The 57671-nt window shown below is 60.1% G+C and carries 40 protein-coding genes (1 of these 40 running past the window's edge); 22 read left to right on the top strand and 18 right to left on the bottom strand.

Features of this window, described 5'->3' with window-relative positions; genetic code table 11:
- Both PMI22_RS26000 and PMI22_RS26005 read left to right on the top strand, forming a co-directional pair.
- Window positions 1-923, top strand: the end of a protein-coding gene (locus PMI22_RS26000; protein ID WP_007943013.1) for a DUF1302 domain-containing protein. It extends 949 nt beyond the left edge of the window; the window shows 923 of its 1872 coding nt (coding positions 950-1872); its start codon lies off the left edge, out of view; its stop codon occupies window positions 921-923.
- 26 nt (window positions 924-949) lie between these two features.
- A complete protein-coding gene (locus PMI22_RS26005) occupies window positions 950-2317 on the top strand; it encodes a DUF1329 domain-containing protein (RefSeq protein WP_007943012.1) in 1368 nt (455 codons plus the stop codon).
- A 128-nt stretch (window positions 2318-2445) separates the two neighbouring features.
- On the opposite strand, the gene PMI22_RS32225 is transcribed toward PMI22_RS26005, so the two are convergent.
- Together PMI22_RS32225 and PMI22_RS26015 are read right to left on the bottom strand one after the other, a co-directional pair.
- The gene (locus tag PMI22_RS32225; protein WP_007943011.1) at window positions 2446-2928 is read right to left on the bottom strand and encodes a response regulator transcription factor; all 483 of its coding nucleotides are present in this window, start codon (window positions 2926-2928) and stop codon (window positions 2446-2448) included.
- A complete protein-coding gene (locus PMI22_RS26015) occupies window positions 2891-5143 on the bottom strand; it encodes an AAA family ATPase (protein ID WP_007943010.1) in 2253 nt (750 codons plus the stop codon). Before PMI22_RS26015 ends, PMI22_RS32225 begins: the two co-directional genes overlap by 38 nt.
- Window positions 5144-5390: 247 nt before the next feature.
- On the opposite strand from PMI22_RS26015, the gene PMI22_RS26020 reads away from it, so the two are divergent.
- The 10 genes from PMI22_RS26020 to PMI22_RS26065 all read left to right on the top strand — a co-directional run bounded on the left by PMI22_RS26020 (window position 5391) and on the right by PMI22_RS26065 (window position 15595).
- Window positions 5391-6521: a CaiB/BaiF CoA transferase family protein gene (locus PMI22_RS26020; protein ID WP_007943009.1), complete on the top strand. Its 1131-nt coding sequence runs from the start codon at window positions 5391-5393 to the stop codon at window positions 6519-6521.
- A 155-nt stretch (window positions 6522-6676) separates the two neighbouring features.
- Window positions 6677-7864, top strand: a complete 1188-nt coding sequence (locus tag PMI22_RS26025; RefSeq protein WP_007943008.1) for a lipid-transfer protein — start codon at window positions 6677-6679, stop codon at window positions 7862-7864.
- A gap of 176 nt (window positions 7865-8040) precedes the next feature.
- Window positions 8041-8478, top strand: coding sequence for a MaoC family dehydratase N-terminal domain-containing protein (locus tag PMI22_RS26030; protein ID WP_007943007.1), 438 nt, complete (start codon window positions 8041-8043; stop codon window positions 8476-8478).
- A 10-nt stretch (window positions 8479-8488) separates the two neighbouring features.
- A complete protein-coding gene (locus tag PMI22_RS26035) occupies window positions 8489-8923 on the top strand; it encodes a MaoC family dehydratase (RefSeq protein WP_007943006.1) in 435 nt (144 codons plus the stop codon).
- A 46-nt stretch (window positions 8924-8969) separates the two neighbouring features.
- Window positions 8970-9800: an SDR family NAD(P)-dependent oxidoreductase gene (locus PMI22_RS26040; RefSeq protein WP_007943005.1), complete on the top strand. Its 831-nt coding sequence runs from the start codon at window positions 8970-8972 to the stop codon at window positions 9798-9800.
- A gap of 69 nt (window positions 9801-9869) precedes the next feature.
- Window positions 9870-11015, top strand: a complete 1146-nt coding sequence (locus PMI22_RS26045) for an acyl-CoA dehydrogenase family protein (protein ID WP_007943004.1) — start codon at window positions 9870-9872, stop codon at window positions 11013-11015.
- 62 nt (window positions 11016-11077) lie between these two features.
- A complete protein-coding gene (locus PMI22_RS26050) occupies window positions 11078-12646 on the top strand; it encodes a long-chain-fatty-acid--CoA ligase (RefSeq protein ID WP_007943002.1) in 1569 nt (522 codons plus the stop codon).
- A 90-nt stretch (window positions 12647-12736) separates the two neighbouring features.
- On the top strand, window positions 12737-13072 hold the full coding sequence (locus tag PMI22_RS26055; protein WP_007943001.1) for a helix-turn-helix transcriptional regulator: 336 nt from the start codon (window positions 12737-12739) through the stop codon (window positions 13070-13072).
- Window positions 13073-13083: 11 nt separating this feature from the next.
- Complete coding sequence (locus PMI22_RS26060; RefSeq protein ID WP_007943000.1) at window positions 13084-13986, top strand: enoyl-CoA hydratase; 903 nt, start codon at window positions 13084-13086, stop codon at window positions 13984-13986.
- Window positions 13987-14038: 52 nt separating this feature from the next.
- The gene (locus tag PMI22_RS26065) at window positions 14039-15595 is read left to right on the top strand and encodes an acyl-CoA synthetase (RefSeq protein ID WP_007942999.1); all 1557 of its coding nucleotides are present in this window, start codon (window positions 14039-14041) and stop codon (window positions 15593-15595) included.
- Between the two features lie 180 nt (window positions 15596-15775).
- Here the strand turns inward: PMI22_RS26065 and PMI22_RS26070 are convergent, their stop codons facing one another.
- Together PMI22_RS26070 and PMI22_RS26075 are read right to left on the bottom strand one after the other, a co-directional pair.
- Complete coding sequence (locus PMI22_RS26070; RefSeq protein WP_007942998.1) at window positions 15776-17275, bottom strand: DUF1254 domain-containing protein; 1500 nt, start codon at window positions 17273-17275, stop codon at window positions 15776-15778.
- Window positions 17276-17333: 58 nt separating this feature from the next.
- Window positions 17334-18830 (bottom strand): DUF1254 domain-containing protein, encoded by a 1497-nt coding sequence (locus PMI22_RS26075; RefSeq protein WP_007942997.1) that lies wholly within the window; start codon window positions 18828-18830, stop codon window positions 17334-17336.
- A 326-nt stretch (window positions 18831-19156) separates the two neighbouring features.
- Here PMI22_RS26075 and PMI22_RS26080 point away from each other — a divergent pair, with 326 nt between their 5' ends.
- The 7 genes from PMI22_RS26080 (at window position 19157) to PMI22_RS26110 (ending at window position 26494) form a co-directional block, all read left to right on the top strand.
- Window positions 19157-20350 (top strand): acyl-CoA dehydrogenase family protein, encoded by a 1194-nt coding sequence (locus tag PMI22_RS26080; RefSeq protein ID WP_007942995.1) that lies wholly within the window; start codon window positions 19157-19159, stop codon window positions 20348-20350.
- 14 nt (window positions 20351-20364) lie between these two features.
- A complete protein-coding gene (locus PMI22_RS26085) occupies window positions 20365-21507 on the top strand; it encodes an acyl-CoA dehydrogenase family protein (RefSeq protein WP_007942994.1) in 1143 nt (380 codons plus the stop codon).
- 66 nt (window positions 21508-21573) lie between these two features.
- Window positions 21574-22401, top strand: a complete 828-nt coding sequence (locus PMI22_RS26090; protein ID WP_202949198.1) for an enoyl-CoA hydratase-related protein — start codon at window positions 21574-21576, stop codon at window positions 22399-22401.
- Between the two features lie 55 nt (window positions 22402-22456).
- The gene (locus tag PMI22_RS26095) at window positions 22457-23218 is read left to right on the top strand and encodes an SDR family oxidoreductase (RefSeq protein ID WP_033048707.1); all 762 of its coding nucleotides are present in this window, start codon (window positions 22457-22459) and stop codon (window positions 23216-23218) included.
- Between the two features lie 47 nt (window positions 23219-23265).
- A complete protein-coding gene (locus PMI22_RS26100) occupies window positions 23266-24042 on the top strand; it encodes an SDR family NAD(P)-dependent oxidoreductase (RefSeq protein WP_007942991.1) in 777 nt (258 codons plus the stop codon).
- 60 nt (window positions 24043-24102) lie between these two features.
- Window positions 24103-25395 carry an acyl-CoA dehydrogenase family protein gene (locus tag PMI22_RS26105; protein WP_007942990.1) on the top strand — a complete coding sequence of 431 codons (1293 nt, stop codon included), beginning with the start codon at window positions 24103-24105 and terminating at the stop codon, window positions 25393-25395.
- Window positions 25396-25429: 34 nt separating this feature from the next.
- On the top strand, window positions 25430-26494 hold the full coding sequence (locus PMI22_RS26110) for a phosphotransferase family protein (RefSeq protein ID WP_007942989.1): 1065 nt from the start codon (window positions 25430-25432) through the stop codon (window positions 26492-26494).
- A 46-nt stretch (window positions 26495-26540) separates the two neighbouring features.
- Here the strand turns inward: PMI22_RS26110 and PMI22_RS26115 are convergent, their stop codons facing one another.
- Window positions 26541-27983, bottom strand: coding sequence for a DUF1254 domain-containing protein (locus PMI22_RS26115; protein WP_007942988.1), 1443 nt, complete (start codon window positions 27981-27983; stop codon window positions 26541-26543).
- Window positions 27984-28186: 203 nt separating this feature from the next.
- On the opposite strand from PMI22_RS26115, the gene PMI22_RS26120 reads away from it, so the two are divergent.
- Window positions 28187-29050: an MBL fold metallo-hydrolase gene (locus PMI22_RS26120; RefSeq protein WP_007942986.1), complete on the top strand. Its 864-nt coding sequence runs from the start codon at window positions 28187-28189 to the stop codon at window positions 29048-29050.
- Window positions 29051-29267: 217 nt separating this feature from the next.
- Here PMI22_RS26120 and PMI22_RS26125 read toward each other — a convergent pair whose 3' ends face one another.
- From PMI22_RS26125 to PMI22_RS26135, 3 genes are all read right to left on the bottom strand, one after another.
- A complete protein-coding gene (locus PMI22_RS26125; RefSeq protein WP_007942984.1) occupies window positions 29268-29534 on the bottom strand; it encodes a DUF1652 domain-containing protein in 267 nt (88 codons plus the stop codon).
- 324 nt (window positions 29535-29858) lie between these two features.
- Window positions 29859-30716, bottom strand: coding sequence for a TauD/TfdA dioxygenase family protein (locus PMI22_RS26130; RefSeq protein ID WP_007942983.1), 858 nt, complete (start codon window positions 30714-30716; stop codon window positions 29859-29861).
- 209 nt (window positions 30717-30925) lie between these two features.
- Complete coding sequence (locus PMI22_RS26135; RefSeq protein ID WP_007942982.1) at window positions 30926-31951, bottom strand: AraC family transcriptional regulator; 1026 nt, start codon at window positions 31949-31951, stop codon at window positions 30926-30928.
- A gap of 111 nt (window positions 31952-32062) precedes the next feature.
- Between PMI22_RS26135 and PMI22_RS26140 the strand changes: the two genes are divergently transcribed.
- Complete coding sequence (locus PMI22_RS26140) at window positions 32063-33100, top strand: alpha/beta fold hydrolase (protein ID WP_007942981.1); 1038 nt, start codon at window positions 32063-32065, stop codon at window positions 33098-33100.
- Window positions 33101-33165: 65 nt separating this feature from the next.
- On the opposite strand, the gene PMI22_RS26145 is transcribed toward PMI22_RS26140, so the two are convergent.
- From PMI22_RS26145 to PMI22_RS26160, 4 genes are all read right to left on the bottom strand, one after another.
- Window positions 33166-33645, bottom strand: a complete 480-nt coding sequence (locus PMI22_RS26145) for a 2,4'-dihydroxyacetophenone dioxygenase family protein (RefSeq protein ID WP_007942980.1) — start codon at window positions 33643-33645, stop codon at window positions 33166-33168.
- Window positions 33646-33752: 107 nt separating this feature from the next.
- Window positions 33753-34625 (bottom strand): TauD/TfdA dioxygenase family protein, encoded by an 873-nt coding sequence (locus PMI22_RS26150; RefSeq protein ID WP_202949200.1) that lies wholly within the window; start codon window positions 34623-34625, stop codon window positions 33753-33755.
- A 646-nt stretch (window positions 34626-35271) separates the two neighbouring features.
- Window positions 35272-36762, bottom strand: coding sequence for a DUF1254 domain-containing protein (locus PMI22_RS26155; RefSeq protein ID WP_007942978.1), 1491 nt, complete (start codon window positions 36760-36762; stop codon window positions 35272-35274).
- Window positions 36763-36776: 14 nt separating this feature from the next.
- On the bottom strand, window positions 36777-38243 hold the full coding sequence (locus PMI22_RS26160) for a DUF1254 domain-containing protein (RefSeq protein ID WP_007942977.1): 1467 nt from the start codon (window positions 38241-38243) through the stop codon (window positions 36777-36779).
- Window positions 38244-38320: 77 nt separating this feature from the next.
- Between PMI22_RS26160 and PMI22_RS26165 the strand changes: the two genes are divergently transcribed.
- Window positions 38321-39367 carry a DUF1214 domain-containing protein gene (locus tag PMI22_RS26165; protein ID WP_081502728.1) on the top strand — a complete coding sequence of 349 codons (1047 nt, stop codon included), beginning with the start codon at window positions 38321-38323 and terminating at the stop codon, window positions 39365-39367.
- A 565-nt stretch (window positions 39368-39932) separates the two neighbouring features.
- On the opposite strand, the gene PMI22_RS26170 is transcribed toward PMI22_RS26165, so the two are convergent.
- The 6 genes from PMI22_RS26170 to PMI22_RS26195 all read right to left on the bottom strand — a co-directional run.
- Window positions 39933-40436, bottom strand: coding sequence for a cupin domain-containing protein (locus PMI22_RS26170; RefSeq protein WP_007942973.1), 504 nt, complete (start codon window positions 40434-40436; stop codon window positions 39933-39935).
- Window positions 40437-40603: 167 nt separating this feature from the next.
- The gene (locus tag PMI22_RS31220) at window positions 40604-50956 is read right to left on the bottom strand and encodes a VCBS domain-containing protein (RefSeq protein WP_007942972.1); all 10353 of its coding nucleotides are present in this window, start codon (window positions 50954-50956) and stop codon (window positions 40604-40606) included.
- A gap of 24 nt (window positions 50957-50980) precedes the next feature.
- On the bottom strand, window positions 50981-52327 hold the full coding sequence (locus PMI22_RS26180) for an HlyD family type I secretion periplasmic adaptor subunit (RefSeq protein ID WP_007942971.1): 1347 nt from the start codon (window positions 52325-52327) through the stop codon (window positions 50981-50983).
- Window positions 52320-54542 (bottom strand): ATP-binding cassette domain-containing protein, encoded by a 2223-nt coding sequence (locus PMI22_RS26185; RefSeq protein ID WP_007942970.1) that lies wholly within the window; start codon window positions 54540-54542, stop codon window positions 52320-52322. The genes PMI22_RS26180 and PMI22_RS26185 overlap by 8 nt, the downstream gene beginning before the upstream one ends.
- Window positions 54532-56181, bottom strand: a complete 1650-nt coding sequence (locus tag PMI22_RS26190; protein WP_007942969.1) for an ABC transporter transmembrane domain-containing protein — start codon at window positions 56179-56181, stop codon at window positions 54532-54534. The genes PMI22_RS26185 and PMI22_RS26190 overlap by 11 nt, the downstream gene beginning before the upstream one ends.
- A gap of 234 nt (window positions 56182-56415) precedes the next feature.
- Window positions 56416-57671: ATP-binding response regulator (locus tag PMI22_RS26195; protein WP_007942968.1), on the bottom strand; the 1256-nt coding region annotated here is incomplete at its 5' end.

Genomic DNA, 57671 nt, shown 5'->3' with positions numbered 1-57671 from the left:
CGGAGATGAATGACACTGAACTCGCTGCCTATTTCATGAACTACCACAGTCGCAACCCATTGCTCAGCGCGGTTCGCACAACGGGGCCGGGTACGCCGGCCAGCTCACTGAACCTGATACGTAATTCACGCTACTTCGTTGATTACCCCGAAGACATTCGCCTCTACGGTTTGAGCTTCCAAACCAATATGGGCGGTACTTCCCTGGGCGGTGAGGTCAGTTATCGTCCGAACATGCCGCTGCAACTCAACAGCCAGGACTTGATCAACGGCAGCCTTGGTACTGCCACGTCACCACTGGTTTCCACAGGTTTCGCCACGAGCACGCCCGGCGGCGTGATCAATGGCTACAAGCGCATGCCAGTGTTGCAGACGCAGATGACCGCTACCCAATTCTTCGATCAGGTCTTTGGTGCAAGCCGTCTGACCCTGGTGGGTGAGGTCGGGTACAACCGAATCAACGGTCTGGGCGAGACCGACGGTACCGATCTGCGCTTTGGCCGCAGCGGCATCTTCGGCAGCGGCATCCTGCCTGGTGCTGCCGGGTTGGCGGCTTGTCGGGGTTCGGTGTCGCAGGTTCCAGGGCAACCGGCAGGCGTAACCACGCCGACCAACCCGCAACAGGAGTGTAATGACAAGGGCTTCTACGACACCGATTCGTGGGGCTACCGTGCCCGTGCGCGTTTGGATTATCCGAACGTATTCGCCGGTATCAACCTGGCGCCGAACCTGGCCTGGTCCCATGACGTAAATGGCAATGGACCCAACTTCGAGGAAGGCCTCAAGGCCGTCAGCGTCGGCCTGGATGCCGACTATGCCAGCACTTACACCGCAAGCCTCAGTTACACCGATTTCTTCGGTGGTCATTTTAATACCAACGGTGATCGTGACTTCGTCGCGCTCAGCTTTGGCGCGAACTTCTAAACGAAGACAGGCGAGAGAACCTCAGCATGAAAACAAAAACAATGATGCAAACATGGGCGTTGTCATTGGCCCTGATCGTCGGTCAGGCAATGGCCGCCGTTACTCCGGAGGAAGCAGCCAAGCTAGGCACCAGCCTGACCCCGCTCGGCGCCCAGAAAGAAGGTAATGCCGAAGGCAGCATTCCAGCCTGGACTGGTGGGCTCAAGCAGGATGCGGCGCCGGTGACGAACCTGTTCGTCGGCGACCCGTTTGCCGGCGAGAAACCCCTGTTCACCATTACCGCTGCCAACGTCGGGCAGTACAAGGCCCGACTGAGCGAGGGGCAGGTGGCCATGTTCAAACGCTATCCCGATACCTACAAGATACCGGTATTCGCAAGCCATCGCACTGCGGCTAACCCGCAGAATGTCTATGATGCCGCGAAGAAAAGTGCGCTCAATACGCAGCCAGCCGATGGCGGCAATGGCTTGCTGAACTTCGCCGACTCGCGTTATTACGCGTTTCCAATCCCCAAGAGTGGCGTCGAAGTATTATGGAACCATTTGACGCGCTACCGTGGTTTGAACCAGAAACGCGAAACTGTGCAGGCGGTGCCGCAGGTCAATGGTTCGTTCACCATTGTTCAATTGAACGATGAAATCGCGTATCCGCAGTTCATGCCTGCCGATGCCCAAGCTGACGCAACTAACATCCTGTTCTACTACAAGCAGGAAGTGACGGCACCACCGCGACTGGCCGGTAGCGTGACGTTGATTCACGAGACCATCGACCAGGTGAAAGAACCGCGCCTGGCGTGGGTCTACAGCGCCGGTCAACGACGGGTTCGTCGGGCCCCGCAGGTCGCTTATGACGGACCGGGCACCGCGTCGGACGGGATGCGCACCACGGATAACGGCGACCTGTTCAATGGTTCGCCCGACCGCTACGACTGGAAACTGATCGGCAAGAAGGAAATGTACATTCCCTACAACAACTACCGGTTGGCTTCACCATCGCTCAAATACGCCGATATCCTCAAGCCTGGCCATATCAATCAGGACCTGACGCGCTATGAATTGCACCGCGTCTGGGAAGTCGAGGCAACCCTGAAACCTGGCATGCGCAACATTTATGCAAAACGCCATATGTACATCGATGAAGACACCTGGCAGGCGGCACTGATCGACCATTACGATGGCCGCGGGCAGTTGTGGCGGGTGGCCGAAGGCATGGCCTATAACGATTATGCCAACGGCGTCAGTACCTATGCGGCCCAGGCGTTGTACGACCTGATTGCCGGGCGCTACCTGGTCAATGCCTTGATGAACGAATCCCGGCACGGCAGCATTTACGGTAACGCGGCGAATCTCGCCGATTACACCCCGGCAGCACTGCGTAGCGCCGGTATTCGATAACAATCGAAACACCGATTGAGCACCGCACCCCTGTAGGAGCGAGCCTGCTCGCGATAGCAACCTGACCGTCAACTTATCTGTTGAATGTTAAGCCGCCATCGCGAACAGGCTCGCTCCCTGCAGGGGCACTACTCGTTTGGGGAGATGCGTTGCCGGGCAGCGATCAGCGCTTCGTACCGCCCGGACACTCCAAGCTTGGCATAGATGTTCTTGAGGTTCCACTTGATGGTTTCCTGACTCAGGTTCAGGGTCTGGGCCATGCGTTTGTTGGACATGGCTTGCTCAAGCAGACTGATGATTTCCATCTCGCGCTTGGTGAATAGCGCAGACTCGCTGACGCCGCTTTCCGTCGCGGCCCGCGCCGACATCGAAGGCGCAACGCTGAAGTTCAGCGGCGCTGCGATCAGGCGACTGCGATAGCTCTCCAAGACCGGATCATCCTCGCACTCCAGCTCAGCCAGCAGCGAGATCAGTGGCGCGCCTTCGTCCAGCAAGGTACGCACCAGGCCAAGACGCAGGCTTTCGGCCACGACCTGACGCAACAATATCCGGGCCTCTCCCGTTTGCCCCAGATCATTGAGCGCTACGGCGCGCAGCAATTGCGACTGCACTTTCCATATTCCGCGAGCGTAACGCGTCGCCAGTTGCTCCAGGCTGTCGAGGGCCACCAAGTGCCCGTTCCGACTCTTGCCGGGCCAGCGAGGTGCGGGCTCGCGACAAGGCGGCGAGGGCGGCGATCTGGTGGGCGGCCGGACTGTCGCCATCATGACGATGGGCCAGCGCTTCCAGTGCCGCGCGCTGGCTTTCGCATTGGCGCCAGTCGCCACTGCCCAACAGGATACGGATCTGCTCGGCCAGGTTGTACGCCACGGCGCGGTCGAAACCTTGTGCGCGTAGCCCGATCGCCTTGCTGGCCAGGTAGGCCAATGCGGCCGCCGAAGACTCCTGCAGGCAATTGAGACGCGCATTGCTGATCATCGCGCTGATAGTGATATCCGGTGGCGACAGGTGCAGCAGATTGAGGCGATTGCCCAACACCTGTCGCGCATCGTCGATACGGTCCATTTCGTAATGCGTCTCGGCGGCTCCTACGCCACAGCAAGTGGCGCTGATGGAGCGATGGCCATGGGCGCGCTCGGCCACGAGCAGTACGTCGACGATATTGCGCGATGCTTCACGCACATTCCCGCTGAGCATGGCGCCATGGGCGGCGGTGACGACGGCCAGCAGCGCCACTTCGTCATGACTGATGCGTATGGCCCGGGCCTGGGGTGCGTTGATGTAATCCCAGGCCGCTTGCTGCTGACCGGTTTGATTGAGGCAGTGGACGTGCAGGCACGCACGCATCTGCTCATTGAATGGATGATTGAAGCGATGCCCGCGTATGCCTTCCAGCAGTTGTTGGCACAGGGGCAGGTTGTCCTGTTGCGTGGCGATCGACGCCCTGACCAACGCGATGTGCGGGCTCAACTGGGCTTCGTCGTGGGGGCTCTGTTCCAGCGCATCGATCCAGGCCTTCGCCTTGCCGGTCATCATCGTCAGCACACAACCCCAGGCGCCTTGCAGCAACACACCGGGATGTTGCACCAAGCGCTCGAGCGGCACGCAGTCGAGCCAGCGCACAAACTGACCGAGATAACTGATGTTGTGCTGGTCGGGTTGGCTGCGTTCAAGCAGCGCCACCAAGGCTTCGAAATTCTCGCTCTGCACCGCGTGATGCACGGCTTCGTTGACAACGCCGGCCTGCTCGAACCACGCCGAAGCGCGCAGATGCAGCGCTTGCAGATCAGCGCCCGAGGCGCTCAGGCGCTGCTGCAGAAACTCGGCGAACAACGGATGCAGGCGATACCACGGGTTCCGGCACTCCATGTCCATGGGCACGATGAACAGGTTGCGCGCCTCGATATTGGCAATCAGCGCTGGTGCGTCGCAACTCTGGCTGACTTCGGCGGCCACCTTCTCGTTGAAGCGGCGCAGGATCGAAACCTGTTCCAGGAAGGTGAGCGTCGCTGCCGGCAGATCGCTGATCACGTCTTCGACCAGGTAATCCACCAGGCCGGCCTTGCTCGACAGCAGTCGTTCGCTATTGAGGCCTTTACGCGGGTTGGCCTTGAGCGAGATCGACATCATTTGCAGGCCGATGGGCCAACCGTCGGTCGAGGCATGAATGCTGTGGGCCAGATCGATGTCGACGTCGTCGTCCAGATAGGCCTTCAGGAATGCCAGCGATTCGTCGAAGCTGAAGCCCAGGTCGGTGCTGCTGATTTCGCACAGCTCGGCCATGGCCCGCAGCCTGCCCAGTTTCAACTCGGGAAACACCCGCGACGCAAGCACCACATGCAGTTGCGTCGGCGCACTGTCGACCATGGTCTGCATGAGCATTGAAATGGCGGGGTCCGTGGCGAACTGAAAATCATCGATCATCAGGTACAGCGCCGTATCGACCCGCGCCAGCGTGTTGATCATCACCGACGCCAGGGCCAGCGAGCCGTTCTGTGCATCCCCCTTGACCAGCAACAGCAGGTCGTCATCCAGCGGCAGGCCGGCCTGTTGCAGCGCGCCGATCAGGTTGGCGGAGAACGATTCCAGCGTCGCGTCCTCCTGGGACAGAGACAACCACACCACGCCACTGCCTTCCTTGAGCAGGCTCTGACGCCACTGCGCCAGCAACGTGGTCTTGCCGAATCCGGCGCTGCCGTTGATCAGCGTGAGGCGGCAATTGCGCGCCGCCAGCAAGCGCGACAGCAGCGGCATGCGCAACACCGCATGGCTGCTGATGCGCGGCGGTGAAAAACGGGTGGTGATCAAGGGGCGGGTGGCAGGCATGGGAATCCAGACTACAGCTGTTCTTGTTATGGACGGGTGGGGTGGGACGGTTCCCCCAAGTGGAGTGGGTACGCCATCACACCGTACGTCTAGTGTGCTGAATCAGTGCCGGCTGACGAGCAGACGCGCAGCAGATCGACGTCGTGATGCTACCCGCGTGCTGCCCGTATTTCCAGTCGACCTCACCGACCCTAATGGACTGGCCACACTCGCCTGTCCCCTCATGACAAGAGCAGAGAACCCGACAATGCCCGGACCTTTGGCAGGTGTGAAAGTAGTTGAAATGAATGCGATCGGCCCTGCGCCGTTCGCCGCCATGATGCTGGCGGACATGGGCGCGCAGGTTATTCGTGTCGACCGTCAGGTGGCCGGTTTTCTCAATGCCGATGGCAGCCTGCTTGGACGCGGACGGCGCAGTATTGCTATCGACCCGCGTAAACCCGGCGCCGATGAAGTGCTGCTCAAACTGATCGACGGCGCCGATGTGCTGATCGAGGGCTTCCGTCCCGGCGTCATGGAACGCCTGGGCCTTGGACCGGAAGTCTGCCTTGAGCGCAATCCCAAATTGATCTATGGACGCATGACCGGTTGGGGCCAGAGCGGGCCGCTGGCTCCTGCGGCGGGGCATGACCTGAATTACATCGCACTGTCCGGCGTACTCAACGCCATGGGTCATGCCGACCGTCCGCCGACCCCGCCATTGCATCTGGTGGGTGACATGGGCGGCGGAGCGATGTTTCTGCTGACCGGCATACTCGCTGCGCTGTTCGAGGCGCAAAAGTCCGGCCTCGGACAAGTGGTTGACGCCGCCATCTGCGACGGCACCACGCTGCTGGGCAGCATGTACTACGACCTGCGTCATCAGGGCCAATGGGGCGACCAGCGCCAGAGCAACATGCTCGACGGCGGCGCGCCTTTCTACGGTTGCTACAGCTGCGCCGACGGCAAATTCGTGTCGATTGGCGCCATCGAGCCGCAGTTCTATCAGCTCCTGCTCGAGCTGTGCGAAATCGACGATCCGGGCTTCAAGCAACAGTGGCAGCAGCAAGCGTGGCCGCTTCTGCGAGAGAAGCTTGAGGCCCTGTTCCTGACCCGTACCCGCGATACCTGGACCCAGCTGCTCGAAGGCACCGATGCCTGCTTCGCCCCGGTGCTGGACTTCAGTGAAGCACCCACCCACCCGCACAACCAGGGGCGCGGCCTGTTCATGGAGACCGCCGGCGTGCTGCATCCGGCCCCGGCGCCACGCCTGAGTCGTACACCGGCGCAGGCGGGTGGTCTGGTGAGAAACGGCGAAAACACCCTGGAAATCCTTGAGCAACTGGGGCTTAGCGTTGCGCAGATCGATGAGCTGCGCAGCGTTGGCGCGATTGTTTGAGTGCGCACTGAACCACCAGCGCTGACGCATCCCACCCCACCCGAGCTCCCCCCGTCCGAGCGGGTACAGCCCGGAGCGGCTGCGCAAGGATAAGAGGGTGGTTTGCTCGGGACCGCCGATCAACAAAAACAACAAAGAAATTCCAAGGAGTATGTATGTCGCACAAACCTTACGTCGCCGGTGTCGGCATGATCCCATTCCTCAAGCCGGGAGCCAGCGGTTCCTACATTGAAATGGGCGCCGAAGCCACGCGCCGGGCGCTCAAGGATGCGGGCCTGGACTATCGCCTGGTGCAGCAGGCCTATGTCGGCTACGTCTACGGAGACTCCACTGCGGGCCAGTCGGCACTGTATGAGGTCGGCCTGAGCGGTGTTCCGGTGGTCAACGTCAACAACAACTGCTCCACCGGCTCCAGCGCCTTGTTCCTGGCGCGTCAGGCCGTGGAAAGCGGGGCGGTCGAATGCGCGTTGGCCCTGGGCTTTGAACAGATGCAGCCCGGTGCCCTGAAAAACCAGTGGGAAGACCGCCCGATGGCGATGGGCAAATGCTCCGAAGTGGCGAACCTGCTGACTGCGGATGCCGAAGGTGTGCCCATGGCGCTGCGTATGTTTGGCGGCGCCGGCCGTGAGCACATGCAAAAGTACGGAACGCAGATGAGCACCTTTGCCGCGATCCGCGCCAAGGCCAGCCGCCACGCTGCCAACAACCCATTGGCGCTGTTCCGCAAGATCGTCACCACTGAAGACGTGATGAACGACCAAGTGGTTTGGCCGGGCGTGATGACCCGCCTGATGGCCTGCCCACCGACTTGCGGCGCTGCGGCGGCGATCATTTGCAGCGAAGCCTTCGCCAAAAAGCACGGCCTGCGCACCGACGTGGTGATCCTCGCCCAGTCGATGACCACCGACGCGCCGATTGCCTACGAGCCGCCATCGATGATCCAGATGGTCGGTTTCGACATGGCCCAGCGCGCGGCCGGTGAAGTGTATGAGAAGGCCGGCGTCGGCCCGCAGGACATCCGTGTCGCCGAAATGCACGACTGCTTCGCGCACAACGAATTGCTGACCTACGAATCCCTCGGCCTGTGTCCGGTGGGCGGCGCCGAGCGCTTCGTGCTCGATGGCGACAACACCTACGGCGGCCAGGTGGTCACGAACCCGTCGGGTGGTTTGCTCTCCAAGGGCCACCCACTGGGCGCCACCGGCCTGGCCCAGTGCTACGAGCTGACCCATCAGCTGCGCGGCAGCGCCGAGGCGCGTCAGGTTGAAGGCGTGAACCTGGCCTTGCAACACAACCTCGGCCTGGGCGGTGCTTGTGTCGTGACCCTTTACGGTCGCGCCTGAGTCCTGGCCCTAATGCTGATCCCTGTAGGAGCGAGCTCGCTCGCGAAAAATGTCTGGACACCGCAATCATTCAGACAGGGCGCGTCATCGTTGATGACCATCGCAAGCAAGCCCGCTCCTACGGGGTTTGAGCAGCATTGCTGGCTCTTGATAAACCCGTAGAGGAGTGAAATGAAATGGCAGACAAAAGTCTGATCGGGCGCTCCATGGGCGTCACCCAGGTAGAAGTGGAAAAGGGTCGCTTGCGGTTTTTCGCCAAGGCCATCGGTGAAATCGACCCGATCTACACCGACGAAGTTGCCGCCAAGGCCGCAGGCTACCCGTCGCTACCGGTGCCTGCGACGTTCCTTTTTTGCCTGCAGGGCGAGGGCCGGGACCTGGTTGAGCAGTTGAACGTCTACGGCTTCGATCTGGGTCGCATCCTGCACGCCGAGCAATCGTTTGTTTACCACAAGCCTGCGGTGGCCGGCGATGTCCTGACTTTCGACAGCCGCGTTGCCGACGTTTACGAGAAGAAGGGCGGCGCGTTGCAGTTCGTGGTCAACGAAACCCGTGTGACCAATCAGCACGGCGAACATGTTGCCGATATCCGCGGCACGCTGGTTCAGCGTTGAGGAGCAGTCGATGAGCAAATTTCTGAAGTGCGGCACTCAATACAGCGATATCCGGGTCGGTGACCAGATTCCGTTGCTGCAACTGCCTGCGATCAACCGCACAACCCTGGCCCTTTACTGTGGTGCTTCGGGTGACCACAACCCGATCCATGTCGACATCGACTTTGCCCGTAAGGCGCGCATGCCCGATGTGTTTGCCCACGGCATGTTGTCGGCGGCCTATCTGGGCCGCTTGCTGACCAACTGGGTGCCACAGCGGCAGATCCGTTCGTTGTCCATGCGTTTCACCGGCATCACCCAACTGGCTCACGTCCCGACCTGCAGCGGCACCATCGCCGAGAAGTTCGAAGTCGATGGCGAGCAATGTGTGCGCATCGACATCACCTGCAGCAACCAGTACGGCGAAGAAAAACTCGCAGGCAGCGCGGTGGTGGCTTTGGCCTGAAGCTGCCGTGAACACCCACATTCGAACAAGAAATGAGAACAGAACAATGAAAAAGCTTGAAGGCAAAGTAGCCCTGGTGACCGGTTCCGGTCGTGGCATTGGTCGCAGCGTTGCCCTGCAACTGGCAAGTTATGGCGCCAAGATCGTGGTCAACGACCTAGATGCCGCTCCGGCCGAAGAAGTGGTCGCCGAGATTCGCAACGCCGGTGGCGATGCCGTGGCCTGCGTGGGCAGCGTGACCACCCCCGACTTCGCCGAGCGCTTCGTCAAGACTGCCGTTGAAAGCTTCGGTGGCATCGACATCATCATCAACAACGCCGGCTACACCTGGGACAACGTCATCCAGAAAATGACCGATGAGCAGTGGTACGCGATCATCGACTGCCACCTGACCGCGCCGTTTCGCATCTTGCGCGCCGCTCAACCGGTGATCAGCGCCCAGGCCAAGAAAGAGGCTGCCGAAGGCCGCGAAGTGTTCCGCAAGGTCATCAACATTTCCTCCATCGCCGCCGGCGGCAATGCCGGGCAGTCCAACTACTCTGCCGCCAAGGCCGGCATCCTCGGCATGACCAAGACCCTGGCCAAGGAATGGGGGCGCATGAAGGTGTGCGTCAACGCCGTGGCCTTCGGCTTTATCGAAACCCGCCTGACCCAGGCGCTGGCCGGCGATGAAAGCAAGACCGTCACCATTGAAGGCCGCGAGATCAAGGTCGGCGTGCAGAAGGCCATGATCGACGGCGCCAGCCAGGTAATCCCGCTGGGCCGTCCGGGCACCCCGGACGAAGCCGCAGGTTCGGTGGTGATGCTGTGCCTGCCGGAAGCCAACTACGTTTCCGGCCAGACCCTGGTCTGCGGCGGCGGCCACGGCACTCTCTAAAGCGACGTCGTATCCCGGATGCCCTAGTGGTATCCGGGAGTCCCTTCCAAAGCACTCGAGGCCTTCACCATGCTGGATAACTACCGTTCGCCCTGGCTGGACGATGACGTTGTACCTTTTGCCGACAGCGTTCGCCGCTTTGTCACCCAATCGCTGGTACCACTGGAAGAGCAATGGCGCGAGCAACATCAGGTTGACCGTGCTTCCTGGCTGAGCGCTGGTGAGATGGGCATGATCCTGCCCGATGTGCCGGTGCAATACGGTGGCTCTGGCGGAACGCCGGCGCATCTGGCCGCCGTGATCAATGAAATGACTTATGCCGGCGTAACCGGTCTGGGGCTGGGTATCAGCCACATCGTCGGTCACTACATTCTGGCCGACGGCACCGAAGCGCAGAAACAGCAGTGGTTGCCGAAAATCGCCTCGGGCGAAGTGATCTGCGCGGTGGCCATGACCGAGCCGGGCACCGGTTCCGACCTGCAAGCCATCCGCACGCGGGCGGTAAAGCAGGGCGACCAATACGTCATCAACGGTGCCAAGACCTTCATCACCAACGGCCAGATCTGCGACATGGTGGCGGTCGTGGCCAAGACCGACCAGGACGGCGGTGCCAAGGGCCTGTCGATCTTCCTGGTGGACACGCGCTTGCCGGGTTTCCGCCGTGGCAAGACCCTCGACAAGCTCGGTTGGGAGGCCCAGGACACTGCGGAACTGTTCTTCGACGACTGCACGGTGTCGGCCGACTGCCTGCTCGGCGGTGTCGAAGGCAAAGGGTTCTTCACCCTGATGAACCAACTGCCTTATGAGCGCATGCAGATCGCCATCAACGCCACCGCCACCATGGAGCGCGCCCTGGCGCTGACGCTCGATTACACCAAGGAACGCAAGGTGTTCGGCCAGCGCGTACTGGATTTCCAGAACACTCGCTTCACCCTGGCAGACATCAAGGCCACCACCCTCGCGTCGCGGGCCTTCTGTGACTGCCTGATCCAGCAATGGGTGGACGGCAAGCTCGACTCCAGCCAGGCCTCGATGGGCAAATTCTGGCTGACCGAAAGGGCAGGTGAAGTGGTCGATAAATGCCTGCAGTTCTTCGGCGGCTACGGCTACATGAACGAGTACCCGATCGGCCGCATGTGGACAGAAATACGCGTCACACGCATCTACGGTGGTGCCAACGAAATTCAGCGCGAGCTGGTGGGCCGCTCGCTCTGACAAGTCTTGGCTGCAAAACACATCAGTTGAACTCCGTATAAAAACAAGAGTGGGAGGTTTCGATGTACATGACTCAAGGGCTGCATCGCCACATGCAGCAGCACCCCGATGCCACGGCCATCCGCTACCAGGGCGACGGTGTGACGTTTGCCCAATTGGGTGATCGCGTGGCCCGTCTGGCCGGTGCACTCCAGGCATTGGGTGTGGCCAGTGACGAGCGCGTGGCGATGCTTTCGCTGAACTCACAACGCTTTATCGAGTATTACCTGGCGGTGCCTTGGGCCGATGCCGTGCTCAATCCGGTGAACATTCGCTGGAGCGCGGCGGAGATTGTCTACTCGCTGGACGATTCGCAAACGTCGGTACTGATCGTCGACGACACCTTCCTGGCGCTGGCTGAAAAAATCGGCAGCACGGCGAAAACCCTGCGCCTGATGATTTATGCCGGCGACGGTGAAACACCCGCGGGCATGCTCAATTACGAATCCTTGATCGCCAATCATGCACCGGTGGAAGATGCCCGGCGTGGCGGCGATTCACTGTTGGGGCTGTTCTACACCGGAGGCACCACGGGCTTTCCCAAGGGGGTGATGCTCAGCCACAACAACATCGGTTTTTCTGCCTTGGCCGTCCTCGGTCAGGCGCTTTTTGGCCCGCACACCGTGTATCTGCATGCCATGCCGATGTTCCACCTGGCTGACCTGGCGGCAATGGTTGCGCTGTTCATCAGTGGCGGCACCCATGTGGTGTTACCGGCGTTCAAGCCCCGGGAGGCATTGGAATTGATCAGCGGGGAGCAAGCCAGCGACACCTTGCTGGCACCGACCATGATCCAGATGTTGCTGGATGCACGGGAGGCGGACCCGGCCGTCGCCGTGCTTGACTTGAGTCCACTGCGGGAAATCACCTATGGCGCTTCGGTGATTTCACCGGCGTTGCTCGATCGTGCCCGCCGGGCCTTCTCGGCAGCAGATTTCCAGCAAGGCTACGGCATGACCGAAATGTCCCCGAGCATCAGTCTGCTTGCGCCCGAGCATCACAGCGAAGCCCACCAGCGCAGCGGCAAGATGTATTCGGCAGGGCTGCCAATCAATTGCGTCGAGGTGCGCATCGTCGACAGTGAAGACCGCGAGGTGCCGCGAGGCACGGTGGGTGAGGTGGTGGCACGAGGTCCGAACGTCATGCTCGGGTACTGGAACAAACCCGAAGCGACCGCCGAAACGCTACGTGGTGGCTGGATGCACACCGGCGACGGTGGCTACATGGATGAGGACGGGTTCATCTACATCTGCGACCGCCTCAAGGACATGATCGTCAGTGGCGGCGAGAACATCTTCACTGCCGAGGTCGAGAGCGCCATCGCCAGTCATCCGGCGGTCGCGCAGTGCGCCGTGATCGGGATTCCCTGTGACAAGTGGGGTGAGTCGGTGCATGCCGTCATCGTCTGCCGGGCAGAGTCGTGCATCAGCGAGCACGAAATCATCTCGCATTGTCGCGAGCGCATCGCGAGCTACAAAGTCCCTCGCAGTGTGGAGCTGCGCGACACCTTGCCATTGTCCAGCGTCGGTAAAGTGCTGAAGACCGAACTGCGCAAACCCTTCTGGGAAAACCGCTCGCGTCATATCGCCTGAGCCTCGACAGGCAGCCCATTGCGACCGTTGTCTCGCCTTCCTCGGGGGGCGGGCTTCGTGTTGCCCTCGGGCATCGCAAGGACATCAGTGATGACACCGTCAATGCCAATCGCGCAGTCAATGACTGACGCCGTGATGCATCAGCTCGATGCCGGTCTTTTCGATCAGCACGCGGTGACGCAGCGCCTGGGCGTCAGCGTGCGCACGTTGCAGCGTCGGCTGGCCGCCGATGGCACCAGCTTCAAGACGCTATTGCGCGAGGCGCGTCGACAAAAGGCCACACGCTACTTCAGCGAAGGGCGCCATAGCATCAAGGAAGTGGCCTACCTGCTCGGATTCCAGGACCTGAGCAACTTCGCCCGCACCTGTCGCGACTGGTTCGGTGTGCCTGCGACCCAACTGCTTAACCCTGACAATCATTCATAAGAGCATTCACCATGAGCCAGCCACTTGTTCTTGAATACAAGACCATCGCCTACGAAAAACCGGCGCCGCACATAGCCCGCATCAGCCTCGACCGCGCCGACAAGCGCAACGCCCAGGACACCCATCTGTTGTACGAGCTCAATGCCGCGATGGATTGCGCCAACCGCGATGACGAAGTCAAGGTCATCATCCTCGCGGCCAAGGGCGAGCATTTCTCTGCCGGCCACGACGTGAGCGAGGTGGACCCCACCGACGCCATGGCCCAGTGGGACACGATCGGCACCTTCTGCGGATACGGTTGCGCCACATCAACCGTCGAGTCGCAGATGACCCGGGAAAAGGAAATCTACATTGGCTTTTCCGAGCGCTGGCGCAACATTGCCAAGCCGACCATCGCCCAGGTCCAGGGCAAGTGCATTGCCGGCGGCCTGATGCTGGTCTGGCCATGCGACCTGATCGTGGCCAGTGAAGACGCCTTGTTCATGGACAACACCGTGGCGATGGGCGTGTGCGGCATCGAATTCTTCGCCCACCCGTGGGAAATGGGCCTGCGCCAGGCCAAGGAATTTCTCTTCACCTCCGGTTGGGTGAATGCCCAGGACGCCTGGCGCATGGGCATGGTCAACCATGTCGTGGCCCCGGAGAAACTGGCTGATTTCACCCTCGCCCTGGCCGCCAACATCGCCCAGAAACCATCGTTTGCACTCAAGCTGGCCAAGGAAGCGCTCAACGCCGCCCAGGACGCACAAGGCCGGGTCAGCGCCATGCAGACCGCCTTCGCCCTGCATCAGGTCACCCACGCCCACAACACCCAGCGCTTCGGCATGTTGCTGGACCCGACCGGCATGCCTCGCATGACGGCTGGCGCAGTCAAGAAGCCCGTGGCAGCCGAAAGCGAAACGTCGGTGAAGTGAAGTGCAAGGGTCGCTTCGGCGGCCCGTCCAGAACAAAAAACAGGGGAATCGCATGTACATCACTCAAGGGCTGCATCGGCATATCCAGCAGAGACCCAACGCGATAGCCGTGCGTGACCGAGGTCAGGCACTGACCTTCGTGCAACTCGGCGAGCGGGTCGCAAGACTGGCCGCGGCGCTGCAACGACTCGGGGTCAAACCCGGGGACCGGGTGGCAATGCTGGCGCAAAACTCGGTGCGCTACATCGAATATTTCCTGGCCGTACCTTGGGCGAACGCGGTGCTCAATCCGGTCAATAGCCGTTGGAGCCTCAGTGAAATTCTGTACTCACTGGACGACTCTGAAACCTCGGTGTTGATCGTTGATGACGCGTTCATGGAGCAGGGCAAACAGATCGCGGTTCAAGCGATGACGGTCGAACGCGTCATTCATGTCGGTATCGACGAAACACCGCCCCTCATGCTCGATTACGAAACGCTGATCGCTGAAAATCCACCGGTGGAGGATGCGCGTCGGCGTGGTAATGCGTTGCTGGGGATTTTTTATACCGGCGGAACCACCGGATTCCCCAAAGGCGTCATGCTCAGCCACAACAACGTGGCCAGCTCCTCTATGGCTACCGTGGCGATGGGTTCCTATGGCGCCGACGCGGTGTTTTTGCATGTGATGCCGATGTTTCACCTGGCCGATATCTGGGCCATGACCGGGCTGTTCATCAGCGGTGGCAGTCATGTGGTATTGCCGGCGTTCGATCCGGCCACGGTGTTGCGGACCATCTCCGAAGAGCGGGTCAACCAGGTACTGCTGGCGCCGACCATGATCCAGATGCTGCTGGACTGGCGCGACAATCATCCGCAATCTGCCGCGCTGGACCTGGGCTCGTTGACCACCTTGTATTACGGCGCGTCGACCATCACCCCCGCATTGCTGGACCGGGCGTGCAAGGCTTTCCCTCGGGCGCAGTTTTTCCAGGGGTATGGCATGACCGAGCTGTCACCGATGGCCAGCACCTTGAGTGGCGAATTTCACAGCGTCGAACACCAGGCCAGCGGCAAGATGTATTCCGCCGGACAGGCATCGGTCTGCACCGAGGTGCGCATCGTCGATGAAAACGATTGCGAAGTGCCCCGTGGCTGCGTCGGCGAGGTGATCGTGCGCGGGCCCAATGTAATGCTCGGTTATTGGAAAAAGCCGCAAGCCACCGAGGTCGCCCTGAAAAACGGCTGGATGCACACCGGTGATGGCGGCTACATGGACGCCGATGGCTTTATCCATATTTGCGACCGGCTCAAGGACATGATCATCAGCGGTGGCGAAAACATCTACAGCGCCGAAGTCGAGACAGCCATCGCCAGCCATCAGGCAGTGGCGCAGTGCGCGGTGATCGGCATTCCCAGCGAAAAATGGGGGGAGGCCGTGCATGCCGTCATCGTCCTGAAACCCGATGCCGATGCAGGCTTCGATGCCATCCTTGCCCACTGCCGTGAACGAATTGCCGGCTACAAATGCCCGCGAAGCGCCGAGTTTCGCGCCGTGCTGCCACTGTCCGGTGTCGGCAAAGTGCTGAAAACCGAATTGCGCAAACCCTTCCAGGATGCTCAACCTTGATGTTGGAAGAATAACGCGGCACACACGGACCCCGTGGGAGCGGGCTTGCTCCGGGCGGCGTTCCGACGATGAGGCCATCAGATCCAACATCTTCGTTGACTGATAGACCATCGCGAGCAAGCTCGCTCCTGCAGTAAAGGTAACGCCCGGGCCGGGAATGCTGGTCCGGGCGCTTTTCTTTCAGCCAACCTTGACGACGCCAGGCATGGCATAGCTGCCATCGATCAACGGCCCGCGAGGTCCATAAAAACGCGCGGTGAACTGGAACGCATCCCGTGGGGCGGGCAGCCAGTTGCGACGTTGATCGGGGTCACCGGGTTCGTCGGCCTGGACGTAGATCACCAATTTGCCGTCGACCGTGTGCAACTTGCCGCGTTGCAGCATGTAGCTGTTGAGCGAGTAACGATCGATTGGGTTGTCGACGAAAAACCCTTCCTGGTCGTACAGCGGCAACTCCCAGAACTCCGTCACCGGTGGCATGTCTTTGAGGTCGAAGGTGATGGTGTAGCGGTTCTTCCCATTGAGCGGTTGCCCCGCTGCATCGTTGTACATGCGCGCGGCGGTGTGTGAGCGAACGGGCACCGGGCCAAGCACGGCGATATAACCGGCCAGTGCGCGGCGCATCCAGTCGGTATCTTGGTAACCGATGTCTGTGGCCAGCGACCAGCCATTCATTGGTTTGCCCGTACCCTTGGCCAATTGTGCCTTTAGCGCGGTGACGCCGTCCTCGATACCCTCGGCCACGGCGGTTTGCAACGCAGGGGACAGACTGGTCGGATCGAAAGATTGCCCGGCCTTGAGTCCAAGCCGGTCAAAGCGAGCGAACGCTTGCAGTTCCTTATGCCCGTCGGCCTGCTTGGTGAAGCTCGGATCGTTGAGGATCAGACTGACCCATTGCAGAAACTCCGTGCCCCGCAGGCGACTCGGCTCGCGCACATTTTCCATGCCGCTATACGTCGGATATTCGGCCTTGCCCGGCACCACGTCTTCGGCACGCACATCTTTTTTGCCTGAGGCCAGCCACTGGCTCAGCGGCATCAACGTGATACGGTCCATGAAGGCATTAATCGCCTTGAGTTCTTCCGGGGTGTCGTCCGTCAGGGCGAGGCGGCCGAGGGCCACGGCGAAATCGGAGGGCGACTGCACGACCTCTTCGCCAACGAACTCGGCGGGGAGAGTGCCGCTCCAGTTCGGCCCGACGAACAGGCGGCGCACCGGGCCAGGCGCATTGAACTGACTGCCGATCATGTGCCACCAGCGCGAATAGTTGTCAGCCATTTGCACGCTCCAATAGCGCTCGTCGGCCTTGGACATTGTCAACACGACGGGTTCCTGGCTGAGGTCTAGCATCGCCAGACCGTACAGCGTCGTGGCATTGGGTGTGGTCGCAAAACGCGGCAGGGCCTTGGCGGGCTGGCGTGACCATTTGAAGCGGTTCAGGCCCACGAAACGCGGGCTTTTCGGATTTTGCGCGTGGATGTAGCGCAGATGATAAAGCGCCACCGGGTGCATGCCCCAGAGGAACACCTCCCGGGCAATGGCACGGGCCTCTTTGGGTGTCAGGGGGGCGGTGGCCGGGTTGGCTTGAGCGGGCTTGGGTATGAACCCGCCGAAGGTCAAGGTCGGGGCGATCACCGCACCGGTCAGCAGGGGCAAGAAGTCTCTACGAGTGAATTTCATCACGGGTTCTCTGAAGAGTTAAAACTGGCGCTAAAGGTCGTCATGAATACCTCAGGGATCAACTCACCCGAACGGCACCGGGCATGGCGTAGCTGGCGTCGATCAGCGGTCCGCGGGGTCCATAGAAACGCGCGGCGAACTGGAAGCCTTCCTTGGGTGCCGGCAGCCAGTTGCGGTGTTGGTCAGGGTCGGTCGGCGCCTCGTGCTGCACATAAATCACCAGTTTGCCCCCGGCGGTGTGCAACTTGCCGCGCTGGAGCATGTAGCTGTTGAGCGAGTAGCGGTTGATTGGGTTGTCGACGAAGTAACCTTCGCGGTCGTACAGCGGCAGTTCCCAGAATTCGGTGACGGGCGGCATGTCGGCCAGATCGAACGTGAGGGTGTAGCGGTGCTCGCCGTGCAGCGGTTGGCCCCGGGAATCGCTGAGGGCAAAGCCGGCGGTGTGCGAGCGCGAAGGAATCGGCCCGAGTATTGCGACGTAGCCGTACACGGCACGCATCAACCAGTCGCTGTCTTGGTAACCCAGATTGGTGGAGAGCGACCAGCCGTTCATGTCAGCCCCCAGGCCCTTGGCAATCTGTGCCTGGACCGCCTTTCTGCCATCCTCGATCCCCGCTTCGATAGCCACCAAAACTGGAGCCGATAGACTGCCCGGTTCGAAGGTTTGCCCAGCTTTGAGGCCCAGTCGCTCGAAGCGGGCGAAGGCAGCAATTTCCTTGTGTCCGTCCGCTTGCTTGGTGAAGCTCGGATCATTGAGGATCAGGCTGACCCAACGCAGAAAGTCCGTACCCTTGAGGCGACCCGGCTCGCGCATGTTCTCCATGCCCGGGAACGTCGGATAGCTGGCGCGCATCAGCGGCACGTCTTCGGCCCTGATCTCTTTTTTACCCGCTGCGATCCATTGGCTCAGGGGCATGAGTGTGACGCGGTCCATGATTGCGTTGATGGTCTTAAGCTCTTGCGCGGTGTCGTCGGTCAGGGCGATGCGCAACAACGCGACGGCAAAGTCCGAATCCGATTGCACGATTTCTTCGCCGACAAAGTCGGCGGGCAACTTTCCGCTCCAGTTCGGACCGACGAACAAACGGCGCACCGGGCCGGGCGCATTGAACTGGCTGCCGATCATGTGCCACCAGCGCGAATAGTTGTCGGCCATCTGCAGGCTCCAGTAACGCTGGTCGACTGCCGGGATCGTGACCACCACCGGTTCCGCACTCAGGTCGAGCATGGCGTTGCCATAAAGCGTGGTGGCGTTCGGCGTCGTGGCCCCGCGTTGCTTGGCAGAGTAGGGCGCACGTGCCAGCCGTAGGCGGTTGAGGCCAACATAGCGGGGGTTCTGTTCGTTCTGCACGAGGTTGTAGCGAAAGTGATAAATCGCCACCGGGTGCATGCCCCAGAGAAACGCTTCCCGGGCAATCTCGCGGGCCTGTTCGGGTGTCAGCGGCAGATCGGCTGGCTTGGCATCGGCACTGGCCTTGTAGGCATTGATGCCAAGCAGGGGCGTGGCGCTGGCGGCGGCCAGCAGGGTAAGGGTTTGGCGTCGATTGAACTTCATGGGCAGTGCTCCAGTTGGCGCCAGTGAAGACGGCGCGTCTGTTTTTCTTGTTGAGTGACTGTCTGTGGCAGCCAGTTATTTCACCTCCCAATGGTTGTTTAGAGAGCCGGCGCGGCGATAGCCATGAGTCTCGTCATTGGACGCCAAAGCGTCGTCATTTGACGCCATGGCGGTGTTCCTGTGGTGCTACCGCCAGCAGGAGAGGGGGGTGGGTTTTTTCCCCCTGACCGGGTGGGTGCGCGCTCGGTTCATTCCTCTACCGTGGCTGTCGGTGGGCGAGTCGGGCCGTTCCTGACCCCCTTCAGCCGAATGCGAGGAGTACATCAGTGGATATCCAGTTCACCCCTGCCGAACAGGCCTTCCGCGAGGAAGTGCGCGCGTTTTTGCGTCACACAGTGCCCGCCGATATTGCTGCACGCGGACGCCTTGGCAAGCATTTCAATAAAGAGGACCAAGTGGCCTGGATGCGCCTGCTCAATGAGCGGGGATGGCTGGCCGCCGGATGGCCCGTGGAGTTTGGTGGCACCGGGTGGGGGGTGGTCGAGAAGCATATTTTCGAGGAAGAGTGCGCCGCGTTCGGTGCACCGGGCATCGTGCCATTCGGTGTCAACATGGTCGCTCCGGTGATCATCAAGTTTGGTACACCCGAGCAGCAGGCGCGTTTCCTGCCGCGCATTCTCAGTTGCGAAGACTGGTGGTGCCAGGGCTATTCCGAGCCGGGGGCCGGTTCTGACCTTGCCGCCTTGAAGACACGTGCTGTTCGCGATGGCGATCACTACGTGGTCAATGGCCAGAAAACCTGGACCACCACGGCCCATTACGCTGACTGGATGTTTTGCCTGGTCCGTACCGACCCCGACGCACAACAGCAACGCGGTATCAGCTTCTTGCTGATCGATATGAAAACCCCGGGCATCACCGTTCGGCCGATCATCACCCTCGACGGTGAACACGAAGTCAATGAAGTGTTCCTCGACGACGTGCGGGTGCCGGTGCAGAACCTGGTCGGTGAAGAAAACAAGGGCTGGACCTGCGCCAAGTATCTGTTGACCCACGAGCGCACCAGCATTGTCGGCATCGGCCAAGCCAAACAGATGCTTTCGCGGCTCAAGCAGATCGCAAGCCAGGAGCAGCGAGACGGTTTGCCCTTGATCGATGACGATCAATTGCGCCTGCAAATCGCCGATCTGGAGATCCAGCTGAGAGCAATCGAGATGAGCAACTTGCGCACCCTTGCGTCCGCCCGTGACGGTGGGGTTCCCGGTGCCGAGAGTTCGTTCCTGAAGATCAAGGGCTCGGAGATTCGCCAGGCCATCACCTACCTGATGAGCAAGACGCTGGGCCCGTATGCCATGCCTTTTGTCGAAGAAGAACTCGGTTACGGCGACCAACCGGACCTGTACCGCGACTACAGCACCGCACCATTCAGCCAGTACCTGGACATGCGCAAGACCTCGGTCTACGGCGGTTCCAACGAAATCCAGAAGAACATCATCGCCAAGATGATTCTTGAGTTGTAAGGGGCTTATCGATCATGGACTTCAAACTTTCCGAAGAGCAGCAGATGCTGCAAGACACCGTCTCCCGTCTGGTGCGTGACAGCTACGATTTCGAGTTGCGCGAGCGCTTTGCCGCAAGTGAAGAGGGTTTCAGTGTCGCGTTCTGGCAGCAGCTCGCCGAACTTGGGCTGACCGCCGTGCCATTTGCGTCCGAGTACGGCGGCTTCGGCGGCGGTGGAGTAGAGACCCTGCTGACCATGACCGAGCTGGGCCGTGGCTTGTGCCTGGAACCCTACCTTCATTCGGTGATTTTTGCCGGTGGCCTGCTGAGCCAGCTTGGCAACGACGAGCAGCGCAGCGAATTGCTGCCGCAGGTCGCCAGCGGTCAATTGCAACTGGCGGTCGCTGTCGATGAGCCGACCAGTCATTACCAATTGCACGATGTGCGTACTAGCGCCGAGGCGGTAAGCGGCGGCTGGAAACTCAATGGCCGTAAATCGGTGGTAGTCGCCGGCCACAGCGCCGGGATGATTGTAGTGTCGGCGCGCACTGCCGGCAGCGAGCGCGATGAAAAAGGTGTCAGCCTGTTCTTGCTCGACCCCAATGCACCGGGCGTCAGCCGTCGTGCCTATCCCACCATGGACGGACGCAAGGCTTGCGACCTGTACCTTGAAAACGTTGTTGTCAGCGCTGCCGCGATGCTCGGTGAAGCGGGCCAGGCCCTGACGGCTTTGCGTTATCAGCAGGGCCGAGCGATTGCGGCGCAGTGCGCCGAAGCGGTGGGCAGCATGGAAGCGGTGTGCGACCTGACCCTCGACTATCTGAAGACGCGCAAACAGTTCGGCCAGGCGATCGGCAAGTTCCAGGTTTTGCAGCACCGCATGGTGGACATGCGCATCGAACTGGACCAGGCCACATCGATGGCCATCCTCGCCTCTTGCGCAGCGGACGCACCGGACAACGACGACCGCAGCAGCACCCTGGCAGCCGCCAAAGTCCTGATCGTGCGCGCCGGCCGGTTCATCGCCGACCAGGGTATTCAGTTGCACGGTGGCATCGGCCTGACCTGGGAGTACGTGTTGTCGCACCACGCCAAGCACTTGCTGATGCTCAACCATCAGTTCGGTAACGATGACCATCACCTCAAGACATACAGCCGACTGATGCGGGTCGACTGACACAGTTGGGCATCGCTTTGCTTCTTTATGGGTTCTCGGGCCCTTTTTTCAGGAAAACCAGCCACCGTGAACTACCAGATGATCACCTACGAAAAACGCGACGCCGTCGCCGTCCTCACGCTCAACCAGCCGGAACTGCTCAATGCCTTGAGCGCGGCGATGCTGGGGGAAGTCCTCGAAGCCTTGGCCGAGGTGCGCCAGGACAACCGCGTGCGGGCCTTGGTGTTGACCGCCAACGGCAAGCTGTTTAGCGCTGGCGCTCAATTGAACGAACTTTTACACGGTGGTGAGGCGGGGCTAAGCCGCGGGGCCAATGTCGCGCGGATGATGGACGGGGTGTTCAACCCCGTTGTAGCCCAACTGCGCGAGTTGCCGGTACCCGTAGTCGTTGCCTTGAACGGTGGTGTCGCCGGGGGCGCCGTGGGGCTGGCTCTGGCGGCAGACGTCATCATTGCCGCGCGTTCGGCGTACTTCTATTTGCCGTTCGTGCCGAAACTCGGCCTGGTGCCGGACCTCGGTTCGTCGTGGTTCCTCGAACGTCTGCTCGGTGGTCCACGGGCGTTGGCCCTGACGTTGACGGGCGGGCGCTGGTCGGCTGAACAGGCCGAACGCTGGGGCATGATTCACGCCTGCGTGGACGCTGAAGCCTTGTCGGGCCAGGCCATGGACGTGGCCCGTCAACTGGCTGCTCTACCCGCCCACGGGGTGATCGAGGCGCGTAGTGTATTCGATGCGGCCAGAGGCAATTCGCTGGCGCAACAGTTGACCTATGAGACTGATCGCCAGCGCGAGCTTTTGGACAGGCCCACCTTCGAACAGGGTGCCCAGGCGTTTCTGGCGAAACGCGAGCCGCAGTTTCCCGGGCGCGAATCCGGCGTCATGAACACTCACTGACTATTTCGCTATGACAGGCGCTGGCACAGCGTCGCAAGCCATTGGAGCAAAAATGATGAACAGTAGTTTTTCCGGTCAGGTCGCTCTGGTTACGGGGGCTGCGGGTGGAATTGGCAGGGCCGCGGCCATGGCTTTCGCAGCGGCAGGCTTGAAGGTTGCGGTGGTCGATTGTCAGCGCGACGGTGGCGAAAACACCGTGCGGATGATTCGCGAGGCGGGTGGGGAAGCCAGCTTTTTCCCCTGCGACGTGACCTCTGATGCCCAGGTCAAGCAACTCACTGAACAGGTGCTCGCTACTTATGGGGCCATTGACTATGCCCACAACAACGCCGGAATCGAGCGCGAGAAAGGCCGAGTGGGTGACAGTGGTGAGGAGGTTTACGACGCGCTGATGGACGTGAACGTCAAAGGCGTCTGGATGTGCATGAAGTACCAGCTGGAAGTAATGCTGGCCCAGGGGCGTGGGGCGATTGTCAACACCGCATCGGTCGCTGGCCTGCGCGGCGTTCGCAAAATGGGCATTTACAGTGCCAGTAAACACGCCGTAGTCGCACTGACCAAATCCGCGGCCATCGAGTACGCGAAAAAGGGTATCCGCATCAATGCCGTGTGCCCGGCGGTCATCGAGACGCCCATGCTCGAGCAGATGATCAAGTTCGATCCCTTAGTGGCGGAACGCTCTGCGGCCATGCATCCCATCGGCCGGCTGGGGCGTGCCGACGAGGTGGCCAACGCCGTGCTGTTCCTGTGCAGCGACGGTGCCAGTTTCATCACCGGGCACGCGCTCGCCGTCGATGGCGGATTGAGCGCCGGCTGATTCTGCACTGCATCCAGACTGCGTATTCAACGAGAGAGATTTCATTCATGACGCAACCGCTATCGTGCGCCCCCGCGCGCAACTTCGCCAACGCGCTCGACTTCACCGGCAAGACTGTTTTGGTGGTCGGTGGCTCCAGTGGCATTGGTAATGGCATCGCCCAAAGCTTCCGCGAACTCGGCGCCCAGGTGCATGTGTGGGGCACTCGCTCGCACGCCTGCGACTACAGCATGGAAGAAGGCTCGGACTTGCAAGGCTTGCACTATGCCCAGGTCGATTTGAACGAACAGTCGGCTATCGAAGAGGTTCAGCCGGCATTCGAGCGTCTTGATGTGTTGGTACTGGCCCAAGGCACGATTTTGTACAAGCGCGCCGAATTCGATATGCAGGGCTTCGACAAAGTCATGCGGGTCAATCTGGGCAGCATGATGGCGTGCTCGCTCAAGTTCCAGGACATGCTGCAACGCAGCCAAGGGGCATTGATCACTCTGAGTTCTACGGCGGGTTTTCGCACGACCCGTGGCAACCCGGCCTATGCCGCCTCCAAGTCGGGCGTCGTCGGGCTCACCGCCACCCTGGGCGACGCTTGGGCAAATCAGGGTATTCGGGTCAATGGCATTGCTCCGGGATTGGTCGATACCAAGTTGACACGGGTCAGCACGCAATCACCAGAGCGCCTGCAGGGACTATTGGCACGTATCCCACTCAGGCGCATGGGCCTGCCCGAGGAGATGGCGGGTGCAGCGGTGTTCCTGGCCTCGCCTTTGTCCTCCTACATGGTGGGGCAAACCTTGCTGGTGGACGGCGGACTTACGCTGGCCTGAACCCTTCGAAACCCTACATTGGCCACCGCTCGGTGGCGTTAATTGCGACGGAGTAATGACATGAGCTGGTCCTTTGAAACCGATGCCCAATTCCAGGCTGAACTCGACTGGATGGATGAATTCGTGCGCACCCGCGTTGAGCCGCTCGACCATATTCTGGACTGCGCCTATGACGTGAAGAACCCGGCCAACGTGCGCCTGGTGCGGCCATTGCAGGCTGAGGTCAAGGCCCGTGGCCTGTGGGCCAGCCATTTGGGACCTGAACTCGGCGGGCAAGGTTTTGGGCAGGTGAAGCTGGGCTTGATGAACGAAATTCTCGGGCGCTCAGACTTTGCCCCGATCGTATTCGGTTGCCAGGCGCCTGATACCGGCAATGCGGAAATCCTCGCCCACTTCGGTACCCCGGAACAGAAGCGACGCTGGCTGGAACCGTTGTTGGCAAACGATATTGTTTCGTGCTTTTCAATGACTGAACCCCAGGGTGGTTCAGATCCTCAGGTGTTCACCACTCGGGCTGTCCTCGAGGGTGACGAGTGGGTCATCAATGGCGAAAAGTGGTTTTCATCCAACGCTCGCTATGCCGACTTCTTCATCGTGATGGCCGTGACCGATCCTGAAGCCCCACTGATTTCCAGTCAGTCGATGTTTATCGTTCCGGCAGGTACACCGGGCCTGGAGATTGTTCGTGATGTGGGCTTTGCCTCCGAGAAAGTCGCCACCCATGCCTACGTGCGCTACACCAACGTCCGCGTGCCGGCCGATCATATTCTCGGTGGCGTCGGCCAGGCCTTCGTGGTCGCACAAACACGCCTTGGTGGAGGTCGCATTCACCATGCGATGCGCACTATCGGTGAGGCAAAAATGATCCTCGACATGGCCTGCGAACGGGTATTGTCGCGGGTGACCAAGGGCGAACGCCTGGCCCGCAAGCAGATGGTGCAGGAGAAGATCGCCGACAGCTGGATCGAGCTGGAGCAATTCCGTCTGCTGGTATTGCGAACTGCCTGGCTGATTGACAAACACCAGGACTACAAACGCGTGCGCAAGGACATCGCTGCCGTCAAGGCCGTCATGCCCAAGGTCCTGCACGATATCGCCTCCCGCGCCCTGCACCTGCATGGCTCGATCGGCGTGTCCGATGAAATGCCATTTGTACATAGCGTGGTCAACTCGTATTTCCTGGGACTGGCCGACGGTCCTACCGAAGTGCACAAAGTCACCGTGGCCCGAGAGATCCTCGATACCTATCAGGCGTGCGACGAGTTGTTCCCGGCGTACCACCTGCCGCGTCAACGTGCCCGTGCATTGAACCAGTACAGCGATGTGCTCGAAGACCTGCAAGGTGTCCTGTGACGGGCGCTCTTGGCATGAATGACGGGAGTGCCTGATGAGCAAAATGGAAAACGGCCTGGATTGGCAGACACTGGTGGATATCCCTCGGCTGCAACGGTGGATGGACGTCGAGGGGCTGGGCGAGGGGCCGATCAGTGGTGCGCAACCACTGGCCGGTGGCACCCAGAACCTGCTACTGCTTCTGCACCGTAGCGGCCGCGACTATGTCCTGCGCCGGCCGCCGCTGCATCCGCGCATGGACGGCAACGCCACGATGCGCCGTGAAATGCGGGTCTTGCAGGCGCTGGCCGCCACCGACGTGCCGCATGCGGGATTCATCGCCGGGTGTAAAGACACTGAGGTGTTGGGTTCGGCGTTTTATCTGATGGAGCCCATTGAGGGGTTCAACGCGTGCGAGCGGATGCCGGCCCTGCATGCCGGCGACCTGGCCGTACGGCATGCCATGGGCCTGGCCTTGGCTGATGGTGCCGCGGCCTTGGGTCGGGTCGATCTGGCACGGGTTGGCTTGAGCGACCTGGGCAAGGTCGAGGGTTTCCTCGAACGCCAGGTCCCGCGCTGGCAAGCGTTGCTCCATAGTTACGAGGAGTTCACCGGCTGGAGTGGTTCGCAGGCGTTGGGCGATGTGGGCGCCATCGGGCGTTGGCTGGAGCAACGACGACCCCCAACGTTCGAACCGGGACTGATGCATGGTGACTATCACTTGGCCAACGTAATGTTCCGCAATGACGGGCCGCAATTAGGTGCCATCGTCGACTGGGAAATGACCACGGCAGGGGATCCATTGCTGGACCTCGGCTGGATGCTCGCGACCTGGCCGGATGCTGATGGCATCGCCACGGGCCCGGCTACCCCGCAGCCATGGAGCGGATTTCCTGACGCCGGGGCGCTGATAGCCCGTTACGCCATGGGCAGTAAACGCGACCTGAGCCACGTGCAGTGGTACGCGGTTTTGGCCTGTTACAAGCTGGGTATCGTGCTTGAGGGTACCCACGCTCGTGCCTGCGCCGGCAAGGCATCCAGAGAAATCGGGGTGCAGTTGCATCAGGCTGCGCTGAAGCTTTTCGAACGTGCAAGCCAGTGGATCGAAGGCAGGCGCTGAGAAAAGAGGACGCTTTGCAGCCAGAGGCAGCGAAGCGTCCTCAATTTCAATCAATGCGTTTGACGGCCGGTGGCACCCATTCGCCGTTAGTTACTTCCGATTTCGGCGCGTATAGGCGCAATGCCAACTTGAACCCACCTTGTGCTGGCGTCGGCAGCCAGTTCGCTTTCTTGTCGCCTCCTGGCGAATCCTTCTGGATGTAAAGCGTGAGAGAGCCGTCGTCGTCAAATGTGAGGTGACTTCGATCACCCAATGCGTAACGGTTTAGCGTGTTGGGAACCAGATACGATTCCTTGTCGTACATCGTCAAAGACCAGAAGGCATTGACTGGAGGCAGCTGCTCCTTGGTGAAGTGCAGGACGTATCGGTGAGCCGCGTCATAAGGTTTGCCGTCGCCGTCTATCAGCGATAGTGGATAAAAGGCGTCCTCGATCAAATTGCCACCGACACCAAAATAGGTCCATGCGGCCCGATAGGTGTACTGGGTGCCATAGCGACCCATGTCACGGGTCAGGTTCCAGCCGTTTACTCGCTTGCCCAGTTTTGCTTCTTCGTCGTGAACAGCTTGTCGACCTTCTGCAACCCCGCGCTCGATCGCCTGTTGTACTTGCGGTGTGAATCGCTGCATGTCGAATGCTACGCCGGGCTTGATACCTATCTGCGCAATTCGAGTCATCACAGGGCTGTCCGCCGGGTAGGGTGGGTTATGCACCATCAATGCATTCAAACGTTGAAAAAACACTTGAGCCGGCATGACGTCCACTTGGGCCGGCACGGGGGTCTTGCTATCCACACCGGGTTTAAGCGGCAGGTTGTCCGGTGGTGTGTAGGCATTGCCCCACGCCGAAAGCGGCACCAGTTTGTACTGGTCTTGCAGCGCGTGAACGGCGGCGTAATCCTCGGTTCCTGCGGTATAGGTGCGGCCCCCCAGTAGCGCAAGACTGGTAGGCATGCGCAGTTCGGTCATGCCCTTGGGCAACGTCCCGCGCCAGTCGGGGCCAACGATGGCGAACGTGCCACCTTTGCCACCCAGTGTGCGCGAGCCGGGCGCGTGCGGCACGTTGTTCCATGCGTCGATCAATTGCATGATCCAGAACCGGTCGCCCATCGGCGGGACGAACAAAACCATCGGTTCTCTGGATAAATCCAGGTTGGCCAGCGAATACAGCGTGTCGACATTCAGACCGACGACGGTCTTGTTATCCGCGTTGGGAAACTCGCGATAGTGGACGAACTGGTTGAGGGGCGCTTGAAGCTTTCCGACCTTGGTGACGTGAGTCTGTATGTCACTCTGGGTCTGTATGTACACCAGCGGCAAGCCAAAGACATAAGCCTCCTTCGCCAGGGTTTGCGCTTGCTGCGCAGAGACCGGCGCGTTGATCGCAGCGCTGGTCAGACAGGCCGGAGCGCACAGGCTCAGAGCCACGCAACACTGTTTTAATAACCGGCGCAGTCGAGGTGAAGATGCACGACGATGTTGATTGATCATGATTACCTCCGGATGGCTGCACAGGTCGAAACACCGCCTATAGCTTAGCTTGCCAATGTTATATAGCGTATTCGGGCCACCTGTCAGTGGTTAACCTTCCCCCCAAAAGGGGGGTGTGGCGGGTGAGTGCGCGGGCTTAACCTGACGCCCGAGGCAACACTTCAAACGGTCGTCGAGATGACAAAATTAAAAAGGTAGGCATCGTGGAACGTACTATTTCCACCCTGGCGGGCACATCTCGCAGGCTTGATGGCGGCATTTTGTTCGGCCAGACCCCGCGCCGGCGTTGGGCAGATTTGATGAGGCCCGACCACGACAACCTGGTGGAGATCGCGGCGCGAACAATGCTGGTGCAAGAGCAGGGCAAGAACACGCTGGTCATGGCTGGCGCCGACGGGCTGCTGGTAGCTGCGAATCGCAATTGCCGCTGTCAGCCGCGCAAACCGGGATTGCTCGAAAGTCTGGCGCAACATGGTCTGGATGAAAACGCGGTGGACGCCGTGGTGTTGACCCATCTACAGGCGCATCTTTCCAGTGAACTCAGTGAACTGATCAGGGACGGGGAGATGCCACGCCTTTTATTTCCCCGCGCGCGTTACTTCTGCGGCGAACGTCATTGGCTGCGGGCACGCCATCCGCATCCACGCGACCGGGATTTGTTCGTTTCACCTCTAAATCACCGGCTTGAAGGCAGTGGGCGGTTGACGTTGATCGGTGATTCCGGCTGCGAGGCGTTCGGTGAGGGCTGGCGGTTTCACACCAGCGATGGTTATACCCCGGGACAACTGTTGCCCGAAGTTCAACTGCCTGGTGGTCCGGTGTTGTTTGCGGGCGATCTGATACCAGGGACCCATTGGTTGAACCTGGCAATGACCAGCGCGTTTGACCGCAACCCTGAATGCGTGATCGATGAAAAGGAGCACGTGCTCGACAACCTTGTGGCCAACGGTGGACGTCTGTTTTTTGCTCGCGATCCCGATGTGACGATGGTCAGGGTAATGCGCGACCGACAATCGCGCTATATCCCCTTTGACTATTACAGAACGTTGAGCCGCTTCGACAGCTGAGTGCTGCATGGTTGAGTGTTTGTATTTGCAAACATACAAATTGAATCGGTCCAAGAGTTGAAAGCATCGGATAGCTGCTTTTGGCCGCTTTCTGCCTGTCGTGACCGGCAGAAGTCGACCCACAGCTGCCCTTCGCAAACGGATTCAATCGACCTCGTCAGGCACACGCGAGACACCATTTGTCACCCATTCTAGGACATCACGTTATGGACGAGGATTACTCACCACACTTTGCCGATGCATTTTCAAGAAAGCCCGCCTGACGTGTGGCCATTTCACTGCGAAGCTCACCAATTAGAGCAGCGATGGCCTGATTACTAGTGAGACTCGCAGCAGACACTCCTGTCACGAGTAAATCAACACGGCCAGAATAAGGCTCGAATACCCGAATCATCAATGATTGGTCGTAGTTGATGGTGCAGGTACAGGCTAATGGCAGAAACCCACACTCAATGATGTGGCGTAACTCGCGATTGGAAATCATGAGATTTTTCCGTAAAGCAAGGCGCGAGATTTTTTAGTGTTCATGGCTTGTCCTCCGCTTTGAGGAAGGACAAGGGTGGATCAGTCGCAACGAGAGTTGCGTCCTATGTCACCCAAATTGACGATCGATGGTATGAGGACCGTGAAAGTCGTACTGATATCGGCTTCAGATTCGACTTCGATGCTACTGTGATGGGCGTTTACAATAGCTGAAGCTACATAGAGCCCTAGCCCGAGCCCCGCATCAGCGCCGTATTCGACGCCGGCAAATACCGACCCAATGGAGACGCTCGGAAACGTCTCCTGTCTCTGGACCATTTACATATCAGTAGGGTTTGTCGCCGATAATGGCCGCGCGTTCCATCTTGCGATGGCAAGGCGGATAGTCCATCACTGCATAGTGTTGGGTGCAGCGGTTGTCCCATATCGCCACGCTGTTTTTCTTCCAACGCCAACGGACCTGGTACTCGGGGTTGTAGGCCTGGCTGATCAGGTACTTCAGCAAATCGACACCTTTTTGGTTGTAGTCCTGGCCGACACGGACACGTCCTTGGCTGTGGTAATTCACGAAATGCGTAGCGTAGGCATTGACGAACAGCACCTTCTCGCCCGTTTCGGGATGGGTACGCACGACGGGATGTTCGGCATCTGGGTATTGCGCCTTCATCGCCAGGCGCTTCTCCTTTGGCATGGCGGCGGCAAAGGAGGAATTGAAGCTATGGTTGGCGATTAGGCTGTCGATTTCCTGCTTCACATCTATAGGCAGGTTGTCATAAGCCAGCACCATGTTGGCCCACATGGTGTCGCCACCGGTCGGTGGGCATTCGATGCAACGAAGAACGGCACCCATCGGCGGCGATTCACGCCAGGTGGCGTCGCAGTGCCATGCATTCTCGTAGCGATCCGCCGGATTCTCCGGGGTCTTGTAGATTTGCACGAGCCCCGGAGCCTCTGGATGGCTGGGGAGCATCGGGTGGGTTTCAAGCTGGCCGAGGCGCATGGCAAATGCTTCGTGGTCGCGGCGTGAGAGCTTGTCCAGATCCTGGTCGCGCAGGAACAGCACCTTGTATTTCAATAGCGCTGCATAAACTTCATTGAACAAGTCGTCATCGCTTACTGCGTCGCCGAGATTCACATTGTGCAGTTCTGCGCCGATGGCACAGGTCAATTGTTCGACTCGCATTGCGTCTCCATTTCGATGGTTCTTGGCCGGGCCGTGGGCGGGAAGCAGGTAAAATTGTGCCTGGACATACGGCGGCGCTTGTTATTGTTGGTCCAATCTTTGTGGGTGCGGCGGGGCGGGGTATGGCCGCAGGCCCATAATAGGAAGAGCGAGCGTTTCGCCATGGGCATGGCGGGACATTTTCTTCGCGAATTGGGACAGCAAGCGGATTAAAGCGAGGGTTTCACCTTGCTCTTTCGGTAAGCGGCGGCCCAATCCGAGGGTGTCTTGCCGAACTGGCTGCGGAACCAGCGTGAAAAGTCACCGGCGGAGGAGAAACCGAGGAGTTCGGCAACTTCATACAACCGACGTTTGCTGTTGGCCAGGTACTCTTCGGCGAGTTCGGCGCGGACAGCATTGATGATTGTCGTGACACTCTCGCCCTCGGCAGCCAGGTGTCGGCTAAGGGTGCGTCGATGCATGCCAAGATGCTGGGCAATCCCATCGACAGAACACAGTCCGCTTGGCAGCAGCATCTTGACGATCTGGCGTACCCGCTGCGCCGGCTCGTCGCGCAGGGTGCTCAACTGCAGGTCCAGCGATCGCTTTATTTCCCGATGCAATGCGGGGTCAGCCGCAGGAATGGGCATGTCCAAATCGCGCCTTCGGCAAACGATGGCATTAAACTCTTGAGAAAACTCAATGGCTGTGCCCAGCACGCGGTGGTGCACTTCAAGGCTGGCAGGTCGCTCGTGAGTAAAACTGAACCTGACCGGGCGGAACGTATTGCACGTCAGCACGCTCAATATCCGCAATCCGATACCCGTCGACTGTTCGATAGCCTGGCGCCAGACACCGTGATGGCCCTGCATTTTTACCCCCACATGCAGCAGCACCAAGTCGCCTACATCCTCAAGTCGCAACTCCACCCCGGCGTTATGCAGACGCATATAGCGCGCGCACGATTGCAAGGCGGCGCGCAGTGTCGGTTCTTCGCGGATGAGTAGCGCGAGCATGCCGAAATTGGATAGGTGTCGCGTTTCCGCGAGCAGCAGTCCGAAGGCCTCCTGGCCGGAGAGGCGGGCCGATTCCTCCAGCAGCCATCCCACCGAATCGCTACTGATCATGACATTCGGATCGTCGAGGGCACTGGCTGGCAACTTGGCCAAACGCAGCATACGAAATGGATCGAGCCCCACTGAACGGGCAACCTGCTCATAGTTGGTAAGGCTGGCACTGCGCGTCAGGGTGTACATGCATCCCCTCATGTCCCAACTTCACAAGATTGTGTCCTCAGAAGCTTAGTGCAGGACACCCGATCACGGCTACCTTCAGGCCGACAACTACAACAAAGATGGAGGTAGATAATGGACACGCGCACCGCAACACATATCAACCAGCCGCTTGCGGCAGGGGTGCAATTGGACGCTGACGATCCTGAGGCATTCAACCACTGCTTTGCCGAACTCAACGGCATTCGCATGCATTACATCGACGAGGGGCAGGGCCCGCTGGTCATCATGCTGCACGGTTTTCCCTACCTTTGGTACATGTGGCGCCGCCAGATCGTGGCGTTGGCCGACGCCGGTTATCGGGTCGTGGTCCCCGATCAGCGGGGTTTTGGGCAAACCGATCGCCCCGATGCCATTGAAGCCTATGACATGAGCCAGGCCGTCGGCGACATGGTGGGCTTGATGGCGACTCTGGGCGAAACCTCCGCAGTGATCATTGGGCACGACTTAGGCGCCTGGGTGGCCCAAGCCGCAGCCATGCTACGGCCGGATCTGTTCCGTGGCCTGGTGATGCTCAATACGCCGGTGCCACCGCGCGGCAAGGTCAAGCCGACCGTAGGTTTGCAAGCAATGGCGAAGGGCCGGGTGTATCACCACCTGTATTTCCAGCAGCTCGACAAGCAAGATCGCGAGCTGGCCAGCGACCCGCGCAAGACCTTGCGTAGCGTTTTCTATTCGATTTCCGGCAGTGCTGTCGGCGCTGAACGCTGGCGACTGTTCGTCGAGCCAGGTGAGCCCATTCTCAATGCCTTCACTGAACCGAAGGGCGAGTTCCCGTCATGGCTGAGCGCAAGGGCGCTCGATTACTACGTCGCCGAATACACGCGCACCGGGTTTACCGGTGCCCTGAACTACTACCGCTGTCGCGACCGGAACTGGGAAATTACCGCGTTTCTCGACGGTGCGGTGGTGCGCCAACCGAGCCTGTTCATCGGTGGTGCTGCCGACCCTTCACTGGAGCCAGTCGAAATCCGCAGTCTCTACGATCAGCTCGACACCTATCTACCCGGGCTACAGAAGAAAGTACTGCTACCCGGCGTGGGCCATAGCGCGGCGGAAGAAAGTGCCGAGCAAGTCAACGAACTGCTCCTGACGTTTCTCGAACAGTTCTAACGATGGGGGGCGAGCGCTTTGGTGCGCCCGCCCGATTCGCGTTTTTTCGCGGCAATGCCTGTTACTCAGTTGAATGCCGTCAGGTCTTTCGGTGCGATGTCATGCTGCTCGCAGTAGGCAAGATAGCGGTGCAATCCTGACTTCCAGTTTTCGAGCGCGACGATGTTGTCGTTGCCGTCCAGAAACGCGAGATCGCCATTCACCTGAACCAGGGTGAGCACATACCCCTCTGTGCTTCCCGTGCTGACGACTTCAGGCGTGTGAGTCGATCCAGCCGTTTCATAGACGATGCTGCCAGGGCCGGCGATCCAGTCATGCTCCTTGTATTTCCACTGACCTTCGATCGTATAGACCATCACAGTACCCGTGTGGTGATGCTTAGGAAGTTGCATGTCGATCGGTGACTTCATCATGACGATCCATTCACCACGGATGGGGTCAAGCTTGAAGTACTTCAGCAGAACGTTTTCCGCATAGGGAGTAAAGGGTACCCACGGCAGCGATTCGCCATCGATGACTGCGGTGTCGATGTGTTCGTAGAGCATGTCTATCTCCATTGATGCGGTTCAGATCGGGTATTCGTAGGCAGACAAGGCCCCCCGACAATCTCTGATAGTCGGGTGGGCTGGTTTCTCAGGGGAAATTGTTCGAATCAGGTGAGCGGGGTGCCCGCAAGTGTGGCGCGGAGCATCTTTCTTGGTGCATTGCCGTAGTCGGCCACCGCGTAGTGCTGGACTTGCAAGTTATCCCACATGGCAACCGTGTTGGTGCGCCACTTCAGGCGTACCTGGTACTCCGGAATAGCCGCCTGAGAGGTCAAGTAGTTCATCAGGTGATGTGCCTCGGGCATGAAGTCCTGGCCGTAGCGGATGTCTTCGAAGTTGAAGAAGTTCGCGAAATGGGTTGTGAACGCGGAGTTGACGAACAGCACCTTTTCACCTGTTTCAGGGTGGATCAGTACCACCGGATGTTCAGCGGCGGGGGTTTTCAGGGCCATTGCGTGACGTTCTTCGCGGGGCATCTGGGCACCAAAGGAGTGCTCGGCACTGTGTTTTGCGAACAGGCCTTCGATCCGTTGTTTGATGGTGCTGGGCAGGTTTTCGTAAGCCATTACCATGTTGGAGAACAGGGTGTCGCCGCCGGATTCAGGGCCTTGCTCGCAGCGCAATATCGCGCCGCGAGGCGGAGCCGGCTTAAAGGTGACATCGGTATGCCACAGGTTTTCGCGGCTCGCTTTTTCGACAAAACTCTTGGGCTTACTTGGGTCGAGGTTGCGGTACAACATCAGAAGCTTGTCTGCCTCCGGGTGGCTCGGTGCCAAGGGATGTCCTTCCAAGTCGCCGAATTGCGCGGCGAAGTGCTGTTGCTCCATAGGGGTGATGTCCTGATCGCGAAAGAACAGCACTTTGTGCTTCAACCACAGCGCCCGGATTTCCGCGATCAGTTCGGGGTCTTGGGCAGCATCGGCCAGGTTGATATTGCTGAGTTCTGCACCGATGGCGGGGGAGCAAATTTCCACCTTGATCGAATGCTGACGCACTGACGACCGGATAAGGGCGGGTGCTGAAGGCGTGTCTTGGGTGGCGATAATTGTCATTGTTGTCTCCAATCCGGGCTTGTACGGCGTTGCGCAATATGTGCATCCGCTATGGGTAGCTGCTCCCTGCCAAATTGGGCAGAGGCACCGGGCCTATAGTAGGTATAGCGAGCGCGACGCCATGGGCTTGGCAAGACAGTTTCTTCGCATTTTGAGACAAGGGAAGACAGGTAAACGAACAATATTGCGATGCAGGTTGGGTGATCCTATTTTAGCTAAAGGTGGCCTTTGATGAGAGGCAGCTTTTGGCCGATTCTGTTGAAAAAGTCGGTTCTTCCAGACTGCCCGCATACTGACGGCTGAAAACGCCTTTTTTGCGCGCCGCTACGCGAAATCTGAACCCGGAATCCACTGCTCAAAGTAAAGATTTCAATCTCAAACGCGTACTTTTCTGTCGTGGAATCCATGACCGACTTTTTCAACAGAATCGGCCGAATTCTGCCTGTCGCGACGGGCTGATGTCGACCCAGAGCTGCCGGTGACCATTGGATAAATCCGAATAGATTAATCTATCGAACTTACCCAGAAACGATATGAGCGCTCCTACGCTCATATCACCGAGTTGCATTTATGGTTACTGCTTCTGAAGGTCTCCAGGCTTCCATGCCTTGTCGAAGAAAGCCTTGGTCGGGCCATACAACCGCAAGATCACGAAAAAGCCTTTGCCTGGCAAAGTACGAATCCAGTTCTTGCCTTCGCCCGGTGAATCCGGTCCGAAGTGTACGTCGATCGACCCGTCGGCATTCACCAGTGGCTTGTCCATGGTGTTCAACGACGGGAACGGCTGGCCGTTGTCCACGCCAGAAGCCGTGATGGAGTCATACACCGTCACCGACCAGAACAACGCCGCGGGAATGCCTTTGGGCAGGTTCACCGTGTACGCGTTGCTACCCGAGAGAAACTCGCCCTTGGCGTCGACGAACGTGGCCGGGTACTTGGCCCCGACGTTTTCCATGTTGACCGCCATGCCCGGGCTGGCCGAATAGGCATTGGTGAAGAAGCCGGTGCGCGGGTCAATGTAGTTGAAGGTGTCGGCGGTGAAGGTCGCGTTGCCCGGGAAGACGTTCAGCCACTTGCGGTCCGGATACCAGGTGCCATTGGTGACGATGGTTTGCGGGGTGTAGGAAGTGGCGTGGCCCATTTTGCTCGCGGTTTTCGCGGCCTTGTCGAGCAGGTCGCGAGTTGCCGCGTCCGGCTGGAACGGCTTGCCCTTGATGATGCCCAGGGCGGCAAGCATGCCGCGCATTTCCATGTCTTGCGGATCGACATATTCTTGGTCGATAAACCGCGACAGCATGTCGAACGCGCTGCCATTGGTGGGGTAGAGCATGTTGATCGGCGTTTTCGAGGCGTTGGGGAACTCCATCTTTTTCGCCGTGGCTTCTTTGCCCAGCGGATAGATGCGTGTCTGTTCCATGAGCGTGACCGGTGCTTCCAGCTGTTTCGGGTCCTTGAAGAAACCGCGCCAGAACACAAACACGTTGTAGGTGCGCGAACGGTAGGTCAGGTAGCCGGGAGGCACGTCACCCTTGTAATCCGGCGGCAGTACTAGGTACTTGGCACCCTTGCCTTTGTCCGGTCCTGGCAAGCCGACGTCGCCGCACCACTGGCGGCCTTCGATCTGGCCTTCGGAGCAGATCGGGCGCTGGAAGAAGTCGTCGAGAATGCCCTGCATGCCCGGCGGCACTTCGATCACCATCGGCCCGTCCTGCTTCAGGTCCAGGTAACCCATGGCGTAGATCACGTCGGAGTTGGGCGTGGTCACCAGGGTCTTGGCGTTAAGGCGGTCCTTCCAGATCGGCAGCACGTTGTAGCCGGCGCCGAAGGTTTTCTCCGAGGCTTCCTTCATGGCGTACATGTTCAGTGCCGGCAGTGCCCAGATGTAGGACTGCACGGCGCGCTGGAACAGCAGTTCATTCTTGAGCTGAGCCACGCCTTCGAGGGTTGGATAACCGCCGGCGAAGGGCAGGTCGGCTAATTGTTCATAGTGCGTGGCTGCCTGGGCGCCGAGGCTGACCGAAACGGCTAGGGCCAGTGCGGTCAGCGTTTTGCTGGCTGCGTTCATCGTCGAAGTCCTTTTCAATGGGTTTTCAGCACGGCCGGTGGAGTCCAGCTGCCGTCGAGTGCATCGGCTTGCGGCCAGTAGGCGCGAATGTACAGCGAGAAATCGGCATCTTTAGGGGAGGGCAACCAGTTGCTTTCTTTGTCCTTGCCCGGCGATTCGCTTTGTACGTAGAGGGTCAGCGAGCCGTCAGGATTGGTTTGCAGGGATTTGTTCTTGGTGCCGATGGAGTAGCGCTTGAGCTCGTTCGGCGAGAAGAAGTGCTGTTCGTTGTACAGCGTCAGCGACCAGAAACCCTTGACCGGCGGCAGTTTGCCCTTGGCAAAGGTCACGCTGTAGTTGTTCTGGCCATTGAGGCGCAGGCCGGACTGATCCAGGTCCTGATAGAAGTATTTGGTTTCTTTCTGCTGGTTCACGAAGATATTCGACCGTGCCACGGCGGTACGGCTGAAGTAATCGGTACCGAACGCTGCGCCGTTGCTGACGGTGCTCCAGTGATCCGGCAGCTGCAGGCCATAGTTGCGGAACTGCAACAGTGGGTCGATCACTTCGCTGTCGGCTTTTTTCGCTTCGTCGATCATCGCTACACGCAATTGCGGGTCGGCTTTGGCGATGGCCGCGAGGGCAGCCATTTGCGCGTAGCGGGCTTCTTCACCCGGCAATGGCTTGGCGTCCTTGAGCAGGGCCGGCAGTTCGTCGAAGAACTTCTCCGGGATCACCCACTTGGTTTCGGCTTTGCCATCCGAGGCCTGCGCCGGGAATTTCGGCAGTTTGGCCCAGTCGCGTTTTTTGACCTTGCCGTCATATTGGGACAATGGGTACATGTCGATACCGGCCAGGGCCGGCTGCACGGCTTGGCGATCGGCGGCCGTGTCGTCCTGAAACACCCGGGGAATGACGAAGCCGGTGTTAGTACGTGCCCGGAACACTCTGGTAATACCTGGGGGCACCTTGCCGTTCCAGTCCGGGCCGACCAACAGGTAGAAACCTGGCTGGGTGTTATACATCTTGCCCAGCTCGGCGAAACTGTCGGAACGCAGGTCGACCACTTGATACACCCAGAAGCGGTCATCGAAGTCCGGCACTTGCAGCACCACGGGCTCAAGGTCCAGGGCGATGCTGCCAGCACCGTACACGACGTCCTGATTCGGACAGGCTACCAGCCGCTCGGCCGGGTCGATGTAGTCGCTGAGCATCGACAATCGGTTGATCGGGGCCACCGGCACGATGCCCCCCATCAAACCGGGTTCGGGCAGGTCCTTGAAGGCCTGGCGACGATTGAAAATATTGGCCATCGGCCAACCCCAGAAATACGCTTCGCGCGCCATCATGCGCACATAGGGTTCGGTCACTTTGGTGCCGGCGACAGGCCCCGCGATGGAGGCCGGGGCATCAGGGGCCTGGGCGGCCAGCGCGGAGGTTGCGGCGAGTGTACTGACGAGCGTCAGTGCGAAGAGGGCGTGGCGACGAGGCAATAGATTCATACAGCATCCTTACTTGATGACCTTCACCTGATGCAGGTGATTCGGCTGACAAGATAACCCATCTTCTTCGCGTAATCATGAGTCTCTGGAACGACTGTTATTGGCCGATTTCTGCCCTGTGCCCTAGGCTGCAATCGGATGTCAATACATTCGGCGGGGCGACAGGGTGGCCGGATTGGCAGGGAACACCAATGGCCGTGCCCCCGGGGATTACCGCCGTCGCACGCTCCTCGACCGACCTGGTGTTCGTGATTCCCCGTGTGTTCAAGGATGACACCGCCGCCGACACCGAGGCCGTGCAGCCGCTAATCAATCAGGTGGTCATGTACCCGTTGAGTCAGTTCGACGGCAAGATGAAAACCGTGGACTACGCCAAGCTCCCGCATTTCCCGGCTCCGGAGGGCAGTGGCGGCGAGACCAAGTGGGTGCGGCCGGCGAGCTATTACGAGGATCTCGCGGACGTGTTAAAACGAGTGCCGCCACTTCCGGGCGAGGAAGCCCTGTACGGCTGGATCCGTTCTGTGTGGGAGGCCGCGGCGAGCAATCCTGAGGTCAGAAAACAGCTTGATGAAACCTTCGCCAAGGCGAATGCCGAACTGGTCGATCCCTTGTTCCACTTTCGCTACAACGGCCGGCCCATTGGTCACGGCTGGACCGCGCCGGCCAATGCGTCGCAGTGGGGCACCGACTACCTCAACCGCACGGCCATCTCCAAGTCGAGCATGTACCAGAACACGCCAGAGGAGACGCAGTACCAATTCAAGGAAACCGATAGCCAAGGGCAACCGCTCGACGGCAATCACCAATACACGGTGACCTTTGCCAAAGGACAAACACCACCGGTCAAGGGTTTCTGGTCGTTGACGCTGTACAACGCCGAGCACTTCTTCCACGCCAACCCCTTGCAGCGCTTCTCGCTCGGCACCAAGAACAAGAACCTCAAGGACAACCCGGATGGTTCCCTGACGCTCTACCTGGGCGCCAAGTCCCCGGGCGCGGACAAGGAAACCAACTGGCTGCCCGCACCCACCGGACCGTTCTCGTTGCTGCTGCGCAATTATTGGCCCGAGGCCACGATTATTGACGGCAGTTGGACCCCGCCTGACGTGGTGAAAACCGACTGACCCTGCTGCGTTCGGCCAGCGTAGCAGCAGTTATCCACTTGCTTGCCCGGCAATCGCGCAGGCAAGGCCTGTCGGTTTATCTAAAGGCTGAACGGCAACCCACATGACCGATTCCACCTCGTTGAAAGGTAGCTATGGGTAGATTCTGTTGAAAAAGTCGGTCTGCCTGTTGGTGCTGACGCCGAATTGACCCAGTGGCCAAGATGTCACTGACCCAGTCTTATTCCTCGCGAGCCATTGCCCATGTTGGATTTCTGCCTACTTGGGGTAGGGCGGTCTTGCGTCGGCACGTGGGTCAATTCGGCGTCAGCGTCTACACGTAGTCGTCAATCAGTTGAACGTATGGCCCTTAACCTATTGAAAAATAAGTATCATTTTTTGGCTAATCAATTACTCATTTTTATCCAATTGTCACAGTACTAGTGGGAATGGACAGCAATGAGAGAAGTTCCGCCCAGACACATAATTTAACATAATATACATTACACGTAACAAAGTATTTCTGGATTGGCCCGGTTACACGCAGAATTTGCAGCGTTCAATTCTTCAATTCCTTCCTGAGCCCTTATCCGCGTGTCAGCTTTTCAACCAACACCGAATGCTCGGGAAAACGCGCACTGAGCTTTTGTCGATCACCCAATTGCATATCCGCGTAATCAAACCCTGGCGACACTGCCTCACTGATCAGACCGAATCCCGTCGACCCCACCATAAGCCGCGAAGCTTTCCAGACACCGCCAGGTACATGCAGCTGTAAACATTCTCCTGCGACGACATCGCTGCCCATCATGATGGTCTCTAATGTGCCGTCCGGGAAAATCAGCGAGTACGCAATGGCGTCGCCCAAATGATAGTAATGAACGATGTCGGAATGGTTCAGATGGAAATGGCCGATGGGAGAATCTTTCGTCCACAGGTAGTAAATCGACGTCATCCGGTAGCGCTGGCCACCGGTCGTTGTGACCATGTTGTCTGACTGATACGTTCTGCGGTAATAGCCGCCTTCCACATGAGGCTCTAGATCGAGCGATGCGAACAGTTCTTTGATGCTGGGTGTTTTAAAATCCATTTCGACAGCCTTGCCCAGCTATATCGACGCATTTACCCACATATTCGCAGCATTTAACGACATAGCTCAACTAAACATCTATTTAGTCGAGCTAAGTCCAGACGAACCTCAATCGTATTCGACTGATGTGTTCGAGGGAACGGCCGCTCTCCCTTGAATCTTCGCCCTCATCCGTAATGTTGCGGATCGTGATCCGTTATCGGCATGCTCGGCGCATCCGCCAGCCCTGAATCGTGGTACCCGGAGTCAGCCGGCTCGGGCGTTGCGGCGCCCGGGTGTAACGGGCTATCCGGTGGCGGTAGGGAATCCGGCGATTGCATCGGATCTGGCTGGCTGAGGTGGGCTGGATCTACGCCGCCGAGCTGCAGGTACCCCTCGACTGTTGGACTTTCGCTCTGCCCCTCGTACTCTGCTGCCAGATGATCAGTATTGGTCTGGGTAAATTGCAGGTACACATCCACGGGTGATGGCTGTGCTGTCACGGTGATGGTCACGTTGTGCGTGGTGCCATCGACACTACTGACCGTGAAGGAGTCAGCCAGTTGTTCTCCTTCGGTCAATTGCTGCACGGCGACCTGGTTATCGTCGGCGCTGTAATACCAGGCTCCATTGGCGTCGATGGCGAGCGAACCGTACGTGCCCACCAACGCGTCCGCACCGTTATGCGCTACGAACGACGCTTCGTTGTCATCAGGGTCGCTAATGGTGAGCTGACCGCTCGTTTCCAGCAGATGACTGCTCTCGGTGAAGCCTTCTATCTGGACGTTGCCGGTATCGACGCCTGCAATCACTGCCTCCTGGTTGGTGCCGGTCAGGTTGATCAACAGGTCCTGCGTTGCTGTCGCACCCTGACTGTCAGTGACGGTGATCGGGATGGTCAGCACCTGGGTCGTGCCTTCGGCCAGATGCCTATAGGCTGCATCGGACGGATCGAAGCTGTAGCTGCCATCGTCGTTCAAGGTGAAGCCTGCCACGCTCGAAGTACTGCTGTAGATCAGCGTGTCGCCCGTGTCGGCATCGGTTCCGAGCAACTGGCCAGTGACCTTGGCGCCCTCTTCCACCGCGTCCTGCGCGGTGATGGCGCAGAGTACCGGAACGTCATTGGTGCCGATCAGGGTGATGCTCAGTATCTGTGTGGCGCTGCCGCCGTGGTTGTCAGAAGCCGTCAGCCCGATACTCAGGGTCCGCGTCTCCCCCGCCATCAGGTTTTGGTAAGTCGCATGGCCCGGATCAAAACGGTAGGTGCCATCGGGGTCGATGCTGAATCCGTCGACCATGGTATCGCTGCTGTACGTCAGCAAATCGCCGGTGTCGACGTCAGTCGCCGTGGCATGGCCGGTGATGATTGCGCCGTCTTCAGTGGCATTGATTGCAGTCAGCACGCTCATCACCGGCAGGTCGTTGCTGCCAGTAATCGTAATCACCAGATTCTGCGACGCTGTCGCCCCCTGGCTGTCGGTGACGGTCACCGGGATTGTCAGGACCTGCTGTGCCCCTTCGGCCAAGTGCTGATACGCAGCATCGGACGGATCGAAGCTGTAGCTGCCATCGGCGTTCAAGCTGAAGCCTGCCACGCTCGAAGTACTGCTGTAGATCAGCGTGTCGCCGGTGTCGGTATCAGTGCCGAACAACTGGCCAATGATTTTGGCGCCCTCTTCCACCGCATTCAGCACGGTGAGCGCACTCAATACCGGCACATCGTTAGTGCCGTGCACCATAACGCTGATTTGATACGGCGTACCGTCGGCGCTGGTCAGACTGACATTGTCGGTCAGGGTCGCGCCTTGCCCCAAATGTTGAATGGCATCCTGGGCATTGTCCGCCGAGTAGCGCCAGGTGCCGTCACTGCGCAACTCCAGCGTGCCATAGGCGCCCTGCACGGTCTGCGCGGTGAGAATGCCTTCGCCGGTATCAACGTCGGCCAGGCGGATCTGCCCGGAAACCACCAGTTGGCCAGTGGTGACGCCCTGGTCCTCGGTGAGGTCGCCGGTGCGCTGTCCAGTGATGATGGCGGCATCGTTGGTACCGTGGACGTCGATAGTAATGACCTGGGTGACTTCTGCGCCATGTTGGTCTCTGCCGTGGGCGATGAAGGTCTCGCTAACGACTTGACCATCCTTGAGCGCCTGCACTTGGGCCGAGTTGCCATTGAGCAGGTAGCTCCAGGTGCCATCGACGCTCATCTCAAAACGGCCATAGGCGCCAGCCGTGTTCATGCCTGTCCACTGCGTGGTGTCGCCGGTATCGATGTCAGTGGTGGTCAATTGGCCTTGGGTGCCGGGCGTGGCGTCTTCCGTGGTGCTGCCGCGCACGTCGCCACCCACCACGGGCAAGTCGTTGCTGCCTCGGATGGTAATGACCACGTCCTTGCCCACCGACACGCCGCTGCCGTCGACAGCCGTGACATGGAAGGTTTCGGTGAGACTGTCACCCGCGTTGAGTGCCTTGACGACAGGGTCCACCCCATTGAGCGTGTAGACCCACGCGCCATCGCTTGTGACCTCGAAATGACCATGGGCGCTGTCCACGCTCTGCGGGTTGACCGTCGCTACGTCGCCGGCATCCGGATCGCTCGCGAGCAGTTTGCCGCTGGTCTGGAGCGTGCTCTTGTCGGTAACGGAGCCTGTGGTCGCGCCGTTGATCACCGGCGCGTCGTTGATTCCGCCGACCACCAGGCGAATCTGTTCCAGGGCCATATGGCCATTGCTGTCTCTGACCTGCACGGTGAAGGTGTCAATGAGCTGCTGGCCCGCAGCCAGGCTTTTAAGAGCGGTGCTGGCAGCAGACTGGTCAAGCTGGTAGCGCCAGCTGCCATCCGGATCGATCGACAGCGTGCCCACTTGGCCGTGCGCGCTCGACACCAGACTGAAGCTGAACGTCTCGCTAATGTCCGGATCAAGGACCGGGATCTTGCCAGCCAGCACTTCGTTGGCGCCAGGTTCGGCGATGCCTTCAGTGACACTGGGGATCATCGGGCCATCGGCCGTGCCATACACGGTCACGACAACTTCACGTGAACTCGTCGCGTTGTGATTGTCGATGACATTGACCATGAAACGCTCGACAACGGACTCGCCGACATTCAGGTACTGCGCCTTGGCATTGTCGAGGTGGTAGGTCCAGTCACCGTTGTTGTCGATGCTGAAATTACCGACTTGGCCTGTGCCTTCCTGCACGCTCCAGGTCGCGCTGTCGCCAGTATTCAGGTTCTGCACGGCGAGGCTGCCACTGGCGGTGAGCTGCTTATCCTCGATCGTGGTGCCTTGGTCCACGCCGACGATGTGTGGCGTGTCGTTGGTACCATTGATGGTCACGGTGAACTGAGTCTGTACAGTGTTGCCACTGGTGTCGACGCCGCGGACGTTGAAATACTCCTGGACCGATTGTCCGAGATTGAGCGCCTGGACCTGCGCCGCATCGTTATGCAGGTTATAGACCCACTCGCCGTAGGCGCCCAGGGTAAGGACACCAAAGGTGCCATTGACGGGCGTCACCTGCCAGGTGACCGGACTGCCGATGGGCGAAACCCCCGTCAGCAGGCCAGACCGAATGAGCGAGACATCCTCGGTCACATTGACACTGACCGACGGCAGGGTCTGCGGCGGCGTTTCGGTGCCACCGCCGCCTGTGCCTTGTTCGGGCGGCGCGTTGGGGGCCTGTGTGCCGACCACGGTGACATTGACGAAGCACTCCACGCTTGCGCCATGGTTATCGGTCAGTTGCACACGAAAGCTATCCGTCGCCTGGTCTCCAGGCTGCAACGCCTTGGTGTCGGCGTCGTTGATGTCGAGCGTGTAGGTCCATTGGCCATGAGGGTCGAGCTGCAGCGTTCCGTACTTGCCTTGGCCGTCACTCAGGGTCCAGGTGTCGGTGTCGAGCTGGTCCGGATCTTGGCCGACCAGGCGTCCGGTCGCGGTTTTCGAGACGTACTCGAACACCACGCCGGTGGCGACACCGCTGATGAGCGGCGCATCGTTGGTGCCATGCACCGTGATCGTGACCGGTCGGTAGGTGACGCCGCCGTTTTCGTCAACCGTCGTGATGGTGAAGGTTTCGGTGGCAGTCTGTCCTTCGGCGAGAGCCTGGACGTATGCCTGCGAGTCGAACAGCTGATAGGTCCACTGCCCATCGGTGTCCAAAGAGAACTGACCGTATGTACCAGCGTACTGACTCTGCTCGAAGCTCGGCTGGTCGCCGCTGTCCACATCATCGACGCAGAGGCGCCCGGTGACGCTGCTCTTCTGGTCTTCAGACACATCGCCACTGTCGACGCCACTGATAATCGGCGCATCGTTATGGCCGCGAACTGTGATGGTGATGTCCTTGAAGTCGGTCACCCCATGCGAGTCGGTGACTTGGACGCGGAACGTCTCGGTTGCGCTGGCGCCCTGCCCCAAGGCATCGACAATGGCTGAGCCCGTGTCAAGCTGGTAGGTCCAGACGCCCTGTGCATTGAGGCTCAACGTACCGAGCTGTCCATGCGGGTCGCCGACCACTGCCCAACTCGCGGTGTCGCCACTGTCCACATCGCCGGGCAGTAACTGACCGCTGACTCGGGTGGCGATGTCCTCTGTCACTTCGCCACTGCTGGTACCGCCGATGTGCGGGCCGTCATTGGTACCGTGCACCTGCACCTGGATCGTGGCGGTGCTGCGCTCGCCCGCCGCGTCAGTGATATTGACCACGAAGCGATCGACGACCGTCGTCCCTTCGGCGAGTCGGTCCGCTTTAGCGTGATCGAGCGTGTATATCCAATGCCCGTTCTGATCGAGCGTCAGGGTGCCGTAGTTGCCCACGCTCTGTCCGCTGTAACCATCGATCGACCAGGCCAGGGTGTCATTAATGTCCGGATCGCCACTGGCAATGGTGCCTTGGGCAGTGGTCGCGCCGATCTGGTCTTCTGTCACGTCCCCGGTCAGCGCCGGTGAATTGGGGTCGATGGCCGGGCCGTCATTGGTGCCGGTGACCTGAAGGGTAACCTGCTGATCGGCATACCCACCGTGGTTGTCAGTGACACGCACGACGAAGCTGTCTTGCGGCGTGTCGCCGGCCTTGATCGACTGTGAACGCGCGGGGTCGAGGCGATACGTCCAATGGCCATTCTGGTCGATGCCGAGCGCACCATAGAGACCTTGCGGGGTGAGCACCTGCCACGTTCCGAGTTTGTCGCCGGTGTCGATGTCGCTGAACGACAGTGCTCCGCTGGCAGTCAGGGTCCGGTCTTCGACCACGCTTCCCTGGTGTGCGCCGCCGATGACTGGATTGTCGTTGCTGCCGTTGACCTCGATCGAGATCACCTGATTGACCGGCGTGCCAGACCCATCGGTGCCCCGCACGGTAAAACTCTCGGTGTGATGCTCGCCCAATGCCAGGGCCTGGGTGGCGGCGCGTGAGTTGTCGAGGCTGTAGTTCCAGGTGCCGGTCGCAGTGTCGAACGACAAGGTGCCGTAAGTACCGGTACCGTTGACCAGCGACCAGTTGAAGCTGTCACCGGTGTCCAAGTCGGCATGGGTCAGGGTGCCGGAAACCACACTCTGCGGGTCATCCTCGGTGACCGCGCCGGTGCTGCTGCCATTAATCACCGGGAGGTCGTTGGTCCCGGTAATGACGATGTCCACGGTCTGCTGCGCGCTGGCACCGTGGTTATCGGTGACGATGGCGGTGAAACTCTCATGCACCTTCTGACCCGCCGCCAGGGCCTGGGTTACCGCGCGGCTAATGTCGAGCGTGTACGTCCAGGTACCGCTTGCCGCGTCGAGGGCCAGGGTGCCGTAGTTGCCTTCGGTCGACGTCAGGCTCCAGGACAGCCGCGCGTCGGTATCGACATCACTGGCCACCAGCTTGCCGGTGGCGGTGGGTACGGCGGCATCTTCAGTCACCGCTCCGATGATGACGGAGCTTGGGCCAATCTTCGGTGCATCGTTGGTCCCCAGCAGGGTGACCGTAATCTGATGCGCCGTGCCATCAACGCTTTGCACCGTGAAGGTGTCCGTCACCGTCGCGCCTTCGCTCAGTTTCTGCACCGCCGTCTGGTTGTTGGCGGCGCTGTAGTGCCAGGCGCCACTGGCATCAATCGTCAGGCTGCCATATTTACCTGCGAGGGCGCTGGCGCCACTGCGCGGCGTGAACACCGCTTGGCCTTTATCTACATCGCTGATGGTCAGCTGGCCCCCGGTTTCCAGGTTGCCGGTGGCGGTCTGATCCTCGGTGACGCTGCCGTTATCCACCCCGGCAATCACCGCCCCCTGGTTGGTGCCGGTCAAGGTGATGGTCAGGATTTTTGTCACCGTTGCGCCCTGGTTGTCGGTCACCGTCAGCGGGATGTTCAGAGTCTGCTTCGCACCGGCGTTCAGGCTTTGATAGGCCGGGTTGCTCGGGTCGAAACGGTAGGTGCCGTCCGGGTCGATGCTGAAACCGTCGACCGTAGCCGCGGTGCTATAGATCAGCACGTCACCCGTATCAATGTCGGTGGCACTGGCGCGGCCGGTGATCGCGGTGCCGCCTTCGGTGGCCGTGCGGGCAGTCAGCACGCTCATCACCGGCAGATCATTGGTGCCGGTAATGGTAATGACCAGGTTCTGCATGGCCGTGGCGCCGTGACTATCCGTCACCGTGACCGGAATGGACAGGACCTGCTGTACCCCTTCGGCCAGGTGTTGGTAAGCCGCATCGCCGGGGTTAAAGCTGTAACTACCGTTGGCACTGAGGGTAAAACCGGCGGTGACCAAGGTTGTGCTGTAACTCAGCGTATCGCCCGTGTCGATATCGGTCGCCGTCAGTTGCCCGGTCAGAATGTCCCCATCTTCCACCGCGTTACGCGCGCTGATGGCGTTGAGCACCGGCACATCGTTGGTCCCGTTCAATGTGACCGTCACGGTATGCTGGGTGCCGTCGAGGCTGGTAATGGTGAATTGATCGGTCAGGGTGGCGCCCTGCCCCAGTTGCTGAACCGCCGCCTGATGGTTGTCGGCGCTGTAGTACCAGGCGCCGCTGGCGTCGATACTCAAGGTGCCATAGCTGCCGGTCAGTGCCTCGGTACCCGAGTGGTCGGTAAATACCGCCTGGTCGCTGTCCGGATCGCTGATCGTCAACTGGCCAGCCGTTTCCAGCAGATGCGTGCTGGGGGACGTCGTGTCTTCCATGACACTGCCTGCATCCACCCCGGCGATCACGGCCCCCTGGTTGGTGCCGGTCAGGGTGATGATCAGAATTTTCGTCGCCGTGCCGCCGTGGTTGTCGGTGACCGTCAGCGGGATATTCAGTGTCTGTGTTTGCCCGGCCAGCAGGCTTTGATACGCCGAGTTCGCCGGGTCGAACGACCAGGCACCCTCCTCGCTCAGGGTGAAGCCCGGTACCTGCGCCGAAGTGCTGAAGTTCAGGGTATCGCCGGTATCGACATCAGTGGCATTGAGCTGGCCGTGCTCCACGGCACCGCCTTCTATCACACTCAATTGCGGCACATTCAGCAGCAGCGGATTGTCGTTGGTACCCCGTATGCTGATGACGACATCCTGGCGAGCCGACGCGCCATGCTCGTCGGTGACCAGCACGCTGAAGCGTTCGCTGACCGGCTGTCCTTCCGCCAGACCTTGAGTGGCCGCACGGTTGTTGTCCAGGGTGTAGATCCACTGACCACTGGCTTCGTCGATGGACAATGTTCCGTAGACCCCAGACGCAGACACCAGACTCCAGCTGAGCTGGCTGGCGATGTCGACGTCACTGGCGATCAGTGCACCACCCACCGTGTTCGATGTGGCGTCCTCGGCGATCGCCCCGGTGGTGATCGAATTCTGGCTGATCACCGGCACATCGTTGGTGCCACTCAGGGTGATGTCGATGCTGTGTTTTGTGCCGTCGACACTTGTGATGGTGAAGTGATCGGTCAGCGTGTCGCCCTGCCCCAACTGCTGCACCGCCGCCTGGTCGTTGTCCGCCGCGTAATGCCAGGCGCCCGAAGCATCAATCGTCAACAGGCCGTAGCTCCCGCTGATTACCCCGGCCCCACTATGCTCGACAAAAACGGACTGGTTCTGATCCGGATCGGTGATGCTCAGCTGCCCACCGGTTTCCAGCCAATGACCGTCACTGGTGACCTGGTCTTCTGTGACGGCACCGTTATCCACCCCGGCAATCACCGCCCCTTGGTTGGAGCCGGTCAGGGTGATGGTCAGGATTTGCGTCGCTGTGCCGCCGTGGTTGTCGGTCACCGTCAGCGGGATGCTCAAAGTCTGCGTCTCACCGGCGATCAGGCTTTGATAAGCCGGGTGGCTCGGGTCGAAATGGTAAGTGCCGTCCGGGTCGATGCTGAAACCGTCGACCGTGGCCGCAGTGCTATAGGTGAGCACGTCGCCATCGTCGATGTCGGTGGCGATCACCTGGCCGGTGATAGCAACGTCGCCTTCGAGGGCCGTGATTGCCGTCATGCTCATAACCGGCAAGTCGTTGGTACCGGTCAGAGTGATGTCGATAATCTGCTGGGTGCCGTCGACGCTGGTAATCGTGAAGTGTTCGGTCAGCGTCTCGCCTTGCCCCAGTCGCCGCACCGCAGCCTGTTTGCTGTCCGCCGCGTAATGCCAGGCACCGGTCGCGTCGATCGTCAGCACCCCGAATTGGCCGGTCAGTGCATCGCTGTCGCTGTGCGGTGAGAATCGGCTTTCGCCGCTGTCCGGATCGATGATGGTCAGTTGCCCGCTCGTTTCCAGAAGGTCCGTGCCGCTGCTGGTATTTTCATCGGTGACAGCACCACTGGCCACGCCACTGATGACAGCGCTCTGGTTGGTCCCGGTCACGACGATGACCAGATCTTGCGTGGCTGAACCACCGTGTTCGTCGGTGACTGTCAGCGGGATAACCAGCGTTTGCTGAACCCCGGCGGGTAACGATCGATAGGCGCTGTGGGCTGGGTCGAAGCGGTAGCTGCCGTCCGGATGGAGGGTGAAACCGTCGACCTCGGCGGTGGTGCCATAGGTCAGCGTGTGGCCGTTATCCACGTCAGTAGCGTTGAGCTGGCCGGTCAATAGCGCGTCGCCTTCAGCGGCGGTACGCGCAACGAGGGTGTTGAGCACTGGCAGATCATTGGTGCCGGTGATATTGATCACCAGGTTCTGCGTGGCGGTGCCGCCATGGCCATCGCTGACCGTAACCGCGATGATCATTTGCTGCGTCTCGCCTTCGGCCAGGTATCGGTAGGCGGTGTTGCCCGGATCGAAGCGATAGCTGCCGTCCGCTGCCAGGATGAAGCCCGGCACCTCGGCAGTGGTGCTGAAACTGAGCTGGTCGAGGGTGTCGACATCAGTCGCGAGGATTCTCCCCTGAATAATGCCGCCCTCTTGCGTCGCGTGAAGCGCGTCAACACGCCCGATGACCGGGTCATCATTGAGCCCGATGATGGTGATGGTCAGGCGCGCGGTGGATGCCGCACCGTACTCGTCGACCACACTGGCGAGGAAATACTCGGTGGCCACCTCACCCTCGGCGAGCGCCTGAGTCGTCCCGCGATCATTGTCGAGGTGATACTGCCACCGGCCGGTGCCCGCATCGAGCGTCAACTCGCCGTATTGGCCGTGCACGGTGTCGACCTGCCAGTGCAGCTGGGCGTCCTGATCCGCGTCGCGGGCCTCAAGTCGGCCGCTGACGAGTGTCTGCCCGTCTTCCCGGTGGCTGCCGGTGAGTACCGAGGCCTCAGTGATTTCCGGGCGGTCGTTGGTGCCTTCCAGCTCGATGCGAATCAGCAGATCGACGGGCGCCTGATGGCCCGAACTGGCGCGCACCAGAAACTCCTCGATGACATGCTGACCTTCGTTCAGCCCCTGAAACGCAGGACTGGTGATGTTCGGGGTGTAACGCCAGGAGCCATCGGGTTCGACCTCTAACCTGCCATAGACACTTTCCGGCGCCAGCGCCTGCCATTGAACGGCCACGCCCCCTTCACCACCGCTTGCACTGAGATGGCCACTGACTTGTTGTTCAGTGTCCTCGATCACGCTGCCGGCAAGATCGCCGGTCGCCAGCAATGGCGTCGAACTGTCGATGTTGCTCGCGCTGTTGATGCTTTCGTCTTGAGCGTGCAGCGCGCGCGGAGCACTGGCGCCGCCACCAACGGGCGCCAACTCGGCAGCCTGCAGCGCCGGTGGGTCCAGGTCTCCTGCCACAAAAGCCGCTGCGCGGGCCGCATCGCCGAAGTCCGGCCTCGAAATATAGCCGGACTCAGCAGCGAAACCACTCGGGCCGGATGCCGGTGCCTCAATGACAGGCACCAGGCCGGTTACGGGCAATGCCTGCTCGGCGATGGAGTCCATCAGGGCACGAGCAGGCGATTGCTCGGAGGCGCCGACGGCATGGGGCTGCTCGCCAGGCAGTGTTTCCCCTTGCTTGTCCTCGGTCCAGCCCAGAGGGCTTTTTACGTCAGAGGTATCCTGCTTGCCCAGTGGCTGTTCATGCGCACGCAAGCGTCTGGCGGCTTCTTCCGGGCTCATTCCCGGGCGCACACCTGAAGTCGAACCGTCTTCATAATTGGCCATGATCTGTTCCCTGTGCTCCTGCGCCTAGCGTTCGTGGAATGCCATGTCGGCACCGAGAAAAACGGGCTTGGCAAGGTACTGGAACACCGTCTTGCGGCCAGTGACGATATCCGCCTCGCCGGTCATGCCGGGGATCAATTGGCGGTTCGCGTCGTTCCCGACATAGGCCTTGTCCAGCTGGATATCCACCTTGTAAAAGGTCGCGCCGGTCTGCTCCTGGCGAAACACCGATGGGGAGATGCGCTTGACCTTGCCCGACACTGAACCGAAGCGGCTGAAGTCGAAGGCATCGACCTTGACCAGCGTGGTTTGCCCGATACGCACGAACCCGATATCCCGTGGCGAGACCAGGACTTCCATCACCACGCCGCCTTCGCTGGGCACCAACTCCGCCACCGTGCCGCCGGGTGCAATCACCGCACCGGCGCGGGTATCAGGCAGTTGCTTGATAAAGCCGGCGACTGGCGCCACCACGTCGGTACGCCCATGGCGGTCTTTCAGGGCAACCATCTCCGCATCCAGCTCATGAATCTTCTCGATCAGTTCGCTGCGCTTGGCCCCCGCTTTCTGGTCAATCTCGTCCAGCACCTGCTGTAGCGCCGCTTGGGCCACGGCGATGGACTTTTGCAGTTCGGTGATGCGCGAATGCAGCTGCGCAAGGTTGCGTTCGACCTCCGCCGCATGCTCTTGGGCCTCGGCCATGCGCACCGCGGAAATCGCTCCCCTGGCGAAGCCATCCTGGTAACGGGCCTGGACGCCAAGGGTCAGGTTCAATTGGTTGCGCATCGCCGGCAATTCGCCCTGGGCGCCGCTCAGTGCCGCCCTCTGCTGCTCTAAGACGGTACGCTTGGAATCGGCCAGTGAGGAGTTGAGCGCCAGCTCATTGAGGTAACGCTTGATCGCCTCCGCCACCAGAACCGGCTGATCGGCGAAGGGAGAAAAATTCGGCCGACGTCCCTCAATTACAGCCCCCCACAGTTCGAGATCGATCTGCAGGGCGGAGCGGCGCACGCTAACCTGATCGAGATCCTTCTGCACATCCGTCGTGGCAAACCGGGCGATGACTTGCCCCGCCTTGACAGGCTCGTTCGCCTCGACCAGCAGCTCAGTGAGGATGCCGCCCTCCTTCGACTGCACGAGCTGAATCCGCGACACCGGCTGAACCTCCCCACGCGCCTTGGCCAGCTCATCAACCTGTGCAAGCAGCGTCCAGAGCAGGAACAGCACCACCAGGGCAACAATCGCCAACAGCAGTCGGCGCAATTGCCGCGAACTACGGCCATCGTTGAGCAGGTTGGCAATATTGGCACTGGCGCGATCGTCGGCCCCGGTGATGGTAATGATTTTTGGAAGTGGGTCGATCTTAAGCATGAACCGGTCCTTTTAAGCTGTCCTGCGCCGCAGGTATCTGGCTTTGAGGGGCGACTGGCCCGACATGAATCAATTTGCCCTGATCGAGAATCACGATCAGGTCCGCGGTTTCAATCAGGTCCGCACGGTGCGTAGCAATCACCACGGTGCTGATGCCGCGCAGGCTGTCGAGCAAGCGCTTGAACATGCCGTCCAGCACCGGATCGCCGTCGCGCAACGGGTCATCCAGCAACAGCAGGGGTGGATCATCCAGCACGGCTTCGACCATGCCCACCACATGACGTATACGCAGGGCATCGGGGTCTTCGCGCCAGGGATCGAGCTGCAGGCTCAGCGCCGCCTCTTCGCTCGTGCAGCCGAGCAAACTCCACCAGGTTTCGCCCGCGACACGGGCAAAACAGGCAATGATTCGCTCGTCGCTGGCAGACGGATGGGACAACCGGAGGAAGTCACGCACCGGCAACGGCAGGTTCTGCAGGGTCTGCGCATGAAAACCGACCCAGACACGGTAATCCGCCGGGTCGAACTGACGGATATCCCGCCCGTCGAGCACCACGCGACCACTTTGTGGCATGCGCACGCCGGACAGACACTGCAATAGCGTGCTCTTACCAGCGCCATTGGGCCCGACCACCACCACACGCTGGCCCGGCTGCAGCTCGAAGCTGATGCCGTTGAGCGCAGGCTCCTGTTCGGCGGTATAGCGATAGTACAAATGGTCCACGGCGATACGAGGCGACAGCGGTTCGACCGGTGAATACATCTGCGGGTGCTGTGCCTCGCCAGCGGACTGCATCAGCCGCTCCAGTTGCAGGCGTGATTCTTTGATCTGGCTGATGCGCAGGCTAAGGGAAAAGAATTGCTGGGCCGGGGTGGTGACGTGCCAGACCAGCATCATCGTGGCGATCAACCCGCCCGCCGTCATGCCCTGAGACAGGACCAGAGCGATGCCGGCGGCCATGGTGCCCAGCACCGTGAACATCCCCAAAGCCTGGCCGATGCTCTGCACCAGCGCCTGGGCCAGGGCCAGATCACGATTGGCCTTTGCGGCCTGGCTGGACATGTCGCGCATACGCCGCAACCAGTGGTGATTGCCACTAATGCCCTGTAGGGAGCGAAGCCGCTGGATACCGCTGGAATACTCCTCCAGCAGCCGGTTGCCAACGCGGCTTGCGTGAACGGACTTACGCTGTACATAAGGCTGTACCAACCAGGCCGCGAGCCAGAACAGCAGCAGTCCAATGATCGGCACGAAAACAATCCAGCCGCCAAGCAGCGCGATCACCACGATGAACACCAGCACGAACGGATAATCAACCAGCGCCACACCGCCCGCACCGCTGAGGTACTGACGCACGCCTTCCAGGGAGCGCATGCGGTTGAGGTTGTTGTTCAGGCCCAGCCGCGACGAATACTCCAAGGGCAGACCGAGGGTTTTGCGAAACGCCGCAGTGCCAATGCTTGTGCCGGCCCATGCCCCCATGCGCGCTAGCAGTGTCGCGCGCCCGAGGCGCAGCCCCCAACCGCAGATGATGGCGACGATCGCCCCCAACCCCAGCGTGGTCAGCGTGCCAGTGGCGCCACTGGGAATTACCGAGTTGTAGACCGTCATGGTGAACAGCGACACCGACAACGCCAGGAGGTTGGTGACCAGACTGATCAGCCCGATCCCGAGCAATTCGCTTTGAGCCTTCGCCATCAGTCGCGCAAACCAGTCGGGCTGAGGGGCATCGATGGGCAAGAACCCGGCTTTGCGCTGGATCATCAGCAACTCGGTGTCATTCGACGGCTGCCAGCCCTCGACCGGGCTCACGCCGTCATGCCACCAGTCTTTATTGTCAAGACGACCGAGATAGAGCATGCACTGCTCACCGGTGATTGCCAGGGTGCCGACCGGCAGGCTTTCCATCAGGTTGTCGCGTTTGCCACGGGGCAAGTAATCGGAACGGAACCCGATGTCCGCCAACAGCGTGCGCAGGTCTTCTACGGTAAAACCGGCGCCCTGGGCCGGAAGGCTGGGCACCAGATTACGCGGCGCACCGAACCAGTCCAGCGTCACCAAAAGTGCGGGCAGGCAGCGAGCAATCGCCGAGGCACCGAGACGCGCCTCGCCGAGCAGCGTGGCGATGCGCTGCATCCGTGCACGCTCACTCCAGAACACCTGCAGTTTGTTGGCCCTGTCTGACAGGATGGAACTGATATTTTCAGCCTGCATGCGGGTGACTCCTGCCAATGCGGATGCTGCGGTCGCACGCACCAATCATGATCGGCTTGTTGCTGGCGACCAGCACCGTGGGGCGACCCGCCATGTTTTGCAGTAACGCGGCAAGGCGTTTTTGTCCGTCCAGATCCAGACCGCTGCCAGCATGATCCAGCAACAAAATCTTGGGCTCACGCACCAGCGCCCGAATCAGTGCGATGCGCTGGTAAACCCCTTCGTCGAACTGTTCGGCGCCCAAGGCTCCGATTTCCGTCAACGCGCCACTGCGCAGACGGCCGAGAAATGGCAACAGGCCTAGTGCCTCCGCATAATCGCGCGCCCGCTCGTTGTACCGCGGGTCGAACAGGGTCAGGTTGTTGAGAATCGAACCCGCCACCAACGCAGGATGACGTGGCACCAGGCTTACGCTGTGGCGCAGGCTGACGGCCGAATATTCGAGTACCGAATGACCGTCCAGGCGCACCTCCAATCCCTGTTGGCGCCCGGTACCCGCCACCATGGCCAGCAGTTTTGACGCCAATGCCGCATCGGCGGCATCCAGGTGGACCAACTCGCCGGAGGCGATGTTGATGGTTAAGTCGGGGTTGTTTTCCCTGAGCAGCTCAATACACCCTTGAGTGACGATGAGCGATGCCCCGGTCTCGTCGCGCTTCTGTGGATACAGCACCGCATCGCCGACCGGCAGTTCAAGCAGGTGCTGGACTTTCGTCTGCGCTTCCCGTGCCTGCGCCAGGCGCGCCAGATAGCCTAATCCGAGCATTGCCGGGCCGATGGAACGTCCAGCGAGCAACGTACAGGCGGTCAGTCCGCCAGTGCTCAGTTCGCCCTTCATCACGTCAATCGCGCCAAAAATCACGATCAGAACCGTGGACAACTGGCCCAACAGCGCAGCATTCTCACGTACCCAGGCGACGAGCATTTCCAGACGGGCCGACGCTTCCATGTAGCGTGCATTCATCACCGCGTAGTTGCGGCTGAGACCGGGCTCGGCGCCGCGGGATTTGACCTCGGACAGCCCGGCGAAGGACGCCCACAACAAGTTACGACGACGGCTATCGGCGGCTTCGACGTTGCCCAGGGTTCGCTCAGTGGCGGCCTTGACCAGCAGCGTCATGCCTAGGGCAACGGCAAACAATGCCAACGGAATGACTGCCAGCCAGCCACCGATGTAAGCGACCAGGCCGATATAAACGGCAATGAACGGCACCTCATACAGCGCCACCGCGGCATTGCCGGACCACTGATCCCGCACTTGCGCCACCGAACGTATACCGTCGATGACGTTGGCGGTGCCCATGCCTTCTACGACATTGATATCAGCCTTCAGCAGACGGTCGAAAATACGCGTGGTTGTTTCGCTTTCGTATTGCGCGGCGATGTGCGCAAACAGCGCAGTGCGGCCGTAACGCAGAATAACTTCAAGGATGATGGCGATACCGACACCGAGCACCAGGAACACCGCCGTGCCGTAGGACTGGCTTGGCAGGATGCGGTCGTAGATCTGCAGCAATGCCAACGGCAAGGCCAGGGCCAGCAGATGAATAACCAAAGAGACGGCTGCAACGTCCAGTCGATGAAAGCGCGGGCGATCGTCGACTACCGGTACGGAGGGTTTCGCGGTTGAGCTGTTCAACGGGACTTACTCGAGACGGGGTCTTTCGGTAAAGCAGGCGGGAGCAATTTATTTTGCCGCGCGAGCACGACGGGGAAAGGCGCGCCCGTCGCTTCTGCCAAGTGGATGCAGTAACGCATGTCACCCACACAGATGCTCTGAAATGAGCTGAACCGTATCAGTCGGACGCTGAAAAACGCTGAAAACTTCTGAACAATGCGCTTTTGACGTTACGAAGGGCGTGTTGGCGTGTATTTAACGGGTCATTGCGCCTGTTCCATTTGCCTGCAAGGCCTCGCTCAGACATTTCTGCGCCCGCTCAAAATCGTAACGTTTCACCGCGCTCTCCAATGGCTGGAAACTGTCTGCAAACGCACCGCGCAGGACGCCCGCCTGTGTCGCGAAATAAGGCACAGCCTGCGCATCGAAGTCACCCAGCAGGGCATCGAGATGTCGGCAAATCGTCTGCAACTCGACAACGTCGACCGCTATGGGCTCGGCCTCGACCGCACAGGGCAACTTCTCGCGTAATTGCCCCAGCAGTGCTTCCAGGGGTTCGGTCAAGTCTTGCAGACAGACCTGCAGTTCAACGAGCGGCCTGTTTGCACGCAGTGCCTGCTCCAATGCATCTGCCGCCTGCGCGATGGTGTCAGCACCGATGGTCGCTGACATCCCTTTGCAGCTATGGGCCAACAGCTCGGCCTTTTCCAGCTTTCCCATCGCCAGCGCTGCGCGCAACTGCGAGAGCAAAGGTCTCTGGCCGGCCAGGTAGCTGTGCAACAAATCCAGATACAGGGTGTGCTTGCCCAGCACCCGGCGTAGCCCGGCCGCCACGTCAACGTCCACGCCAGCGAAACTCAAGTCTCCACCGGGGGTGATATCGGCCGTTTGAATGCCTGCAGCTTCACGCGTTGCGCCGGTAGGCTTGATCCAGCGCAGCAGCGTACGGAACAGTGTGTCCGGGTCGATAGGTTTGACGACAAAATCCACCATGCCTGCCTCCCTGCAGCGTTCGCGATCGGCCAGCATGGCATTGGCGGTCATGGCGACGATGGGCAGATCCCGCTTGCCTGGCAAGGCACGAATGGCTCGCGTCGCGCTCACGCCATCGAGTACCGGCATGTGCATGTCCATCAGCACCAAGTCGTAGTCGCACGTTTGCACCCGGTCGACGGCAATTTCTCCATTGCCAGCAATATCGACCAGCAATCCGGCATCGCTCAGCAGTTCGCTCGCCAACTGCTGGTTCAGTGCGTTGTCTTCGACCAACAGTACACGCGCCCCGAAAATGGCCGCCATGATGCACGCCTCGGGAATCTCCGGCGCAAAGCTTTGATGGGCGCTGTTATCGTCATCCCTCGCCAGCATCCGGCTACTGTTCGGGGTGTGGCATTGCAGTTTTTGGGTCGCAACTGGCACGATCCCGACCCGAGCGGTAAACCAGAAGGTCGAGCCCTGGCCAACAACGCTTTCCACGCCGACCGTGCCCCCCATCAATTCGGCCAGCTTCT

It is taken from the genome of Pseudomonas sp. GM21, from assembly GCF_000282215.1.
Classification (GTDB): Bacteria; Pseudomonadota; Gammaproteobacteria; order Pseudomonadales; family Pseudomonadaceae; genus Aquipseudomonas.
The sequence above is the reverse complement of the archived record's forward strand: the minus strand, read 5'-3'. Positions and strand labels throughout refer to the sequence as shown.

Bases quoted from the DNA above. Each gene is read 5' to 3' on its own strand.
- PMI22_RS26005 (WP_007943012.1), top strand. From the start codon at position 950: ATGAAAACAAAAACAATGATGCAAACATGGGCGTTGTCATTGGCCCTG.
- PMI22_RS26015 (WP_007943010.1), bottom strand. From the start codon at position 5,143: ATGCCTGCCACCCGCCCCTTGATCACCACCCGTTTTTCACCGCCGCGC.
- PMI22_RS26020 (WP_007943009.1), top strand. From the start codon at position 5,391: ATGCCCGGACCTTTGGCAGGTGTGAAAGTAGTTGAAATGAATGCGATC.
- PMI22_RS26025 (WP_007943008.1), top strand. From the start codon at position 6,677: ATGTCGCACAAACCTTACGTCGCCGGTGTCGGCATGATCCCATTCCTC.
- PMI22_RS26030 (WP_007943007.1), top strand. From the start codon at position 8,041: ATGGCAGACAAAAGTCTGATCGGGCGCTCCATGGGCGTCACCCAGGTA.
- PMI22_RS26035 (WP_007943006.1), top strand. From the start codon at position 8,489: ATGAGCAAATTTCTGAAGTGCGGCACTCAATACAGCGATATCCGGGTC.
- PMI22_RS26040 (WP_007943005.1), top strand. From the start codon at position 8,970: ATGAAAAAGCTTGAAGGCAAAGTAGCCCTGGTGACCGGTTCCGGTCGT.
- PMI22_RS26045 (WP_007943004.1), top strand. From the start codon at position 9,870: ATGCTGGATAACTACCGTTCGCCCTGGCTGGACGATGACGTTGTACCT.
- PMI22_RS26050 (WP_007943002.1), top strand. From the start codon at position 11,078: ATGTACATGACTCAAGGGCTGCATCGCCACATGCAGCAGCACCCCGAT.
- PMI22_RS26055 (WP_007943001.1), top strand. From the start codon at position 12,737: ATGACACCGTCAATGCCAATCGCGCAGTCAATGACTGACGCCGTGATG.
- PMI22_RS26060 (WP_007943000.1), top strand. From the start codon at position 13,084: ATGAGCCAGCCACTTGTTCTTGAATACAAGACCATCGCCTACGAAAAA.
- PMI22_RS26065 (WP_007942999.1), top strand. From the start codon at position 14,039: ATGTACATCACTCAAGGGCTGCATCGGCATATCCAGCAGAGACCCAAC.
- PMI22_RS26070 (WP_007942998.1), bottom strand. From the start codon at position 17,275: ATGAAATTCACTCGTAGAGACTTCTTGCCCCTGCTGACCGGTGCGGTG.
- PMI22_RS26075 (WP_007942997.1), bottom strand. From the start codon at position 18,830: ATGAAGTTCAATCGACGCCAAACCCTTACCCTGCTGGCCGCCGCCAGC.
- PMI22_RS26085 (WP_007942994.1), top strand. From the start codon at position 20,365: ATGGACTTCAAACTTTCCGAAGAGCAGCAGATGCTGCAAGACACCGTC.
- PMI22_RS26095 (WP_033048707.1), top strand. From the start codon at position 22,457: ATGAACAGTAGTTTTTCCGGTCAGGTCGCTCTGGTTACGGGGGCTGCG.
- PMI22_RS26100 (WP_007942991.1), top strand. From the start codon at position 23,266: ATGACGCAACCGCTATCGTGCGCCCCCGCGCGCAACTTCGCCAACGCG.
- PMI22_RS26105 (WP_007942990.1), top strand. From the start codon at position 24,103: ATGAGCTGGTCCTTTGAAACCGATGCCCAATTCCAGGCTGAACTCGAC.
- PMI22_RS26110 (WP_007942989.1), top strand. From the start codon at position 25,430: ATGAGCAAAATGGAAAACGGCCTGGATTGGCAGACACTGGTGGATATC.
- PMI22_RS26115 (WP_007942988.1), bottom strand. From the start codon at position 27,983: ATGATCAATCAACATCGTCGTGCATCTTCACCTCGACTGCGCCGGTTA.
- PMI22_RS26125 (WP_007942984.1), bottom strand. From the start codon at position 29,534: ATGATTTCCAATCGCGAGTTACGCCACATCATTGAGTGTGGGTTTCTG.
- PMI22_RS26130 (WP_007942983.1), bottom strand. From the start codon at position 30,716: ATGCGAGTCGAACAATTGACCTGTGCCATCGGCGCAGAACTGCACAAT.
- PMI22_RS26135 (WP_007942982.1), bottom strand. From the start codon at position 31,951: ATGTACACCCTGACGCGCAGTGCCAGCCTTACCAACTATGAGCAGGTT.
- PMI22_RS26140 (WP_007942981.1), top strand. From the start codon at position 32,063: ATGGACACGCGCACCGCAACACATATCAACCAGCCGCTTGCGGCAGGG.
- PMI22_RS26145 (WP_007942980.1), bottom strand. From the start codon at position 33,645: ATGCTCTACGAACACATCGACACCGCAGTCATCGATGGCGAATCGCTG.
- PMI22_RS26155 (WP_007942978.1), bottom strand. From the start codon at position 36,762: ATGAACGCAGCCAGCAAAACGCTGACCGCACTGGCCCTAGCCGTTTCG.
- PMI22_RS26160 (WP_007942977.1), bottom strand. From the start codon at position 38,243: ATGAATCTATTGCCTCGTCGCCACGCCCTCTTCGCACTGACGCTCGTC.
- PMI22_RS26165 (WP_081502728.1), top strand. From the start codon at position 38,321: ATGAGTCTCTGGAACGACTGTTATTGGCCGATTTCTGCCCTGTGCCCT.
- PMI22_RS26170 (WP_007942973.1), bottom strand. From the start codon at position 40,436: ATGGATTTTAAAACACCCAGCATCAAAGAACTGTTCGCATCGCTCGAT.
- PMI22_RS31220 (WP_007942972.1), bottom strand. From the start codon at position 50,956: ATGGCCAATTATGAAGACGGTTCGACTTCAGGTGTGCGCCCGGGAATG.
- PMI22_RS26180 (WP_007942971.1), bottom strand. From the start codon at position 52,327: ATGCTTAAGATCGACCCACTTCCAAAAATCATTACCATCACCGGGGCC.
- PMI22_RS26185 (WP_007942970.1), bottom strand. From the start codon at position 54,542: ATGCAGGCTGAAAATATCAGTTCCATCCTGTCAGACAGGGCCAACAAA.